Genomic DNA, 57671 nt, shown 5'->3' with positions numbered 1-57671 from the left:
GCCGGTAAATCGATTTTTGCGGATTGCCAATGGCCAGCGGCAAGAGCTCCTGCTCCAGCGATTCCAACGTGCCCTTGCCCAGGTTGATCTGCATGGACAGCCGCGCTGCCCGTGCGACCAGCTCCTCGTCCGGTGCACCGCGGAGCACGCGGCGGAAAAGGCGATCGGCCTCGTCGTTTTCGCCTTTGGACAAGAGCAAATCGGCCAATTCGAAATACACGATGTACAGGCGATCGTTCTTTGCGAGCGCCGCGCGGAATTCGACGATGGCGCGCGCGGTATCCTGCCGCGAGCGGTACATCTCGCCGAGGCGGCGGTGGCCTTCCGCGTCCTCGGGGCTCAACTCCACCGCGCGTGCGGCGTATTTGATGGCATCGTCATCGCGGTAAAGCTGCAGCGCATATTGGGCCATGCGCTGGTAAAGCTCGCGCGCCCGTTTGGGCTCCACCACGACGAGCTTTTCCAGCACGTTGATGGCATCGAGCAGTTTGCCCTCCTGCACGAGCACGCGCTCCAGGGCCAAATAGCTATCGGCGTCGCCCGGCGCCAATTGAATGACCCGGCGGAGCGTGGCCTCGGCCTCGGGCAACTTGCGCACGTGGATCTGCACCTCGGCCAGGGTGCGCCCCGCTTCGATGTCCGGCGGGTTGGCCTGGAACTGCGCTGTGAGCGGCGGCAGCTGCCGTTCGATGCTTCGCTCGAGCCCCCAGAGCGTGACCATGTGCGAGCGCACCTCGCGGGCCAGCACCTTGTCGCCGTTCTTTTTGGCCTTGTCGCCCAACTCCGCCCAGAGCGTGCGCGCCTCTTGGTAATTGCGTGACCGCTCCAGCGCCCCCGCGAGCTGCTTTTTGTACGTGAGGTTCTGCGGCTCGAGCTGCGCCGCCTCGCGCAAGGCGGTCAGCGCATCGGCGGTCATGTCGTGCTCGAGGTACACTTCCCCCAACGCGGCGAGGGCCCGCGCCCGCGGGCTCACCGTGGTGAGGATGCGCTTCCACGTTTGCACCGCCAATTGCGTATTACCATCTTGGAAATAGCGATCGCCCAAGTCGACCAAGTGCGATGGGTCGTTCTGCGCGACTTGCGTGAGCCGCGAGAGGACGTGAAGCGATTTCTCGTTTTCGCCGATGCGGCCATAAAAGTCGGCCAGGCGGCTGAGCACTTCTTCGTCGCCTTGCGCGCGCGCCTCCAATTGCGTGAGGAGCCGCAGCGCTCGGGCGCGATCGCCGCGTTGAATGAGGGCGTCGCATTGTTCGAAGACGAACTCGGGATTGTTCGGCGCCGCGCGAATCAAGGATTCGTATTCGGCAATCGCTTTGTCGAGTTCTCCTTGCGATTGCAAAAGGCGAACCATCTTGAGCCGCAAATCGATGTGGCGCGGGTTCGAGGCCAGTGCGCGCTGGTAGGTTTTCAGCGCATTCACGGCGTCGCCCGTCTCTTCGTACAGAGAGCCGAGCAGCGCCAGGCGCGCGAAGTCGCTCGGGTGCTCGTCCTCGATTTGCTTGATGAGCATCGGGAGCTGCTGGTCGGCGCGGTAAAGCTCCGTGATGACTTCGTAGATCTCGGCGCGGACGGCGGCCTCGGAGCCGGCCACGGAGAGCGCCTTTTTGAGGGTGGCGATGGCCTCTTGGTTCTTGTGGGCCTTCGCCTGCGCCTTGCCCAGCTCCTTGAGCGCGGGGGCGAGCGCGCGGTTGTCGCCCGCGGCGGCGGCGGCCAACTCTTTGAACTCCGCCTCGGCCTTTTCGAACTCGCCCCGCGTGAAGAGCTCGCGTCCGAGCTCGCCCTTCACGAAGAGGCTCGACGGCTGCATCTTTACCAGGTCTTTGTGGAACGCCTTCGCACCGGCGAAGTCCTTCGCATCGAGGGCGAGCGCCATCAACGTGCGCACCGTCTGCTCTTTGTCGGCGGGCACCGTTTGCAGGGCGAGGGCTTGCTCGTAGCGCTTGCGCGCCGCGGCCGTGTCTCCGCGATCTTGCAGAAGGCGCGCGAGGGCCAGCATCGCGGTCGCATCGTTGCCCTTGAGCGCGATGGCCTTTTCGTACGTCTTGATGGCGTCGTCGCCGCGCCCGTCCAGTTTGTAGATGCCCGCGAGCGTGACCGTGGCCGCGTACTGCTCGCCCCCCGCCGTCGCGGCGCGCTTTTCGAAGTCGGCCACGAGCGCGTTCAGGTTCCCATCCTTGTCGCGGTAAAGCTGCGCAAGGCGTTGCAGCGGAAAGGGCGATCCCGGCTGCGAGAGCACGATCTTCGCGTAGCGCTCGATGAGCACCGTCGGCGATGCACCCGTCTCGGACGACGCGGACGGTGCGCCGCCCGGCGGGCTGCCCGGTGGCTTCGGCGGGGTGGGCGGGGTACCTGAAGACGAAGGCGGCCGCGCGCCGCCGGGTTTGCCCCCCGGTTTGGCAGGCTGCGAAGGCTTGTGACGCCCGCGCGGGTCGAAATCCTGCCCATACGCGACGGACGCGGCGCTGGACCACGAGAGCGCAGCAGCGAGAACGGAAGCGAGCGCAGCAGAACGACGCGAAGGCAACATGACCAGTCTTATTCAGCTTAGACGCAAACCGCTGGCCGCGCACTGGATGGAAGCGAGAGGATTAATCCTCGGGATCGTCGCCGAAAAGAAGACCTAGCGGAAACTCGATCGCTTCGAAGGGCTCGGCCCGCACGCGTTCCCCGCGCTCGGCCGTCAAGACGAGGAGATACCCTTCCGCCGTCCACCGGTGAACGGTCAGCGTTTCCTCCATCGGATCCACCAGCCAATAGTGCGGCACTTGCCTGCGGAAGTAGGTGCGAGCCTTTCGGATCGTATCGTTGCGCTTGTTGCTCGCGGAGAGAACCTCGCAGACCCAATCCGGCCGGATTCGAACCGGAATGCCGCTCGGTCGTTCCGCGATCCGATCGCGCCGCCATCCGGAAATGTCCGGTCGATACACCTGATGCGTTTCGAACTCGATGTCCACCTCCGTCGCCAACCACCAGCCCCCGGGTAACCGCCCGCCTGGCCGCCGTTGGAAGCTTGGGTTCAAGGTGGAAATGAGCGCGCCCTGTGCGAATCCGTGGTCGAACGACGGATGCGCCTTCTCGACGATCTCCCCGTCGACGACCTCGTGGTAACGCTCGTCCTCCGGGATGGCCAACAGGTCCTCCCACGTCGCGTCGCCTCGCTTGAACGCTATGTTGGCCATGGCGAAAGCATAGCGCGACGCCCGCGCTTCGTCAGTTCGACGTCACGGGCGGCTTGGCCGCGCCGTGACCAGCACCTGGGGCGGCACCGGCGCCTGCGGCGGGATCTTTCTTGTCGTCGCGCGCTTCTTCCTTTTTGCCGTTCGCGCCGTCGCGATCGCGGGCGGGCGGGGGGCGCGTGGCCGATGGTGCACGGCGGGCGACGCCCAAGGGGTAGCTCGTGGGAAGGCCGTCGCGTGGGATGGCCTCGAGCATGTCGGCCAGCTCGTTGGCGCTGTGGGGTCGATCGGCGACCTTCTTCTTGAGGCACTTCATCACGGCATCGTCGAGCGCTTCCGGAATGGGAAGATCGGGACGGCGCGTGCGCATGGGCGTGGGCACCTGGCGCTGATGGAGATCGAGCAGCTCGCGCCGGCTCTGCGCGACGATGGGTAGCTCGCTGGTGAGGGCCTCGTACATGAGGCAGCCCAGCGCATAGATGTCCGTGCGCGCCTCCACGGCGGCGCCGATGCATTGCTCGGGCGCCATGTACTCGGGCGTGCCCAAGGTGTAGCCCGCCTGCGTGAGCGATTCGGCCGTGGTCAGCTTGCTCATGCCGAAGTCGAGCACCTTGGAGCTGCCGTCCTCTAGCAAGAAGATGTTGCCCGGCTTGAGATCGCGGTGCACCACGCCCTTCTGGTGCGCAGCGCCGAGCGCGCGGCACACGCCGATGAAGACGGGCAGCGCGAAGCCCGGCGCCAGCGCGCCCTCGCGCCCGAGCTTGTCGGCGAGCGAACGGCCCACCAGGCGCTCCATGACGACGTAGATCGACCCGTCGGGCATCTGGTCCAGATCGAGCACGCGCACGACGTTGGGGTGCTCCACGTGCACCTGGATGTACGCCTCGCGGCGAAGGCGTGCGATCTCGCCACCGTCGCGTGCCGCGGCCCCGCGCAGAACCTTGATGGCCACCTCGTGCCCGAGCGAGACGTGCTCCGCGGCGTAGACCACGCCGATGCCGCCCGAGCCGATCTTGCGCCCGATGCGGTACTTGCCGCCGAGCACCGTGCCGGTGAGCTCACCGGGCGTGGAACCGAGTTCGCCCCGCAGCTCGAGGCCGCGTTCGAGGGCGGCAATGCGGTTCTTCTCGAAGGAGCGCGCGCTGCGATCTTCGCGGTTGCGATCCCACAGGTAGCCTGCACCGCCGCCGAGCAGCGCGCCCAGGACGGCGGCGATGCTTCCCGCGACCCAGCCTCCCGTCGCGGCAATGGCGCCGCCGCAGCCGATGGCGGCCATGGTGCCGCCGAGCGGTGCGCCGGTTCGCGGCACGGTGCTGTGCCAGCGGACGGTGTACACGCAGGCGTCGGCGCCCTTCGCGATGCACGTGTTGTGCGTGATCTCGGCGTCCTGCAGGCCCCAGATGCGCGGGATGCCGCCCAGCTCTCCTTCGCGTGCGGCGCAGAGCAGCTCCTCTTCGCGCGCGTCGTGCCGGTCGGGATCCTCGACGGCGTCGTCGCGCAGGCGGTACGTCATGCGGACGGCATCGACGACGGCGCGGTCGCTCTTCCGGGTCTTGCCCGTCTTGGGGCCGAGCTCTTCGAGTTCCCAGGTACCAATTCGCGTCACCTCGCGGGCGTTGGCCGCGAGGTAGCGGTAGGCATCGATGGGCTGCTCGGCGATGCGGAGCATGCGCACCAGCGTGCCCAGCGCCTCGGGGTGCGTGACGTACTCCCCGCGATGCCGCAGCGCCGATGGACCCAGCTGCTGGGCCAACGCGCGGAGCGCACGACGGGCGGCCCCGACGCTGAGCCACCCGGTTTCGTTGTCGACGATGGCGGGATCGATGCCCGCACTGTTGAGGAGGGCACGTGCTGCTCGCTCCCCTTTCTCGGCACGGATACGAAGGAGGTAGGTCTTGAGGATCGAGGCCCGAAGTTCCTCTTTGCCCCCCCTACGAACGGATCCGCGCGGCAGTGAAGGCGCGCCGGTCATATGCCATAACGTTACCCCCGGCTCGAGCCGGAGACAACGCCCAGCCGAAAGAAGACGCTCGGCGGGTGGGCTTGGGCGGGCTTGGATTGGCGGCTTGGGCCCGTTCAGGGCGCGGCGGCGCTGTAAAGTGCGTAAATCGCACCCCAGCTCATCGTCAGCAGAACGAGAAAGAAGCCCAGGATGACCCACTCGAGCTTCTTGAGGGACCGGCGGCTCTCCACGATGCCCCAGCCCATGCAGAAGGTGTGCAGCCCGTTGGCCAGGTGGTAGGCCAGCCCGAGGGTGCCCAACACGTAGACGACCAAGGTCGGCATGTGAAAATGCATTTCATGGCTGATGTCGGCGAAGGCCTCGGCATGGCCCTCGACGAAGCGGGGATGAACCCACGCCAGCCAGAGGTGCGCGATGATGAACAGGAGCAGGCCGATCGCGGTGACCCGCTGAAGGGCATACTTCAGGTTGGTGTAGAAGCCGTACCGGACGTTGTTGGGCCGCGCACTGAGCAGGCGGCCAATGCCCCAGACCGAATGGATCAGCAGGGGGAGAAGCACCACGATGGCGGTGATGACCTGGGCGACCGGATGTGGATACGACGTGACGGATTTTTCCCAGGCGTCCGCCCCTTGAAAGGCCGATAGGTTGTTCCAGATGTGGACGACGGACCAGATGCCGAGCGGCAAAATCGCGAGGAGTGAGCCAATTCGGGCGCGCAAAAAGCTGGCGCCTCCCAGTTTGGTTCCCACTTTTTCGCTCTCCTCGGAAGCAGCCTGTGTCGTTGTAGCGCTAGCGTTCAGCATCGCGCACGATGCTGGTGCGAACGGCGAGCGTTGACAAGGGGGCTTGCGCTACCAAGGCACATCGATGAAAAGAGGAGGGATGCGTTGTGCCGTGCTCGCCACGGTGGGGGTTTTCGCGAGCTTTGGTCTTCCGACCAAGGTTTTCGCGGCGCCCGTGGACGCAGCCGCCGTCACCGTGGGGCCTGCGACCAGCGTGCGCCCTCCGCCGGCTCCGGCCGGGGGTGACGCGGGAAGTTCCTCCGCGGGAAACGCTGCTGGAGCAACCAGCGCGAACGCGCCTACGCTGACGGGTGCCATCCCGCTCCATGCCTCGGTGCAAGGGACCGAGCTTCACGCCGTGGAGCTCGGGGCCGCCCCCACGCCCGTCAGGAACGGCCCCGCAAGCGGGGCCTGGGGCACGCGTCGGACGTACAAAGCGCTCACCTGGGCGGATTTGGCGCGGAACAACCTGCCGACGGGCCTGTACGCGGTGCGCTTTCAAGTCGCCGGTGGGGAGCGCGTGGCGTTGGAGATCCCCGTTTGTGCGGGCCGCGGTCGCATCCTGGTGAACGGCACCGCGGTGCCCACGGGTGGAAATGGCCCGGTGGTGGTGCCGCTGCCGCCGCGCCCCGAGCGCGCCCACGACGTGGAGATCGAGATCCACGTGGGCGCGTACGAGCACCGCATCGTGTGCGGGCAGGCGCCGACATTCGGGGCGCAAATCGAATCGCGAGAGGGCTTGGGGCTCCTGTCCTTTTCGTCGCCGCACGCCGCGGCGGGCGGAGGGAAGGCGGTGGTGTTCATTCCACCGGGGCACGACATCAAAAAGCCGTCCGCGCTTCTCGTGGGCACGCACCCATGGAACGGGACGATGTGGACCTACGGCGCGTACGCCGACCTTCTTCGCGAGGCGGCGGCGCGTGACGTGGTGCTGCTCATGCCGAGCGGCCTGGGCAACTCGCTCTACACGGCGGCGGCCGAGGACGAGGTGATGCGGGCCATCGACACTGTCTCGCAGGCGGTGGCCATCGATCCACGCCGCATCTCGATCTGGGGTGCATCGATGGGCGGGGCGGGGGCGACGACCATCGGGTTTCACCACCCGGACAAGTTTGCCAGCGTCACCAGCTTTTTCGGCGACTCGAAATACGACACGAGCACCTACGTGAAGAGCATCCTCCCGAACGAGGCGGCCGCACACCTGGTGAACGCGCTCGACGTGGCGGAGAACGGGCGGCACTTGGCCGTATGGCTCGTGCATGGCGACGACGACCGCGTCTCGCCGCCGGCGCAGAGTGCGATGCTCGCCCGCGTGCTGCGCGATCGAGGTTTCTCGGTGCGCCACGATCGGGTTCCGCACATGGGGCATGACGGTGCGCTGGTGGCGCGCTTCATCGCGGAAGTCGTGGGCCAAGCCGCCGAGGCGCGCGTGCCTGTCACGGTGTCCCGCGTGAGCTACCGCAGCGCGCGGCCCACGGATACGGGGGCGTATGGCGTGAAGATCGCGCGGGTGGGCGTCGGAGATGCGTTCGTCGACATCGAGCGTCGTGGTGAGTCGGTGCACGTGCTCACGGCGAGTGGCGTGCGATCCATCGAGCTCGCGCGTGGGGCGCTGGGGACATCGCCGGCGATGCCGCCGCCCATCACCGTGGATCCGAATGTGAAAGCCGATGTGCGTTGGGAGGGCATCTCGGTTCCGGCTTCCGTGATGGCCCCGGTAGTATCACCGTCCCCACGATGAAAATGAACCCGCGCTGGGAGCGCGCCCTGCTCGTCTGCCCACCGGCGATCTCCGTGGTGGTGATCGCGCTGGGCCTTCGTATCGGTGCCTCGCACGATGCGCGCGCGGCCCGCGTGTACGGTGCACCGCCGGCATCGGGGCAGCACGGCCTCGCGTGGACCGTGGCGCTGATGCGCGAAGATCGCGGCGTCAAGGAGCCGGTGCCGAACGAGCCGCTGCGGGTGTCGGTGACGCAGCAGGGCGGGCACGGGGCGACGTGGGAAGGCATGACCAACGCCGACGGTGTGGCGGAGGCCTGGCTCGCGCTGGAGGGGGTCGCCCCGGGCGAACGGCTCGCGGCGCAAGTGGTCGCGGCGCGCACCGGCGAGGACTTCGCACACGGCATGGTGACCGTGCCGCCGCAGCGGACCGATTCCATCGACGAGCGCACGCCGACGTTTCTCGCGGCGAACCGTCGCGCAGGGACCATTGCGCTGGACGCGCTGGTGATCGGCCGCGCGCTCGCCGCCGAGTTTCCCTCGCGCGTGCTGGTGCGCGCGACCGATGCGGCGACGGGTGCGGCGCTGGGCAACGTGCGCATCACGGTGGAGCCCGAGCCAGGGCTCGAGGTGGCCACGCCGACGGCCCGCACCTGCGACAACGGTTGGGCGGAGGTGGCGATGACCGCCCGCGCGCACGTCGTGGGCGCATCGTTTCGTGCCGAGGAAGGCAAGGGGAAGAACGCGCGCGCGGGCGAGTGGTTCGGCGCGATCCCCGTCGCCGGCGGCGCCTTCTCGGTATCGTTGCCCGAGGCGGGCGGCAGCCTGACCGTGCGCAGTCCCTCCCCACGTCCCGTGGCCTACGTCGAAATCGACGACGAGAAGGGGCGCGCGCGCGGCTACGCCCTGGATCTCAAGGTCGACGGCAGCGGCATGCGCAGCGCGAGCATCCCTTTTCCCACCGACGCACCGGAGAAGGGCTTCGTGATCGCCTCCGGCGAAGCCCACGGCGCCGAAAACCTGTCCGGCGCCACCTTGGCCTTCCCGTATGCCCCGCCCGCCGCCGCCTGCGAGCTGCGCCCGACCCTCGCGCGCATGACCGCCCGCGTCTTCCCGCGCCCCGTCGTCCTCGATGGCCTCGGCCCCGTGCACATGGTGGCCGCCCGTGCGCGCGCCCGCGGCCTGCGCCTCGCCGTGTGGACCGTGCTCCTCTCCGCCTTGGTCGAAGGCCTCCTCCTCCTGCGGCACGCCAAGCGCGGTCGCATCGGCTTCGCCCGCCTCCCGCCCGAATTGATCGAAGGCCGCGTCGGCAGCGTCGCCGTCGGCCTGGGCATCGGCCTATTGGGCTTCGCACTTTTGGCCGCACTGCTTCTGCGCTCGGCGTCCTAGCGGTCAAGTCCGAATTCACGGTTTGAGAATAACCTTCACGCAGTGATCTTCCTTGCGGCAGAAGATGTCGTAGGCGCGGGGGGCCTCCGACAGCGCCACGCGGTGCGTGATGATGTCGTCGGTGCGCACGTGTCCGCTTTCGATGATCTTGATCAACTCGTCGATGTAGCGATGAACGAGCGCTTGGCCGAAGCCGACGCGGATGCCCTTGTCGAACATTTGGCCGAGCGGAAAATTGTCGTAGTTCATGCCGTACACGCCGACGATCGATACTCTGCCGCCGCGGCGGACCGCGCTGATGCATTGGCGCAGGACTTCGATGCTGCCGACTTCGGCGTGCACCACGTTGGAAATCTTCTTCACCATGCCGCGGTGCGCTTCCATGCCCACGGCGTCCACGCAAACATCGGCGCCGCGGCCGTGCGTGAGATCGCGAATGCCCTGCACAGGGTCGGTTCGCGATGCATCGATGACCTCCGCGTTGGCGGTCTCGCGCGCGCACTCCAGACGGTACGGCACGCGGTCGATGCCGATGACCTGGCGAGCGCCGCGCAGCCATGCGCATTTTTGCGCCATGAGTCCGACGGGGCCGCAGCCGAATACGGCGACCGTTTCGCCGCCGCGCACCTCGGCCCAATCGATGGCCGACCAGCCCGTGGGCAAGATGTCCGACAGAAAGAGCACTTGATCGTCGGTGAGCGAATCCGAAACACGGCGCGGGCCATAATCGGCATAGGGAACGCGGACGTACTCGGCTTGCCCACCGGCATAACCTCCGTACAAATCCGTGTAACCGAACAGGCCACCGCCCTTTTGCGAAAGCAGACCGCCTTCGGGCCCGTAATTCTTCTTATTCGAATTTTCGCAGTGAATGGGGAGGCTGCGTTCGCAAAAGAAGCACTGGCCGCACGCCACGGGGAACGGCACCACGACGCGGTCGCCCTTTTTGAGACGCTGCACCGACGTGCCGATCTCCTCGACGATGCCCATGAACTCGTGGCCGAGAACCAGATTTCGAATCTGTGGGAAGAATCCGTTGTAAATATGGAGGTCGGACCCGCAAATGGCGGTCGACGTCACGCGCAGGATGGCGTCCGTGGGGGCCTCGATCCGCGGGTCGTCGACGCGGTCGACCGTTACCTTCTTTGGACGATGAAATACGACGGCTTGCATGGGCGTCTCCTCGTTCGAGTGTCTTCTTCACAGCTCATTGGCAGAGTATCTGCGCCGTGCACGGAGCCAGGTCGTCGAACGATTCGGCGGGCATGTCGCATTTCGCAGCAGCGATGGCGGCGACGCACGCGTTCACCCGATCCGCCGGAATGCCGCGCGAGCACTTCTCCGCGGGAAGCAGGTAATTCGCCTGCGTGCGCCGCTCCCTCTCGCAGGTGGGGCGGTCCGTGTACTGTTTGCCGCCACCGGTCTTTTGGCAGCGCTCCTCGCGCTCGCATCGCGCCGCGGTGATGCGTGCATGCGCATCGGAATTCACCTTCCCATAGTCGTCGGGTGAAATACCCGGATCGCGGTTCGACGTGGCGGCCGTGCCCGCGGTCGTGCGCGCCGTACCAATTTTGCCATCGTCCCGTCGATTGTAGACGGCAAAGATGCCCGCCGCGGCGACGATGGTGAGGACCACGATCACGCCGATGACTGTGCGCAAAGGAGGATTCTTTCTGTCTTGTTGCGGTTCCACGTCATTCAAGAGAGCACCTCGCGTGCCATGAACGCGGCTGCGACCGCTTTTTTCATAGAAGAGCGTCCAGCATGATGGGCAGGTCGCGGATGCGTCGGCCGGTGGCGTGGAATACCGCATTGGCGATGGCGGCGCCGGTTCCGGTGATTCCTATTTCGCCGATGCCTTTGGCGCCGATTTCGTTCACGTGGGGATCGATTTCGTCCACCGTGATGACGTCGATGTGCGGTACGTCGGCGTTCACCGGTACATGGTAATCGGCCAGGTCGCGTGTCATGACCCTGCCGCTGCGATCGTCGCGCCATGTGCGCTCGTGCAGGGCGAGGCCAATACCCCATACGATGCCGCCCTGAAGTTGGCTTTCCGCCGTTTTGGCATTGAGGATCTTGCCTGCGGCGAAGGCGCCCACGAAGCGTGATAGGCGCACGAGGCCGAGATCTTCGTCCACCTTCACTTCGGCGAATTGTGCACCGAAGGAATGCGTTGCATACCGTTTGCGATCCTCCTTTTCCGGACTATCCACGCGCGCCTCGATTTCGGCTTTTCCACTGCGTTTCACGATGTCGCCGAATCCATCGTTGCGTGCACGATTCCCTTTGACGAAAAGCGTACCCTCCTCGGCATCGATGGCGGCGACCGGGCGACCGTAAAGTGGGGACTTGGGATCCGTGACGGCCAATTCGATGAGCTTCTTCCGCACCTCGAGGCCGGCCATCTTCACCGCCGAGCCCACGCTGGCGGCCGTTTGCGATCCGCCCGATACGGGGGTTTCCGGAAAAAGGGTGTCGCCCAGCTCGAAGCGCACACGCGCGAGCGGCAATGCCAGCGTATCGGCAGCAATCTGCGTCATGATGGTGTACGTCCCGGTGCCGATGTCCTGCGAGCCGGCCTGCACCAGGGCGCTGCCATCGGCGCGGATACGCGCGACCGCGGAGGCCGGGCGCTGCGTGGCGGGGTAGGTGGCGCTGGCCATGCCCCAGCCGACGAGCCATCGGCCATCGCGCATCGAGCGCGGATCGGGCGTGCGCCGCGACCAGCCGAACTTCTCGGCCCCGCGCCGGTAGCACTCGCGCAACGATTTGCTCGACCAGGGTTTGCCCGTATCGGGGTCGCGCTCCGCGTAGTTCTTCAGCCGCAGCGCGATGGGGTCCATCTTCAACGCGTACGCGAGTTCATCCATCGCGGACTCCAGCGCGAACGTGCCCGTGGCGATGCCGGGCGCACGGGTGAAGGTCGGCGTCGGAATGTCGAGCCGCACCAGTCGGTGCGATGTGCTCACGTTGGCGCACGCGTAGAGCATGCGCGTCTGCAGGGCCGACGGCTCGACGAACTCGTCGAAGCGCGACGTCGGAGAGCGCACGTCGTGCGAGATGGCCGTGAGCTTCCCATCGCCATCGGCTCCGAGCGCCACGGCCTGCACGGTGTGCGGCCGGTGCCCGACCAACGAGAACATCTGCGGCCGTGTAACCACGAGCTTCACCGGGCGCCCGGTAACCTTGGCCCCCATGGCGGCGAGCGCGACATAGGACCACGGCGAGCCCTTGCAGCCGAACCCGCCGCCCACGTAATGCGAAACGATGCGCACGTTTTCCTTGGGGATCCCGAAGAGCGTGGCCACCTTGTTCCGCACGCTGAAAATGCCCTGCGTCGTATCGTAAATCGTCACGCGATCCTCGCCCTGCCACACGGCGACGGCCGCGTGTGGTTCCATCGGGTTGTGGTGCTCGACGGGCGTCGAATACGTCTGCCGCACGCTCACCTTCGCCGCGCCGAGGGCCGCGTTCACATCCCCGCGGCGCGAGTCGGTCGTGCCATGCGGTCCAGCGTTCTCCGGCGCGTACGCGTGCGGTGCCTCCGCGTTCATGTCGATGGAAAATGGCTCCGTCTCGTAGCCCGCCACCACCCGCGATGCGCCATATTGCGCATGCTCCAACGTGTCGGCCACCACCAGCGCAATGGGCTGGTCGTTGTAGACGATGCGGTCGTCCTGAAAGAGCTGCAGGTAGCGATCCTGCGGTGTCGTCTTCGCGCGAATGCCGGGCAGCTTCGGCGCACGCAGGTGCGAAAGCACCGCAAGAACGCCGGGCGCGCGTTCCGCGTTCTTCGTGTCCAGCGACGCGATCCGCCCGCGGGCCACGGTGCTTGTAACGATCACCGCGTGAACCAATCCGGGCACCTGCGCCTCCGCGGCGTAATCGGCCTTGCCGGTCACCTTGAGGCGGGCATCGATTCGGTCGATGCCTTGGCCGACGGTCCATCGATTCATGCGATGCCCCCCGCGCGCGAAAGCGCCCGCACGAGCACCCGTTGTGCGAGCGCCACCTTGAACTCGTTGCCCGAGCGCGGGCGTGCCTCTCGCAGTGCCACCTCCGCCGCCCGCTCGAACAGCGCGCGCGTGGCCGGCTCGCCCCGCATCACGTATTCGGCCTCCTTGCTGCGCCACGGCTTGGTGGCAATGCCCCCGAAGGCCACGCGCGCCTCGCGGATCACCGCGCCCTCGAGGTGCATCGCGGCCGCGGCCGAGGCCAGCGCAAAGGCGTACGACGCCCGATCCCGCGCCTTCACGTAGGCCGAGCGCCGCGCGAACGGTGTCGGCGGCAGGGTGATCCCCACGACGATGTCCCCGCGTGCGAGCACGGTCTCCACCTCGGGGTGCGCCCCCGGCGCCACGTGAAACTCGGCCACCGGTACGATCCGCGCCCCCGTGGGCCCGCGCACGTGCACCACCGCATCGAGCGCGACCAGCGCCACGCACATGTCCGAGGGATGCACGGCGATGCAGTGTTCGCTGCCGCCGAGCACCGCATGCATGCGCACGTACCCGCCCAGGGCCGCGCACCCCGAGCCGGGTGTGCGCTTGTTGCACTCGGTCACGCCGACGTCGCGAAAGTACCCGCAGCGGGTGCGCTGCAGAAGGTTCCCGCCGACCGAGGCCATGTTGCGCAGCTGCGGCGATGCGCCGGCGAGCAGGGCTTCCGAGAGAACGGGGTAACGCCGCTGCACCTCGGGGTGCCACGCGAGATCGCTGTTCTTCACCAGCGCGCCCACGTAGAGACCGCCCTCTTGTGTCGGCTCGATCTTGTCCCACCCGAGCGCGTTCAGGTCGACCAGCCGCGCTGGCTTCTCGACGCCGAGTCGCAACAGATCCACCAACCCCGTGCCGCCCGCGATGAACTGCGAGTCGGGCTCCGACCCCGCATCGAGGGCCGCCGCTTCATGGGCCGGTCGCACATAGCCGAACGGATTCATGACGCGATCCCTTTGCGGCGCGCCAACTGAACGGCGGCCACGATGTTCGAATACGCCCCGCAGCGGCAGACGTTGCCGCTCATCTCCTCGCGCACCTCGTCGTCCGTTTTCGCGTGCCCCTCGTGGACGAGGCCGACCGCGCTCAGGATCTGCCCCGGTGTGCAGTAGCCGCATTGGAGTCCGTCGCAGGTCACGAAGGCCGCCTGCATCGGATGAAGTTCTTCCCCCTTCGCCAGGCCCTCGATGGTGGTGATCGGCGCGCCCTGCACCATCACCGCCAGGGTGAGGCACGCATGCACGCGGCGCTTGTCGACGAGCACGGTGCACGCGCCGCACTGGCCATGGTCACACCCCTTCTTCGTTCCGGTGAGCCCGAGCCGCTCGCGCAGGGCATCCAGCAGCGATACGCGAGGCTCGAGCCGCAGGCTGTGCGCCTCGCCGTTCACGCGGAGCACGATGTCGAGCTCGCGCGCGGCCTCGGCGGCCGACGTCGACGTTTGCCCGACGGAGACGGCGCCCGCGTCACCCGCCGTGTTGCGGCCGCAGGCTTGTGTCAGCGCGAGCGCACAGCCGGAGGTGAACCCCGAAACGACGAGCTCGCGCCGTGACAGCCCGCCCGCGGGGTGGGATCTATCGCCACGCCGTAGCCAAACGGGATGCGAAGCCTCCAACGCTTCGCAAAAGCTCGGAGCTTCCGGACTCACTCCTTCGACGTCTCGTTTTTTCACACCGCGCATGGCCGGCATCCTTTCGGACGCCGACACATTGCGAGCGCGATGCCGTCCAACGCAACAATCGATGGATGGTGGCGGGCTCGCGGGTGGTTTGCAGGCGAGCAGCGGCAGCGGGAAAAAGTCCGGCGAGGCCGGCGCCTTAGCCCGTTCCCCGAAGCAGGATCGCCAGAGCTCGGGCGATCCTGCCTTTCTGGACCCCACATCGCTCCGGTCCCGCCGGTTTGATCCCGCTGCCGCGGTTCCAGCATCAGGTCATTCGAACCTGACACCCCCCATCGATCGACGCTTCTTAGCTTCCGGCGGTCTCTTGCATGAGTTCCCACAGCTTCTTCACGTGGGAAAGCTCCGTGGCCTCCGCGCCCACGGACACACGCACGATGCGCCGGCCCGCGACGACGGTCGACGTGAGGTACGCCTTGCCGCCGTCGTTGATGCGATCGGCCCAGGCGAGGTTGTGCGCGTTGAGGGCGTCTTCGTCGCGCATCCCGCCCAAGTGCCGCGGCACGTGGCGCACGCACACGGTCTGAAACGGAACGGGGGCCACCACTTCCCAGCCTTCCGTCTTCCTCACCTCGGCCTCGAGCCATTTCGCATTGGCGAGATCGCGCCGGATGCGTGCCACGAGCCCGCTCGTCCCCTGTTCGCGCAGAAGGCACCAGAGCTTCAAGGCTCGGAAGCGCCGCCCGAGCGAGATGCCCCAATCGCGGAAGTTGGTCACCTTGTCGTCCGCCGCCGTGCGCAGGTAGTGCGGCTGCGTGGACATGACCCGCGTGAGGTACGACGCATCGCGCACGTAATACGCACTCAAGTGCATCCCGGTGCCGAGCCACTTGTGCGGATCGACCGCGATGGAGTCCACCTCGTCGATGCCCGCCCAGTGTTCGCGGCACTCGGGGGCAATCATCGCGATGCCCGCCATGGCCGCATCGACGTGGAGCCATGCCCCGTACTCGCGCGCCAGCTCCGCGATGGGCCGCAGAGGATCCGACGCGGTCGTCGCCGTCGTGCCCACCGTGGCCACGATGGCGCACGGCTTCTTGCCGGCGCGCACGTCCTCCTCGAGCCGCGCCCGCAGCGCATCGACCCGCATCGCGTACCGCCCGTCGGTCTCGATGGAGCGAAATTGCTCCTGCCCGATGCCCGCGAGCAGCACGGCTTTCTCCACCGAACTGTGCGCCTGGTCCGACGTGTACACCGTCAGCGGCGCCTCGATGCTCTGCAGCCCGCCGCCCAACCGCGCATCCCCCGAGGCGCGCTCGCGGGCGCAGAGCATGGCCACGAACGTGGCGTTGGACGACGTGTCCTGGATGGCGCCGCGAAATGCATCGGGCAAGCCGAGCATCTGCCGGAGCCAATCCATCATGGCCTCTTCCAGCTCGGTGCCGGCGGGGCTGGTCTGCCAGCTCATACATTGGACGCCGAGACCCGATGCGAGCAGGTCGCCCAGCACGGCGGACAGGCTCGTGTTGCTGGGGAAGTACGCGAAGAAGCTCGGGTGGCTCCAGTGCGTGATGCCCGGAAGCACGATGCTCTCCAAGTCCGCGAGAATGCGCTCGAACGGCTCGGGATCTACCGGCGGGGAGGCGGGCAGCTTGGCCCGCACCGCGCCCGGCGTTTCGTGCGACATGACCCGCCGCGGTTCGACGGTCTCGCGATACTCCGCGATCCAGTCGATGATCTTGTACCCTAGAGCACGAAATTCGTCGGGCGTCATGGCGGCTACTTTAGCGTGCCCGCCCAGGTCGCTCCAAATGATTTGGTACCGAACTACATGCCGCTGTTCTCGCCCGTGCGCAGGAGCCAGACCAGGCCCACGAGGCTCGCCACGATGACCGCGAACGCCGTGATGACCACGAGCGCATACCCCGGTGTAAGGTGCGACGTTTTTTTCTTGGGGAGCGGCGTCGGCTCGCTCATTTTCTCGACGCTCGCGATGGGAGCCGAGCTGCGCTCATCCTCGGGGCGCAGGCTGGACGATGTGGGGATCTCCGACATCGGCGCATCGCTCTTGTTGCTCTCACGGAGGGGCGGCGGGGGCACGTCCGCGGGGACGAGCTTTTCGTCCGGCGCCGCCTCCAGATCCGCCAAGGCGTCCGCGACCGGCTCTTGAAGCGCCAGCACCGTGGTGCCGACCCGCATCATCGAGTGCGCCTTCCACACCACGTCGCGATCGCGGTCGAGGGGCACCTCGCCCAGGACGACGCCATTCTTCGAGCCGAGATCGCGGATCAGCACGACGGAGCCCCGCCGCACGATCTGCACGTGCTGCCGCGACGAATCGTGCTCGTCGAGGGGCAGGTCGCACGACTCGCCGCGGCCGACGACGTAGATGCGCCCTTCCTCCTCCAGGTGCAGAAAGGCACCGGACGAGCGCCCCTCGACCACCGAGACCTTGGACACGGTGTCGTCGCCCAGGTTGCGCATGGCCTGCGACACGAGGCGCAGCGCCAGATCGCGTGTGGCCAGGGACAAATCGCGGGTGGCGGGGCGCTGGTCGATCCTCAGCTCGAGCCATACGCGCCCCACGCGCACCAAGTCCCCCGATTGGATGACGCGCGGCACCTGCGGCAAAAGCCGCACGCCCCCGACGAACGTTCCATTGAGGCTTCCCTCGTCGATGAGCGAGTGCACCCCCGCGTCGATGCGCAGGCTCGCATGGCGATGGCTCACACTCACGTCGGGCAGGCGCACATCGCACCCCGTGCCGCGACCGATGACGACGCGTGGGCCGTCGAAGGTCAGCGAGGCATCGGGGGTGTCGCTAGAGGCGCCGGGTTCCGAGGAGCGAACGACGATGGTCAGTGGCATGAATGCCTCGGCTTCAAAGACCTGTCAGGATCTCGGAGGCTCCTTCGACCTCGCCGCACCCGAAGTTACGTTCTTTTCGACCCAGGCAATCACGTCCTCGGAAACATCGCGTCCTTGGTGCGCGCTGAGCTCCTGAATGCCGGTGGGCGATGTGACGTTCACCTCGGTGAGTTTGCCGCCGATGAAGTCGAGGCCCACGAAATAGAGGCCGTCGGCGCGCAGGCGTGGTGCGATATCGTCGACCACGGCCCGTTCCTGTGCGGTCACCTCGCACGGTTCCACGCGCCCGCCCACGTGGATGTTCGAGCGCAGGTCGTCGGAGCGGGGCACGCGGTTGATGCCGCCCAGCACCTGCCCATCGAGCAGGAGCACGCGTTTGTCGCCTTGGCGCACGGCGGGCAGGTACTCCTGCACCATGGCCGCGACCGTTTCCTCGCGGGTGAGCGTCTCGATGATCGAACGGGCGTTCTGGTCCTTGCGCGAGAGAAGGAGCACACCGGCGCCGCCGGCGCCGTGAAGGGGCTTGATCACCGCGGTGCCGCCCACTTCGTCGGCGAAATCCAGGATGCGCTCACGGTGGGAGGCCACCAGCGTTTTTGGCATGTGACGCGAAAAGTGCAGTGCGTACAGCTTTTCGTTCGCATCGCGCAGACCGCGTGGATCGTTCACGATGAGCGTCTGCCCGCGTGCCCGCTCGAGCAGCAATGTGGCATACAGGTACTCGGAATCGAACGGCGGATCCTTGCGGATGAAGACGGCGTCGGTGTCGGCAAAGCGCACGTCGCCCACCGCGCCGTACTCGAAAAAGGGCGCGCCATCTTGCACACGCAGCTCGCGCGCGCGGGTCCACACGTCGCCGTCTTTCGCAAAGAGATCCCGCAGCTCCGTATGGAGTAACTCGTGGCCGCGTTTCAATGCCGCGCGCTGGAGGGCAAAGCTAGTATCCTTGTCCGGCAGCACCTTCTGCATCGGATCCATCACGAACACGAATCGCATGAACGCCTCTTTTCGTACCTTGCTCGGACGCAGCCTACCACGCCGAATTCCGCGGCTCCCCACCGTCTTCGTGGCGGTCGCCTCGGTGTTGGTCCTGGCGTTTCCGGTCTCCCAAAGCCGCGCCGCGTTCCCGCAAGCCGCCGAAGGCGCCTCGGTGGCCGTCGCCACCGAGAATGCCGACGCCACGCACGCCGCGTTGGAAACACTGCGCAATGGGGGAAATGCCATCGATGGCGCCATCACCGCGGCGCTCACGCTCGGGGTCGTCAATCCGGTGTCCAGCGGCATCGGCGGCGGAGGCTTCGCGCTGGTCTATCTGAAGAAGGATCGCAAGGTCGTGGCCCTCGACTTCCGCGAGACCGCCGCGCAGAAGATCGACGTCGAGAAGCTGCTCGCCCAAAATGGCGCCAATGCCCAGGCCGCTCAGCGCGGGCACACCGTAGGGGTTCCCGGCGAGCCTGCCGGGCTCGAGCTGCTCAACCTGCGCTACGGCAAGCGTTCCCTCGCCGCCGATGCCCAGCCCGCTGCCGATCTGGCGACCCGTGGCTTCTCGCTGGGCCGGCACATGGCCGATTCGCTGGCGCGCATGCACGAGTACGTCGTCCAATCGCCGGATCTGGCCCGCGCGTTCTTCCCGGGCGATCACCCCCTCGGCTACCGCGCGGCGGTGCGCCGGCCCGAGCTCGGGCGCACCCTGACCCGGTTCGGCAGCGAAGGTTCGCGCCCCTTCTACAGCGGCGACATCGCGAAGAAGATCGTGCAGGCCGCGCGCTCCGCCGGCGGCACCCTCGACGAGGGCGACCTCACCGCGTACCGCGTCCGCGAGCGCGCGCCGCTCACCCGCACCTTTGGCGCGCGCACCATCTACACCATGCCGGCGCCGTCGGCGGGTGGGCTCATGTTGCTCGAGGCGGCGAGCATCCTCGGCGCGGACTCGACGAGCATGCTGGGCAAGCTGGGCTTCGGCTCGAGCGAGTACCTGCACTTCATGGCCGAGGTGATGCGCGGCGCCGTGGCCGATCGCGCGCGCATCGCGGGCGATCCGGATCTGGAAGCATCGGTGAACGAGTCGTATGAGCGCGCCTTGGCGACGGATCGCATGGCGGCGCGCCAAAAGAAGCTCGATCCGTACAAGACGCACGTGGCGCCCGAGTTCAAGTCGACGGAGCAGGGGACCACGCACATCGTCGTGGCCGATGCGGACGGCAACGTGGTCTCGCTCACCACGACGGTGAACGGCCCCTTCGGCGCGCGCCTGGTGGCGGGCGACACGGGCATCCTGCTCAACGACGAGCTGACCGACTTTTCCTCGCCGAGCGATGTCGCCGGCTTCGGGGTCATCGGCCTCGGGCCGAACCGGCCGCGCCCCGGCGCACGCCCGGTCTCGAGCATGACGCCGACCATCGTTCTGGAGAACGGCGCGCCCCTTCTGGCCGTCGGTGGCTCGGGCGGGCTTCGCATCGCGGGCAACGTGATGCAGGCGACGCTCGCGCGCCTCGTCTACCAGATGGACCCGGGCGCCTGCGTCAGCGCGCCGCGCATCTTCGTGCACGGGGCCACGCCCGAGGTGCTCGTCGAGCCGGACATCCCGGAGGACGTGCGCGCGGGCATGCGCGCCCGCGGCGAAACGGTGCGCGAGTCGTCGTCCTCGGCGAACGCGGTGCAGATGGTGGCCTGGGACCGACGCGGCCCGCAACCGCGCCTCTTGGCCACGGCCGATCCGCGCAAACACGGGTTTGCCCTCGCCCAATGAAGGCCGCTCGCAAGCAGGTGAACAAGCGCCAGGCGGATCTCCTCCCGGCCGAGGCCAAAGTGATGGAGAAGCTCGGCGATCTGCCGCTGGACTTCCGCGCCATGGCGGCCATCTCCAATTTGTTCCGCGCCTCCATGGCGGTGCGCCGCCGGCTCGAGGGCAATGTGCTCGCCGCCGACCGGCTCTCGTGGACGTCGTTTTCGTCTTTGTGGGTGCTCTGGGTGTGGGGCGAAATGGAGGTGCGCGAGCTCGCCACGCACGTGTGCATCAGCCGGCCCACCGCCACGGGCGTCGTGGGCACGCTCAAGCGCCGCAGCTTCGTGAAGAGCCGTCCCGGCCCGCACGACGGCCGCACCGTGTTCGTCGACCTGACGCCCAAGGGTCGCAAGGTCATCGAGCGCGTCTTCCCGAAGTTCAACGCCGAGGAGGCCGCCGTCGCGAGCAGCCTCGGCCCGGCCGATCAAGATCGCCTCGCCGGGTTGCTTCGCAGCTTGCTGCGCGGTGTCGATCAGAAGAACGGCAAGTAGAACGCCAGGTCCGTCGGCTCGCTTCGTTCGCATTCGGCGCGCTTCAATGCGGTGAAGGCGCGCACGAAGTCGGGCCCGAGCGCATGGCACAGCCACGTGTCCGCCGCGAACGCCTCGAGCGCGTCCGCGAGCGACTCCGGCACCGTGCGATCGCTCGACGACGAAGGCACGAGCTCCCGTTCCACCCCGAAGCGCGCGGCATGGAGCAGCGCCGCGCCGATGAGGTACGGATTGGCCGCGCCGTCGGGCGTGCGATGCTCGATGCGGGTGCCCGCCCCGCGCTCGGGCGGAATGCGCACCGCCGCGGTGCGATCGTCGTAGCCCCAATTGGCCCAATAGCCATTCATCTGGTGCGGACGAAGCCGCCCGTACGCGTTCACGTTGGGCGCAAACACGGCAGCGAGCGCCTCGTGGTGGGCGAGCAGCCCGCCGGTGGCGTGGTGCACCTTCGGCGAGAGGCCATCCTTGGCGTGGGGATCGTCGAGCGCGTTCTCCCCGCTGGCCGTGCGAAAGCTCAAATTGACGTGCATGCCCGTGCCTGCCCGCTCGGCGAACGGCTTCCCGAGAAACGTCGCGCGGTGACCGCGCCGAAGGGCCACCTCGCGCACCAACAGGCGCAGCAAGAACGCATCGTCCGCGGCGGCGAGGGCATCGCGGTGGCCGAGGTTCAACTCGAACTGCGCATCGTCGAATTCGCTGGCAAACCCTTCCAGCGGAAACCCCGAGGCGGCCGCCGCCGCGGCCATGTCATCGATCACCCCGTCGGGATCCACCGCCGGCCCGGTGCCATACACGTGCGGCGCCGGCGCCGTCAGCGGCCCGTAGCCTCCGCGTCCATCGGGGGCCATCAGGTAGAACTCGAGCTCGAAGGCGAGCTGCGGGTACAGCCCCGCATCGATCCACGGCGCGCAGGCTTGCCGCAGCATCTGCCGCGGGCACACCGCGAGCGGCGCCCCATCGCGCGAAAGATCCGACACGCCCACGACCGTGTCCTTCTCCCAACCCGGCCGCACCGACGATGGGTCGATGCGGGCCTGCAGATCGGGCAGCCCCACGTCGTGTGCGAAGCCGGCGACGGGGAGGATCGTCTTGTCGAGGGTCGTCACGAAGGTGGTGACGGCGAAGTTCGTGTGCCCCGCCTCGGCGCGCCGCCCATAGAGGTACTTCCCGCGCTCGACCCCGAGCAGATCGGACCAGAGCAGACGCAACCGGGGACGCGGATCAATCGCGGCGCGGTGCACGGATCCCCCGAAATTCCCAGTCGCCGCCCAATGCCGTGGAGCGAACCTCCTCCGACTCCGAGGGCTGCGCGCCCACGTCGTGGCGCACCGCGACCTCGCCCGAGGTGATGCGGTTGCTCAGCACGCCGAGGCCCTCCACCTCGATCGAGACCACGTCCCCCGGCTCCACGGGCCGGGAGTTCGCGGGCGTGCCCGAGAGAATGACGTCGCCTTCCACCAAGGTGATCGTACGCGCGATGTCGGCCACCAGGTAGTGCATGTCCCAAATCATTTCGTCGGTGGTGGCCTCCTGGCGCACTTGACCGTTGACCAAGGTGCGGATTCGCTTCCCGCGAAAATCCCAGCCCGTGACCAGTCCTGGGCCCAAGGGGCAAAGGGTATCGGCGCCCTTCACGCGCAGCATCGAGCCCGCGTCGGTGTCGCGAAAATCGTGAAGGCCGTAATCGCACGCGATGGTGTAGCCCGCGATGCACGCCGCCGCCTCCGAGGGCGCGACGTTCTTCGTGGGGCGCCCGATGACGATGGCAATCTCGCCTTCGTAATTCAGGTAGCGGCACGGCGGCGGCCTCACCACGTCGCCACCATGGGCATTCAATGCGCTCACGGGCTTGTGGAAATACGTGGGCGTGGACCCGAGCTTGGCGCCGAACTCGACCCGCCGGCTCTCGTAGTTGAGGTGCACGCACACGATCTTGGTCGGTGTGCACGGGGGAAGATGCTGCACCGCATCGGCACGAAAACGGCGCCCATCCGTCGCCACGAGCGCCCCAGGTTCGTCGGCGGCCTTCACCGTGAGCACGTCGTCATGAACGAGTATCCGCCGTGTTTCCATGATTCTTCTCCCTCCCCATCGGGGTGCCGGTCGGACGAATTGATTCGGTACCGAATCAGTTTATACTGCCGGCGATGGCCACGCTTCAAGGATTCTTGCCGCCGCGCTCCCCGGAAGGGCGCGCCGCGCTGGTTCGGCCGCCGCCATGGCACTATTCGGGCGATTTGCTCACCATCGAGTATCGAACGGATCCGGCGCGGGTGGCGGCGTTGCTGCCCGACGGTATCGAGCTGGCGCCGGACGATCCCGGGGCCGTCGCCCTCATCTGGGCCGATTGGCAGTCGTGCTCCGATTCGTTCGACGAGCTGCTCGATCCGGTGCGTGCGCAATACAAGGAGTGCTTCGCCGTGGTGCGGTGCGCCTTTCGTGGGCAGGTGTACTCACGCTGCGTGTACATCTGGGTCGATTCCGACTTCGCGCTCGCCCGCGGCTGGCACCAGGGATACCCGAAGAAGCTCGGTGCCATCCACATGAGCCGCCCGGTCACGGTCGGACGCGCCGGGCCCCGTTTGCAGGCGGGCGGTCGCTTCGGCGCCACGCTTTCCGCGGGTGGTCGCCGTCTGGCCGACGCCCGCTTCACCATCACCGGGCCCTCGACGAGCGGCGGCTTCGTCAATGCGCTGCCCATGCTGCACACGCGCGCATGGCCCTCGATTGAAAACGGGGCACCCGCATCGATGCACGAACTCGTGACGATGAAGGGGCGCGACGTCGAGCTGAGCCCCGCATGGACCGGCACCGCGGAGATGGCTCTGTTCCCATCGCCGACCGAGGAACTCGCCGCCCTCGCGCCCCGCGAGATGATCGGCGGCTACTACCGCAGCGTCGGCGTGACGTTCGACGGCGGAACCTGCATCACGCGAGTGGAGGCACCATGAAGGTCGAAGACGTCGAGGTATCCACCGAGCACTGGATCGGCGGTGAACGGGTCGCCTCCGCTCAGGTCTTCGACGACGTATCGCCCATCGACGGCGCGACCATCGCCGAAGTCGCGCGGGGCAGTCGTCGCGAAATCGATCTCGCCGTGGCCGCCGCCAAGTCGGGCTTCCAGGCCTGGGGCCGAACGCCGCCCCAGGAACGGGCGCGCGTGCTGCACGCCATCGCCGCGGGCATCGAACGCCGGCTCCCGGAGCTGGCCGCCGTGGAGACGCGCGACGCCGGCCCGCTCTTGCGCGCGATGCAGCGCAGCGTCGTGCCCCGTGCGGCGCACAACTTCCACCACTTCGCCGACCACCTCAGCGCCCTCGAGGTGCCCGACTTCGAGACGCGCGGCCATCGCAACCACGTGCGCTGGGAGCCCTCCGGGGTGGTGGCGCTCATCACCCCGTGGAACGCGCCGCTCATGTTGGCCACGTGGAAGATCGCCCCGGCGCTCGCATCCGGAGCCGCCGTCGTGCTCAAGCCCGCCGAGTGGTCGCCGCTCACCGCCTCGCTCCTCGCCGACATCACGCACGAGGCGGGCCTTCCCCCGGGCGTCTTCAACGTGGTGCAAGGCCTGGGTGAAGAGGCCGGTGCCGCGCTGGTGCGCCACCCCGACGTCGACCGCATCTCGTTCACCGGCTCCACCCAGACCGCGCGAAGCATCGCCGCCGCCGCCGCGCGCAACCTCACGCCCCTCTCGTTCGAGCTCGGTGGAAAGTCGCCCTTCCTCGTCTTCGACGACGCCGATCTCGAGCTCGCCGTCACCCACGCCGTCGGCCAATACGATCACGCGGGCCAGGTCTGCCTCGCCGCCACCCGCCTGCTCGTGCACCGCCGCCTCTACGACGCGTTCCTCGCCCGCTTCCTCGAGCGCGCCCGCGCCCTTCGCCAAGGCGATCCGCGCGATCCGGCCACGGACATCGGCCCGCAGATCGCGCGGGAACACGTCGCGCGCATCGACCGCTTCGTGCAGACCGCCATCGGGCGAGGCGCCCGCGTGGCACTCGGCGGCGGTCCCAACGAAGAACTCGGCGGCCTCCATTACCGCCCGACGCTGTTCGTCGACGTCCCCGACGGCGCGGAGATCCTCCAGGAAGAGGTTTTCGGGCCCGTCCTCACCCTGCAGCCCTTCGACGACGACGAGGAAGCCATCGCCCTCGCCAACGGCACGCGTTACGGCCTGGCCGCCGCCATCTTCACCCAGGACCGCGCGCGCGCCGAACGCGTTTCGCAGCGCATCGTCGCCGGCACCATCTGGGTCAACTGCTTCTTCGTGCGCGATCTGCGCGCGCCATTCGGTGGCGCCCGCCAATCGGGGGTCGGCCGCGAGGGCGGCAATTGGAGCTTCGACTTTTACGCCGACGTGAAGAACGTCTGCACCGCGCCATGGAACGACGGCGCGGGAGGATCGTGACGTGGGCGAAATCGTAGGCGCAGCGATCGTCTCGCACGCACCGGGCATCATGCTGCCCGAGGCCACGCGCCGCGAGCTCAACGGCGGTGAGGACACCTCGCTCGTCCCGGGTTTGCGCCGTCTTCGCACCGAGGTGCTCGACCGCCTCGCGGCCGACACCATCGTGGTCTTCGACACGCATTGGATCGTCACCTTCGAGCACATCCTCACGGCGCACGCCCGTCGCCAGGGCCTCTTCACGTCGCACGAACTTCCGCGCGGCATGAAGGCCATTCCTTACGACATGCCCGGCGATCCCGAGCTGGCCTTCGCCGTCGAGCGCCTCGCCAAAGGCCGCGACGATACGTGGGCCCTGGCCTGCGACGATCCGCTCCTGCCCATCTTCTACGGCACCGTCAACCTCTGGACCTTCCTCGCCGGCCGCGAGCGGTGGATCTCCGTGGGCCTCAACCAAACCGCGACGCCGGACGACTTCCTCTTGCTCGGCAAGCTCATTGGCGAAGCCATCGCCGGCCTCGATCGCCGCGTCGTTCTTCTCGCGTCGGGGGGCTTCAGCCATCGCATGGTGCCCTTCAAAGAGCTTCGGCGGTGCGAGTCCTCGGATCCCGCGAACATCTCCAGCCCCGCGGCCCGCGCCGCCGATGAGCGCGTTCTGGCGTGGCTCGCGGCCGGGGACCATCGCCAGGTCATCGACTTCATGCCGGAGTACCTGCGCCACGCCCCCGAGGGCCACTTCGGCCATTACCTCATGATGGCCGGCGCCCTCGGCGGTGCCGCCTGCCGTGCGCCGGGCGTCCCGTATTCGCTCTACGAGAACTCCGTCGGAACGGGCCAGGCGCATGTCTGGTTCGAGCGCCCCGCCGGCGGATGGATCAGCGGGTCCGCGGGATGAGCGACATGTAAATTTCGAACCAGCGCATGTAATTCCGAAACTCGGGCGAGCCTTGTTTGGCCATTTCGGTCATGGCCCGATCGAGACGTTTGGGCACGTCGGACTTCGCGGGGACGCCGGTAAACGCGTACATCTCGGCAGCAAGCCACAGCGCGTGGAGTTGATCGGCGTCGACGGCACCCTTCGCGAGATCGTGAAGGTGGTCCGCGTGCTTCAGGGCTTTGTCCATCGCCGCAGCGGCCTGCGCGCGATCGCCGCGATGGATCGCGTTGTCGGCGATTTGGGATTCCACGAGCATGAGCGCGCGGACTTCGTTCCCGCTATCGTCCGTCTTCGTTTCCTTCTCGAGAAGCTTGCGGCGCGTCTCCAGTGCCCGCTCCGATTCGGCGAGCTGCCCCAGTCCATGCGACGCGCGTCCGCGCAGGCCGGCCGCGATCAACCGATACGAGCGAATCACCTGGTCGTTGTCCGCGTGCGGCCACTCCAGCGTCTCGGCGAACTTCTTGTCGTCGAGCGCGCGATCGACGAGCGTCAGATCCGCGAGCGCACGTTGCGGCTGCTTGGCACCGAGTGCCGCCGCCGCCCGTGCGAGGCGCACCACGAAGCGATTGTGCTGGGCGGAAGGGCCAGTGTCCTTGTCGACGATCGGGATCTCCGCATCGTAGAGCGCGAGGGCCCGCTCGAATTGATCGGCCGCCAAGTTGTAGAGCGCCGCGCGATCGAGGGCCAGCACGCGGTAGCGTTCGAGCTTCGGCTGGCGGTCGAGCATCGCCAGCGCCTCCTCGGCCGCGGTCGCCGCGTCCTTTTCGCGCCCGATGTGCAGCAGGGCTTGCGCCTTGGCGCTGCGCACCGCGAATCCCTCCGAATTATCCGCGTAAGGAAGCTTGTCGCGATCTTTGAGGTAGCCGAGCGCGATCCGGTAATTGCCGACCTGCGTATGCAAAAGTCCCAACTGGCCGAGGACCATCGCGCGGTAGCGGAGGTTGTTGCCGACCAACTCCAGGGCGACCAAATAGTGCGTGCCCGCCCGTTCGGCAGCGCCCGGCTCCCCGGTGCGGAGGTAGCGCTCGTGAAGGACCGACCCGTACAACGATTGGGCGATGCATTGATTCTTCAGGTCGGTCCACGATCGCATCAGCGCGGCAATCGCCTGCTCCTCGGCGCGGGCATGCTCCTCCCCTTCGAGCTTCGGAAGCTGGCGTGAGAGCAAATACGCGGCCACGAAGTTCGCGACCATCTCCGAATCGTCGTCGTCCGGGCGCGCCGTGTACGCGGCTCGAATCGCCTCTGGCTTCTCCCCTGCACGAAGACGCAAATCGATCGTGCCCACCACCGCCTCGAGGGCGCCCGTGCGCGTGGCGACCGCCTCGAAGTCGGCCCGGGCTTCGTCCAGGCGTCCCGCAGCACGACGGCGGAAGGCGCGACCGATCATCACCTGCATGTACAAGCGTTCGGCGCGCCGCCGCTCGATGGTGCCCGGCTTGATGTCGTCGATGTACTCTTGCGCGAGCGCTTCGACGATGGGATCCGCCCCGAGTGCGATCGCGCGCTGCACGGCATCGAGCACGATGGCGCGGTGCCGTTCGACCTTGTTCTGCTTCTCGTAAAAATCGAGCAGCTCTTTCCGCACGGCGGCGTTGTGCTCGGGGCGGATCTTGAGGACGATGCGCGCGAGATCGATGGCGAACCCCAGCTCGGAATCCTCCGGCGTCGCCGCACGCTCGCGGGCGAGCCGCGCATCGGCTTCGGCAAAGGGGAGCCCGCGGATCATGGCCCGCACCGCGGCACGCGCGTAGCGGAGCTGGTCGTCGAGCGCGAGCTTCTCCCGCGAGGCGAGCTTGCGGCACGCCGCCAAGAGCGCCTCCCGGTCGTCGAGCTCGCGATAAAGCTCGTCGGCCCGCTCGTAATAAGCCTCGAGCACCGCGCGCGGTGTTTTCGCGGCAATCGTGGTCGCCTCGAGCTCCGTTCGTGCCAGCGTCTTGTCCCCGATGGTGTCGGCAATCTCGCTTCTCACGATCCGCGCCATGGCCGCCGCGGCGCGGCTGTCGTGCGCCACGGTGGGCAGCTTGTTCATGCGCGCCCGCGACTGCTCGTCGAAGTCGCGGAACATCCTCCCGCGCTCGCGGTCGCGAAGCGCCTTGCGGTGCTCGATGAGGACGAGCAGCGACTGCGAGAGGGCGTCGCTCTCGGTATCGTCGAGCGAATCGATGCGCTTTGCATAGAACGTCGCGGCGTCGAACTCCTCGAGCGTGAGGTGGAGGCGCACGAGGCGCAGCATCACGAACCGCCGCGCATCGAGCGTCTTCGCCCGCGCGAGCCGGTGGTGGTACAGGATCTGAAGCTTCGCGTGCGAACTCGAGAGGTCGATTTCGAGCGCCAATCGCTCCGAGGGCCAATTCTCCGGCACCTCGCCATCGAGCGGCAGCGAATACAGGTCCAGATTCCGGCCGCGCGAGCACGTCGTGATCAGCTTGTCCTTTGCCGGCGCCGGGTACTGGCAATTCCACGCTTCATCGGTGATCTGCACGGCAGGACCGGCCGCCAAGGCGCCCCGGCCGTCGGGGCCGAACGAAAGTGGAACGCGAAAAAGAACGCCGTGATCGTCGGCGTCGACCACGCCATCGTGGTTCGAATCGGCGAAGAATTGGACGAAATAGAGCCATTTGCCATCTTTGGAAAAGACGGGCTGGCCGGTGAGCCCCGGCACGTCGATCGAGATGGGCACGGGGGTGCCCGGCGCCTCGATGCGAACGGCTTCGATCCGCTGGCCCGCGTGCGCCCGAAACGCCGGGCCGACGCGCGCGCTCGTTCGCTCGAGCGGAACGTAGACGAGCCATCGCCCATCGGGCGACACCGCGGGGTTCGCCAAGTTGCTCCCCAGGATCCGTTTCGGTGTGAGGTGCGGCTCGGCGGCGACCTCGATGGCCCGCAGGTTTCCCTCGATGGTGGCGCGCGCCACGGCGACGATGCGCTTCGAATCGATCCACTCCGCCAAGAGCACGGCTTGTGGTCCACCGAGGCAGCGCCGCCTCTGCCCGGAGGGCAAATCCCGCACGCACAACTGCCCGGTCGCGCGCTGGCTGTACGAAATGTAGAGGATCGATTTCCCGTCCGGGCTTACCCGGGGCCAGGTGACCTCCGCCCCTTCGTCGAACAGAACGTGCGCGCGCCCGTCGTCGATGTTCTCGACGTAGATCTCGTTCACGGTGTGGCGGTTCGAGATGAAGTAGAGATCTTTCCCGTTCGGTGCGAGCTGCCCCAAGAATTGGTCGTCGGTGCCCACGGTGAGCCGCTCTGGGCGGCGCATCGCGTCCTTCTCTTCGTCCTGTGCGCGGGCCCCGCCGGTCACCACCAACGCGAGCAACGCGAAGGCGGCCATCAGGACATGGCGGAGGTTCAACAAGGCTTGGCCTCCCATTGATCCGCAGCCTTCTCGATCCATCCACCGCAGACGACACCGCGCAGGTGCACCTCGCGCCAGGTGCGCCGCAGGTCGTCCTTCGACGCGGCGGGCTTCTGTTCGTGCATCCAACGCCAAAGCTGGACCCGCGCACCATTTACGCGTTGCACGAGCTCGAGGGCGTCTTCGTGGTCGGCCGCACCCACGCAGGCGCCATGCGTGTCGACGAGAAGACCGTCGCGCCCCTCCCCGATGCAATGTTGGACCAGGAGGCCATCGACGAGATCGGCGTCGGTCATTTCCGTGGTGTCGGAAAACCGAACCGGTTTGATGCCGAGCGACTCGAATTGCTTTGGCGTGAGCGGTACCGGTCGCGGTGCAATGCTCGCGCGATTGAGCTTGCGCTCCAAGTCGGCAAAGGAGCCCGACGCCTGCTGCTCGAGCGCGGTCGCGCGGTCGACCGTGACGAATTCCGGTGCACCGATGCAACCCAGGGAGGCAAAAGCAAAGCACGCGAAGAATGCCGAAAATGCAAAGGAAGGCAGGCGAATCATGGCTCTTTCTTCATGGGAAAGACGACGGGGGCGAGGTACCGATCGATGAGCGGTCCCATGGGGATTCCACGAATGTCACCGACACTCACGAGTCGGGCAAGGCCGCCGAAGGTCACGTGGACGCTCGCGAACCCGTGGTTGAACGTGACGCGCAGCCGATCGGGGTACCCGAGGCTCAGCGCACTGCGAATCCGATTGATCGACGGATCGGCATGAAACGGGTCCTGGAGTTCCAGAAGATCGAGAAAATGCCGGTTGCCGATTTGAAGGATGTCCGCGCGCCCCGCGATGCTGTGCTCTCCGGCGGAGATCTCCAGCGCCGCGTTTCCGGAAAATGGCTCGCCGCGCGAAGACTTCACCCCGTCGGCGCGGACATGCATGTTCAATGTCGAATTTTCGCCGTTCCAATCGAGCGCGCAGAGACCGGTGACGTGGCCGCCGCGGATCCCCATTTCGAATTGGCGGAGCGAAATGATGTTTTGCTCGATTTGAAGATTGCCGACCAGCGGCGCAATCGTCACTTGCGGAAGGGTCAGCCGGCGAATGGAAATAAAGCTGCCGCGGCTGAGGAGCGGATGCTGATCGGAGAAGCGGAGCGACGAATAGCGATTGTCCTGATCTTCGCGCAGCATGCGCACCCCCTTCTCGTTCACGCGCAGCGCGAGGGTGATGGGGACCTCTCCATCGGCGCCTTCGACGACGACACCGGAGCGCGGCATGCGAAGGCTCGCCCCTTCGACCTTGGTGTCGGCGATCACGCGAAACGTGGACAGGTTCGGGGACTGAACGCGAAACTCCGCGCTCGCCGTGCCGCTTGCCGAGAGCATCGCCGGCATGGTGGACATCCGCGCGAGATCTTGGCGCAGGGTGCCGCGCAGCGACAAGCGGCGTTGGCTTTCGCTGGGATCGAACGCGCCGCGGAGGGAGAGCGTGGTCCCTCCGGTACCGTTGGTGATGTCGAGCTTGGGGACCCGGATGACGCCGTCCCGGTTGCGCCGTGCCGTGAGGGACAAGGTCGCATCGCCCACGGGGTACATCGGGGCGATGTCCTGCTTGAGGGCGCGCAGCGACATCTGCTGGATGATCTCGAGATTGGGTTCGGCGAGATCGCCTTCGACGGAGGCGGTGAGCTCGTCCCGCAGGCCTGCCACGACGTAGTCGTGCCGGCCACTCGCCACGTGAAGCTCGTCGGCCTCGATCCGGCCTTCGACGGTGCGCCGCGCGCCCTGCGAGCGCACCTTGGCCGCCAGCGCGATCTCCGCCGTGGAGAACTCCGCGTCGCCGCCGCTCCACGCGATGTGCTTGCCGCGCACATCGATGGTTCCATCGAGGGTAGCCGTTTGCATAGGCGTCCGCTCGAGGCGAAGCGTGCCGTTGCGGTCGACATCGGAGACGACGCCGCCCAGCGTGCCCCGCGCGGCGAGTGCGAGCTCGAGCTTCGAGAGGTCGACGCCCTTCCATCCCGCGGCGACGGATGCCAGCGCGGCGAGGGACGACAAGCGCCCGACATTCGCCGTGACGTCGTAGGTCACCGCCCGCCGTGCGCGATCGAACGCGAGCGCGGCCCCAAGCTTTGCCTGCGCGCGCCCTTCGGTGGCCACCTTGAGATTCAGGGAGGGGGCTTCGCGATCGAGGGTGGCGGCGACGGAGAGGTGATCGTCGCTGGCGTTCGCGCCATCGAGGGTCAGTCGCTCGAAGCGCATGTCCGCGTCCAACGTCGGATGCAGGAGCGTGCCCTTCGAATCGAGGACCAACTTCGCCGACCGGGCGGCGATGCGCTCGAACGCCGGACGCGCGAGGTCGATCTCGGTGTGTTGCTCGATCGCCGGGGCCGTCGAGGCGATGTGCTGCACCCGTCCACGCGATCGAAGCGCGAGGGCCATGTGCTCCCACGGTGTCTTCTTCGCCACCTCCGCCGGCACGAAGGGACGCACCATCTCCAGGCTCGGCGCGTTCGACTCCAGCGAGAATTCCAGCGCATCCTGCGACTTCGTGGCGTCGAGCTGGGTGTGAACCTCGCCCAAGTCCGCGGTGACGTGTGCGATCCCGCGGCTTGCCGCCGGACGCTCGAGATCGGGGGCGGCACCCTCGAGGCGCGCGGCGATGTGCACCGGCGCCCGGGCCAAGGTCTGGCCTTCCTTCTCGACCCGCAGCGATGCGGCGCGCGCATCCGCCTGGAGCGTGTAGGGCGCATGCCCCGCGAGGGAGCTCTCCGCGCGAAAGGCGACCCGCTCGAGCGTCGTTCGCATGCCCGCCGAGCGCAAACCGAGTGAGGCCATCTCGCTCGTGGCGGTGACCTCGCCGCGGCTCGCCAGCGGGGCCGCGGGGTTTACTTCGAGGTTCTCGACGCGCAGGCCGAGGTTTCCTCCGGCCGCGGCCAAAAGCGGCGCACCCAGGCTCTCGACGCTGCCGTCGGCGAAGGTGAACCCGGCGCGGCCGGTCAAGGCGCCGTCTTTGGCCTGCGTGGCCTCGACGTCGAGGGCGACGTCCTTCGCGCGGACGCCACTCGATCCGGCCATGACCTTCGCGCGGTCGATCGCGAGTGAGGCTTTCACGTGGATGCTCGCATCGGCGGCGGGCACCACGTGCGCGGAGAGCTTGGCCGCGCCCACGTCGACGTCGGTGCCGGTCTGCGCGAGCTTGGCGTCCGCGAGCTCGGCCTCGAGGGCGATTTCCGCCCCGTCGTTCAACCGCGGCAACGCATGCGTCGCGAGCCGGTCGACCCGGTAATGAAGCTGCCCGCGGCCGAGTTGCGGACGCACGCCAAGGAGATCGCTCGGAACGATCGCCAAGAGCTTCGCGACGTCGACGTCACCCTGCGCATGGCGAACGAACGGCGCCCCCTCGTCGGGGAGCTCGAGCGCGGCCTCGGCGGTGGTGGAGCCTCCCGCGGCGGATGCATGCGCGAGCGCGATGTCCGTCTTTCCCGCGGCAGGATCGAAGCGCGCGGTGGCTTCGGCGTGAAGCGCGTGTCCGGCGCGGAGTCCTGGGACGAACGTTTGCGACGGCACCTCGACATCGACCACGGCGGCGAGCTCGGAGGGCGTCAGGTCCGCCGTGAGCCACAGGCGCCCGTGCGCGTCGCCCGCGGCCGTGCCCTCCTGCTCGCGGGCGACATCCAGCTCGAGGGGCGCCGTCGCGCCACCCATGTTGGCGCGCAGACGCCATCCGCCCTCGGACTCCGGTCGCGCATGGAGCCCCACGCCGCGCAGCGTGGTGCGATCCACCGCCTTCCCCTGCACCGTGCGCACCAGGACGAACGAAAAGCCGCTCACGTCGGCATCCGGCAAGGCGGGCAGCAGGGCTTCGACGTCGCGCCCTCGGTGCGAGAGCGGCGTCGCCTTCTTCGGCGGCGCCGCGGGATCCGATGGAAAGAGCGCGTCGAACGACGTGCTGCCGTGTTCGTCGAGCGCCACGGTGAGCACCGCGTCGGACAGGGCAACCCGATCGACACGGCGCCCCTGCCCCGTGAACAACGACGTGGACCACCCCGCTTCGATCCGTCCGACCCGCGCAAGCTCGGGGGCGACGTCGCGGAGGGCGGGCGGGGATCGCAGCACGAAGCCGTCGATCGCGATCCCCTTCAGCACCTGGAGGCGCACGGCGGCGTAGTCGATGTCGAGCCCCGCCTTCGCCAGCACGAGCGTCCGCACGCGCGCCTTGACCCACGGATGATCCAGGCTGTGGGCGAGGCCCATGGTGGCGGCGAGCATGAGCCCGACGAGCGCCCCGAGAGCGACGAGCACGCGCCGGATCAAGCGCCATCGTCGCGTGCGATCGGGAGACTCGTGGGCGACGGGGACACTTCTGCGCATGCGGTTACCGCCGGGCCATCCCGGCCCTTCCGTGCACTCTACTCGGTTCCTCGGGGCAGGGAATCCGCAGCGCGACCGAAGTTGGATGCTCCTGCGCGCGTTCAAGCGAACAGGAGCATCGTTGTCCTGCGTTTGGCGCGATCAGTCGATGTTCGAGGCGTCCTTCTTGAGCCCCGTTTCGATGGCCTTGCGCAGTTCGAGGGCCTGCGGCCGGCTCGCCCCGAGGCTGGCGGCGAGACCACCGCCCGCGAGTCGGTCCGACAGCATCAACGTGAGCAGCCCTTCGAGCAGGTTCGGACTGCCGCCGTTGCCGCCGGCGCCGTTCGAACCGCCGTGCCCGCCGACCACCACGCGGGGCACGACGTCGACCTTCGCGTCGGCGATGGCCTTGGCGAAGTCCTTCATCACTTGCTGCGTGAGCTGGAACTTCGGTCCGCCGTAGGCGCGGACCTGCTCCTCGGTGGCGATGGCCTGCGCCACACCGATGCGCGCCTCCTTCTCGGCCTGCGCCTCGGCGTACACGCGGATTTTGTCCGCCTCGGCCTGCGCCAGGGCCCGAATCTGGTCGGCTTGCTGCAGCGAGCGCTGGTACGCCGCACGGCCTTCGTTGGTCTCCACGGTGATTCCGAGCTCGCTTTCGGTGATGCGCGTCTGCTGCTTGGCCCGCGCCTCGGCCTCGCGGAGTTCGCGCTCCTTGACGGCGGCCTTCTCCTGCCGCGCGTACGTTTCCACCTGCTCCTCGGCAATCTGCCGCGAGCGGAGTTGCGCGAGGATCTGCTCGATCGAGTGGCCGTCCTGGCCCGAGGCGGGCGTTCCGATGAGCACTTCCTCGAGCTCGAGGTTGTAGCGCTCGAACTTCTCCTTCATCTCGAGCGCGGCCGAATTCTGAATCTCGGCGCGCTCCTGCAGCAGCTCGATGATGGTGCGCCGCTGCGCGATGTTCTTGAAGTAGGCGGCCACCATGGGGTCGAGCGTCTGTTCGACGAGCCGCTTGATGTCACCGAAGCGCTGGATGACCAGCGGTGCTTTGCGGTAGTCGATGTGCACGACCACGCTGAGCGGCAGCGAAGGCTCGAAGGCGTCGCGCGTGATGAGCGACACCTCGGACAGGTTCTCGTCGAACTTGTGCGAGCCCGACTGCGCGCGGTTCCACTTCAGGATGAAGTTCGTCGTCGGCACGAGAATGACCTTGCCGGCGTACAGGTTGAACGCGTACTTGCCCGGCAAGAGTGGCTCGTTCCACACACCGCGCTCGCCCTTGCGCACGAGCTCTCCGTGCTTGTACGCGGAGCCTGAGATGTCGCTGCCCGACTCGCCGGTGTACGAGACGACCACGCCCACGGTGCCCACTTCGACCACCGTTTTCGGAATCATCTCCACCGTGGCGAAGAGCCGGTTGATGTAATACGTGCCCTCGACGAGCACCTGGAGCTGCCGCCCGCGAAGCCCGCCGCCGGCGAGGAACCGCTCCGGATCTTGGAACTTGTTGTGGTACGTCGAAGGCTGGTTCGGATCGTCGCCCATGACCGGCGCGATGATCTGGCCCTGCGCGAGCGAGGGGCCGTCGTGCACGGTGACGACGCCGAGCAAGTCGTCGGCACCCTTGATGACCACGGGGGCAAAGCCTTGGCGCGCAGCGATGGTTTGCGCCATCTGCTGAAACGACGCGAGCTCGTCGCCCGACAGCGGCAGGTAGTGAAGCTGCGTCTCGGTGATGATGACGAACTGCGCCAGGTTGATGGCGTACGTGCCTTCACGCAGGATTTTGCGCTGCGGACCGCGCTGTCCGCCGTTCTTGAGGAACGCCGCCGCATCCTGGTAGTCGTCGGCCAGCGCGTTGTTGGCCAAGGTTTGCGTCGGGCCGAGCGGCTCGCCGTCGCGGGCGAAGAGGTATCCGATTTTGCCCTGGGGGATGGTCACCAGCGGCACGCGATGAACGCGGTATTGGAACGGGTTCAAGTAGTGCACACCGCCGCGCAGCACCGCCGGCTGAAAGCCCGCCTCTCCCGCGAGCGCGATGAGGCCTTGCTTGACCGAGCCTCGCTCGCTCCAGCGCTTCTCCACGATTCCGACTCGGTTGTTCGGAATGACCCGTATGCCCAATGCGACCACGAGAAAGACGAAGAGGACGAAACCTACGCCCAAGATGAAATACAACTGTCCAAGCGCCAGCATGGCTGGTGCTCCTTTCCGCAGAACGAAAGGTCTCCCAGGGGCGCCGACTTGCGCGCCTTACGCGAGCTATCTCGCGGTGACTGGGTACTCTCTCGTTCGGCACGGGAAAGCTGGATACGAACCTACGCACCTGCAAGGGACAAACGGCAAAAGCGCCGCGGCCGAGGGCCCGACGCTTTGCGTATTAATTCTTTCTTAATGCGCCGGCGGAGAACGCCGAATCACTCGTCGGCGAAAGCCGCCAACTGCGCGCTGCGCTCTGCATCCAGGTTCGAAGCGATGGCATAGCCGACGCCCGCACGCTGTGTGACCGCCAGCGAGAACCCGTTGAAGTTCCCCACGCGCACCTGCGCCGTGCCCACGGCCCGCGGCGCCAACTCGTCCGCGTCCATCTGAATATGCTTCGGATCGTAGACGAAGACGCTGACCCGGCGCAGATCTGCTCCGGTGCCAATCTCGTACGTCAGCATGGCCGCGCGCTCGTGGTGCATCATCGGCAGCACGCGCCCGCCGACCAAACGTGCGCCGGTGCGCTTCTCGAAGCTCGTCGGGCGAACGGGAACGCCGACGTAGCGTTCGAGGTCGTTCACCGCCTTGGGATCCGTGCTCTCGGGCGGCAACGGATGCGAATGCTCCGCCACCAAATCTTGAATCAACGTATCGCTGGCCAGCCCCGCCGCCAGCTTGTCGCTCGTCGTGCTCTTGCTCATCGGACCGCGCGTGGCAACACCCCACACCACGGCCAACGCGGCAGCACTCGCGAGCGGCACCATCGCCCGCCACATCATTCCTGTATCGCGCGCCGCCGCGACGTGGCCCACCGCACCCGCGGGGACGCTCGCTCGGCGGCCGCTGAAGAAGCCCGCCTGCGCATCTGCACGACGCTCACCGCGCTCTCGCTCCGCCGCCATGGCCAGGGCCACGCGGGAACGAAGGCCCTCTGGCGCCGATGCCTTCACGATTCGCTTGAGCGAACCACGAACGGCATGATCGAGCTGCACACGCTCTCGGCACGTCTCGCAGCTGGCGACGTGCTCGTCCACTTCGAGAACCCGGGATGGCTCCAATTCGCCATCGACGTAGGCGCCCAACAGGTGACTGAAATGCGTGCAATGCGTGGTGCTCATGGCGGTCATCATCCGGCTTTGCGCCTCTTCGCTCGGTAGGTCGCAAGATCGGTCGGCGCCGACTCTTCGGACGCAGTTCCGACACTGTCCTCACCCTTGACGATACCCAAAGCCAGCGCGTGTCCATAGAGGGCACGTTGAAGAAGCTTACGTCCGCGATGCAGGCGGCTCATGACCGTGCCAATCGGGCACCCCATGATGTCGGCGATCTCTTCGTAGGAAAATTCCTCGACGTCGCACAAAACCACGGCCAGTCGAAATTCGGCGGGCAGCTTGTCCAGGGCGGTACGAACCTCGCCCTCGACGATGGGCATCAACGCGATCTGCTCCGGATCGCGAAGTTGGCGCATGGTCGATGCGCTCACCCAGCCGTCCGCCAGCGGGTCGGCATCCGGCCCGTCGAACAGCGCACGCTCCAACCCACCTCGGCGGTACTTGTTGATGAACGTGTTGGTCAGGATACGGAAGAGCCATGCTTTCAGGTTGGTGCCCGCGCGAAACTGATCGCGGGCTCGCATGGCTTTGACCATCGTGTCCTGCACGAGGTCTTCCGCTTCGGTTGGATTCCGTGTCAGGCGGCACGCCACGGCGTACATCGCGTCCAGATGAGACAGCGTCTCTTCCGTGAAAACATCGGAATCTTTGAACTTTTCGTCTTCCGTCGCGAAAGCCGACATGGTGGAGCGTCCCTTCACTCGAGGCCAACAGGGGGTATCCGGGAGGTATTCCCTACGATTCGGGCAAAACCCTCAGACACCCCAAACACGTGCAAACCTGCGCAAACTTGCAAGCTCCTGCGCTTGCCTGCACTTGGACGCAAGATAAGCACGGCAACCCGAGGAGGCTCCCTGTACGCCCCACCCTAAACGTTATTTTACATCCTTGTTTTCGCTGTTGCCGTTCTCGCTCTTGGATGGCGCGCTCTTCAATTTCTTCTCGAGCTCTTCGATGCGCTGACCCAGGCGGCGGACCTCGTTGGTGAGCTGCTCCCACGGGGTGATGCTGGGCAGGATGGCGCGAATGCGTTCGTCGATCTTGTGCTGCCAGTCTTCCAGCGTCTCTTTGGCCTGGTTGACGAGACTCGGCTTCGAGCCGTGGGCTTCCTCGATCTTCTCGGGGACCTCCGCCGCCGCCTCGACTTCGCCTTCCGCCTTGCCCTTCGGCACCGGAATGAGCCGGCCAATCGGACCTTCGCGCAAATCCGAGAGCACCTTCTCCGTGCGCGAGTGAATGAGCTCCTTGAGGGTCTGGAGCGGCACGTTGCGCGCGTGAGCTTTCTGCTCCTCGTAGATGATCTGCGCGAGGGTGACCTCGGTCAGATCTTCCTTCGACGTGTTGTCGATGATTTGTACGTCCTCACTGGTGCGCACCATTTCGGCGATTTGCAGCAGCGTGACGTAGCGACTGTCCTTGGTGTCATACAGTTTGCGGTTCGAATACCGCTTGATCACGCGCCGCTGCCTGTCCGGGGACGGTTGCGCGTTCTCGGCGGTTTGCGAGCTTGTCTCGGGCTTGGGGTCCACGATTGACGCTGCCTCCGTCTACAGTTTGGAAAAAAAGGGAGAAAACCTTCGCACCCTCGGTCGGCCCACCCCCCATGCAGATAGGGGATGAGTTCGGGCACCAGTATTAAGATAAGTCCAACTATGAAGAGCGTACCTTGATGTCGACCAATCGGGGCGAGGAATTGACGTCGCCGGCGCTCGAGGCCGTTGCCGTTTGCGCAAGCTACGCACAGAAGGCGCCGAAAGGCTCGTTTTCACCCTTCGTTCTCGATGGCGTGGATCTTACCGTGGCCGAGGGAGAGCTCGTCGCGCTGCTGGGTGCGAACGGAGCAGGCAAGAGTACGCTGCTTCGTGTGCTTTCGGGCACGCTCGAGCCGACATCCGGGCAGGTTCGCCTTTTTGGAACACCGCTGGGTGCGTGCGATCGGCGCGCTCTGGCCCGCTCCATGGCGGTGGTCGGCCAGACCGAGGAAATGTCCTTCGGTTTCCGGGTGCGCGATGTGGTGATGATGGGCCGCGCCCCCCACCAGGGCGGCTGGATGCGTGCCACCGACGAGGACGTCAGCATCGTCGAGGAGGCCATCCAACACTGCGAATTGGCTGCCTTTGCGGACCGGCCGGTGCTCGCCCTGAGCGGCGGCGAGCAAAAGCGGGTAGCGATCGCGCGGGCATTGGCCCAGCGCCCGCGCGCGCTGCTGCTCGACGAGCCGGCTGCATTTTTCGATGTACGACATAAAATTGCGCTTTACGACCTTCTCGCCGAGCAGGTCGCGCGCCAGAAGCTCGCGTGCGTGGTGGTGATGCACGACATCAACATCGCCTCGCAGTACGCGTCGCGGGTGGCGTTGATGAAGGGCGGGCGCTTCCTCGCGGTGGGGACGGTGGAGGAGGTGATGACCTACGCGCGGCTGCGCGAGACCTTCGACACGGATCTCTACGTCGGGGTGAACGAGCTCACCGGGATGCGCTTTTTTCTGCCGATGCGCGGTCGCTGAAGCAACGTTACAGGACGCGCTTGAGGAGTGACTCGAGCTCGGAGGCGTCGGTGAAGCCTTCGCGGACGGCGACGACTTTGCCTTCGCGCGAGAGGATGACGAGCGTGGGCAGGTTGCTCACGCCGTACGCGTGCGAGATCTCGCCCTCGTCGTCGTAGACGATGGGGTACGTGATCTGATGCGCACGCGCCCACTTCGCCGCGGCGCCGGGGGCGTCGCTGGTGTTGATGCCGACCACGGCCACGCCTTGGTCTTGGTAGCGGTGCGCCAGCTTGTCGAGCACGGGCGATTGCGCCTGGCAGGGCCCGCACCACGTGGCCCAAAAGTCGAGCACGACGGCTTTCCCTTTGTACTCGTTCAACGCGAGCGTGCGCTGTCCGTCCTGCGGGGCATTGGCAACGACCTCGAGTTGAAACTCCGGTCCTGGCTTGCCCGAAAGCGCCCCGCCCTCCGATGCGTGAAACCAGCGCGGGAGCACGGCGAACCCCAAAATGACGCCCACCACCATGACCGCGATGGCCACCGAATGGTAAATGCTGTTTCCGCCTCCACCGGGCGCGGTTCGGGTCTTCTCGGCCGACATCGTCATGGCTTTCGTCGTTCTACGGTTAGCATGCACCCAAGGTTTCGGCGACTACGCGCGAAGGTCCGCAAATTCGAGATGCCGCGGCAGCGATTCCGTCGCATCGGCAACCCACGGGGGTAGGGGAGCGTAGACCTTGCGTAAGAGACCATCCTGCGTGCGCGCACACAGCTCCGCATCGCGGTCATCGACGGAGTTGTCGTAGATGTAGACGCGGTTCGCGAGTCGGATGGCATCGCCCAGATTGATCATCGACCGCGTATAGCGGTTGACGATCTTCTCGATTGGCACCGAGTGGCCTCCCGACATGAACCGCCCTGCGACGCGGCCTGCGTTTATCCGCAACATGCGCACGAAGTAACCGGCAGCGCGTGCACGCGCCAGAAAGTCGATCTTGTCGGGCGCTGAAAACACCGTCTCGAATCCGAGTCCTTGCCGATGCGCAAGAAGCTCTTCGCGTCGAGCTGTCGTCCATGTTGCGGCGCTACGAACGGCCTCCTCCGAGTTCCAGTCACCAAAGCGCTCCTGGGCGACATCGTCGGGATTGAGGTACTCCACGTCCTCGCTCCATTTCTCTTTTTTCAACCGGACCGTGACCGTGGTTTTTCCGGCGCCGTTGGGACCGGCGATGATGAGAAGCACGGGGTTCTTCACGGTTTGCGATTCTTTGTGTCGCCCCAGTGCTGGCGTCGATCCTGGCGCCCTTTGGCGATCTCTTGATGAATTCGTTTCAAAGCCGCCTGATGCTGCTCGCGGACACCAGCGAATGCCCGCCGCGACAGCTCCCGCAATTGTTCGTCTGTGGGCTCGAAGTCGGGATCGGCGAGGTTGATGCGCTCGTCGGCCATGGGGGCTAATCCCGGGAGACGCCGCCGGTGCTGGACAAGGGGCGGGAGAGGGCGCCTTCGCGGGCCTTGCGGGCGCGGGTTTCGGCTTGGGTGATGGTGCGCGGGAGGTGCACGATGAAACGGGCGCCCCCCAGGTGGCTTTCGCCGACGTCGATGGCACCACCGTGCTCGACGACGACCTTCTTCACGATGGCGAGGCCCAGGCCCGTGCCGTCGTGTTTCGTCGTGAAGTACGGATCGAAGATGCGGCTGCGCGCTTCCTCGGGGACGCCCGGGCCGTCGTCGTCGATGGTGATGACGGCGCCGTCGTCCTCGGCCAAGGCTTTCACCTGCACGTGACCGATGACGCTCGCCTCCGACGTGCGCGCGGCCTCCGGGGCGGCGTCGCGGATGGCTTGCACCGCGTTGCGCACCAGGTTGACGAGCACACGCCGCAGCATTTGGCGGTCGATGGCGGCGGTGAGCGGCTCGTCGGGCACGTCCCAGGTTATGTCCACGTTGGCCGTCAGGTCCATGAAGGCGCCCTCGCCGGGGATGCTCGTTTCCTCGAGGTGCGAGAGTTGCTCGGAGCATTCGCGCAAGAACTCGCGCAGGCTCGACTCTTTGAGCTCCACGTTGGGCAAGCGCGCGAAATTGGAGAAGTCGCCCACCAGGCGGCGCAACGTGCCCACCTCCTCCTCGACGATTTCCAACGTCGTGTCGAGCAGTGCCCGGAAGCGCGGATCCTCGCCGGCGTACTTGCGGTGGCACTCTTGAACGGCGAGCTGGATGGGTGTCAGCGGGTTCTTGATCTCGTGCGCGAGGCGCTGGGCCATCTCCTGCCAGGCGCCGATGCGCTGGAGGAACTCGATGCGCGCGCGCGATTGGCCCATCTCGGTGAGCATGCGGTTGAACGTGCGCGCGAGATCGGTCAGCTCGTCGGAGCCGGTCACCGGCACGCGCACACTGAGATCGCCCTGGCCGACCAAGCTGATGGCCGCGGCCAGCCGGTTGATGCGCAAGGTGACTCCACGCGCGAGCAAGGTGCCGAGGACGATGGTCACCAGGAAGGTGATCCCGAGCAGCGCCGCGAAGGCGAGGAGGTAGCCCTGATACAGCTCGCCGCGGGAGGCCTCCAGTTGGTGGTAGTTCGTCACCACGGCGCCGTTGCGCTCCAATTCGTCGAGGCGCTGCCGGTCGATGGCGAAGGTGGCCACCAGCATGGGCGGCGTGGCATCCGTCGACAGCTGACGGCGCTGCTCGAGGCTTCGCTCGGTGGCGTCGTCCACCGGGCGACCGCGATCGCGCGAGGCGAGGGGGCGGTTCTCCGGATCGAAGATGTGGAGCTCGACCAGCGACGGGTAGCGCGGAAACAGCGCATCGAGCTGCGCTTCGACGAGCTCCGTGTTGCGGTGCTCCGCGGCCTCGCGCAGCACCTCGTCGGCCGCGATGGCGTCGGCCTGGTGCTTCATGTCGTCGCGGATCGCCTTGACGTAGTCCTTGTAGACCGCCACGCCCCGATCGAGCTGCTGGCCCACCTCCGGGTTGAACCAGATGGAGGACGCTTGCCGGAAGAGCGAATTGGCGAAGAGGACCGCCACGAGGAGCGGCAGCATCGCCGACATCAGAATGGCCAGCGCAAGTCGCCGCTCGGTCTTACCCGGAATACGCACGGGCTTCAGTCTACTACGGTCCCCACCAGAGCATCCGGTGTACGACGGGCTTCTTGTCCCACGACACGAAGATCACGAGCTGATCGCCTTCGGTCTTCACCACCGGATCGGGGAACGATTCCGCGGGGATGAACGACGATTTGTGAAAGCCGCCCCGATCGAGCCAGATCAGATGAAGGCCGCCCTCGCCCGGTCCGTACATGAGGAGCATACGCCCCTCGTCGCCCTCGCCCAGCAGGAGAAAATCCAGCCAGCGAAGCCCGAGCTCGGCGAAGCGTTCGGCGCTGGGAAAATCTTTTCCAAGATCGCGCAGCTCGGGAAGGTGCGCCTTGAGATGCTTGTACAGGACGTCGTAGCGAACTCCCTTGGCGATGCGCGGCAGGCGCCGGTCCTTTGGCGCGAGGCTCGGGAGTGACGTGGCCGGCCACGTGGGGACCTCCACGTGGGTGCGGTAGCGATCGGCCAAGGTGCCCGCATCGTCGTCGGCCAGCGATTTGAGCCACCACTGGAAGATGGCCAGCTGCGCCTCGCCCGCCGGGGACGCGAGCTCGATGACGCTTTCCCAGAGCGGCCTTCGCACGGCCCAGCGCGCTTGGCGCCGCGGATCGTGCAGAATGCACGCACCCACGTAAGCCGCGCCGTGCACGACCACGTTGAACAGCTCATTCTCGGCCGTGCCCGCCTCACCCGCGCCGAGCCACCCATCGCGTCGCTCGGGGGTGAGCGCCGCGCTCAGGCGGTGGACGCTCGCGTCGGTGAAATCGAGGTGGACCTCGCGTCCCAGCAAGGTGTCGGCGCGGGCCACGAAGATGCGCGCGGCATCCTCCAGATGCGCCAAAATGGCTGGGTTTTTCCCTGGATTGGCATCCACCGTTCGAGCGCGCGCGAGGTCGCCCTGCGCATCGGGCGGGTAGAGCGGCAAGAAGTGGGTCCGAAAGAGGCCTTCCGCGGTGACCGGCATGGCCGGGAACATAGTGGAAAGCCAGAAAATTCACAGGAAGACGGGAAGACGGGAAGGTTGAGAGGTGAACCATTCCTCACGGTTTCCGCAATCTCGAATCCTTCCCGTCTTCCCCCGTCTTCCCGTCTTCCTGTTCCTCTCTCTCTTCGTTCGAATGCGCTGCAAGATGCGGCTAGACTCGGAGCCGTGCTCACCGCCGATGTGCGTTTCGAAGGGTGGAAGACGGAAGACTGGTCGCGGTTTCTCGATCTGTGGAAGCCGCGTGCGGTCAAGGTCGAGGCCGAGCCGACGCGGCCGCGCGGTGGGGTGATCGCCATCGTCGAAAAGGACACGGTGGTGAAGCTGATTCACACGGCCAAGGGGCGGATTGCGCCGCCACCGCCGCCCGCGCCCGATGGGCCGCCCTTTTCGCTGGCCGAGCTGGCCGGTTCGCAGCATGCCAGCTGGGGAATCGCCGCCGAGCGTGGGGCGCTCGACGAGGTGATGGAGCGCTTCGGCGCGCGCGCCCGGCGCGGGGACGACATCACGCAGCAAGCGCTGCTCCTGGTGACCATCGTGCGCGAGATGATCCGCGAGGGCGGCATCGAGAGCTGGCCGCGCCGGCTCCACGGCGTGCCGGTGCCCACGGCGCCGATGATCGATCGCACCATCGGATCGATCTGTGCCGATGGGCACACCATCGCGCTGGGCATGTTCAAGGACGAGGAACTCTGGACCGCATTCGTGGCGCGACGGCGCGGGCGCGGGTTCGACGTCCTCGCCGGTCCCGACGAACTGCGCCCCGCGATGGGCGTGCTCTCGGGCGAGTGGCGGCGCGATTACCGGCACCTCGTGCGCGCGGTCGAGGATCATTACGGGCCGCTTTCGCTGGGCTTTTTCGCGGAGGTGGAGCGCTTTCGCGAGCTGCAGATCGATCCGCGTCCGGGCGCCTGGGGCCGTGCCGTCGCCCTGCGCGACGTGGTGGTGACGCCCATTCCGAGCGCGGTGGGGCTCGCGCTCGGCGTCGATGTTTCGCGCTACGCGCTGGAGGGGCTGCGCAATTTCACCCAGCGCATCGGGTGGTTCGATCCCGTGGTGCAGAGCCTGCGCAAGCGCCTCGGATCGGCGGCCACAGGCGCCGACGTGACGGTGTCGGGCACCTTGGGCTTCGATCCGATGGCCGCGTTGCGGGCCCTGCTCCGGCGCTAATTCACCTTGATGACTTCGTCGCCGGTCTTGCAGCCCAAGACGATGCGGATCTTGCCTCCGGGATCGCTCTTCAGGGTTTTGCACGCATTGCCGTTCAACGTGATCTTCGAGGGCAGCTCGCCCGCGTCGGCGTTGTAGTTGTTGTACACCCAGCCGTCGGTCGACGATTGGTCGAGCTGCTTGGGCGGGCCGCCGCCGCCCGGCTCGTAGACGACATTGACCCGCGTGGGATCGATCTGGCCGGCGTCGGCCGAGGACTTCTCCAAGGGGAAATCGCAGGGAACGACGATGTCGCGGATGGAGTTCATCGCTTTGATGAAGTCGGCCGCGATCTGCTGCGCGCTGCGATCGCCGGGGGTGATCTGGAAATGGCAAGGGACGGAGTTCACATCGCCGTTGGCCCAATTGGGGTTGCACCCGGCGGTGGGGGCGCCGCCGGCGACGGCCATCTTCCCGAGGAGTCCCTCGTCGTAGTCGCCCTCGGGCCCCGTCGGATCGCCCACGCCGATGACGAAGGTGGTGATGGACGGATTGCCCGCTTTGAGTGCGGCCACGGCCGCGCGGACGGCCTCGTTCTCTTGGGCCTGCGTGTTGGCATCGCGCGGGGAGGGCACGCCGTCGGTGATGACCACGAGGATACGCTTGCCGCCCGCAGCGAGCGACGTGGGTGGCTTGGCCGGATCGAACTTGGCCAACACGGCCCCTTGGCCGGTAATGGATGCGTAGAGTGGGGTACCACCCTGCGGATAGACCGCGTCTGCGCCGCTGCCCTTCGGGGCCATGCGCGCCTTGATGCGCGATGCTTGGTTCGCATCGACCCTGTTGATGGGGATGTCGACCCTCGAGTAGTCGCCGAAGTTGCCCGGGTCGGTGCTGGAGAACAGAAGGAAGCCGACTCCGAACGTCGTGTTTTGTTCGTTGGAAAGGGAGTCGACGAAGGCCGTCAGTGAGCCACGCGCGGCGAGCCACTTCTTGCCCGTCAGGCCCGCCCATTGGGCCTCGCAGCCGAGCAAGCCGCACGAGGGTTTGCCGTCGTCTCTCTTCGCGGGGCGCGTGGGGTTGAGCGGATCCTTCTCGCGGCCGCCCGGAATGTACGTGTCGGGCGGACTGCCGTTGTAGGCATCCATGCTTCCCGAGCCGTCTTGGACGATCTGCATGTAGATGGGCACGCGGAACGCTTCGGCGCGCGCACCTGCGCACGCGGTGCCGTCCCAGCTCGCGTCCTTGCCGCTCCCCAAAGCCCCGTCCCCGATGTTGATGCCGCCGCCGTCGTCGTTGCCGTTCGAACCGTCGCCGTTGCCGGACTGCGAGTAGTTCGAAAACTCCGACATGTCTTCGGTGCCGGTGCTGCAGCCTTGCGCGACCACGGCGACGATCGACGCGATCGCCGGTAAGGCCACCAGCAAAGTCCTTCGAGGCATAGCGAACCCTCCTTGGGTGTTCAAAAGGCTAAGGGGGATGGAATCGATCGTGTTGCTACGACCTCCAAACCGTAGCAGGCTCTCTCGCTACACACCGCAATTTGCGCGTGGAAGAAGGCTTAAGGTGCGACGCCACGGTACACCTTCATACGCTCCAACCCTCGTTCGGAGGGGACACTGATCACGCTCTCACGTGATCGCCGTGTCATGCATCGTCATGCATCTGTGACGTTGCCATCGCTCGCATCACTCCCATCGGGCGCATCGCTGGCCGCGTCGGAGGCGTCGCTGGCTGCATCGATCGTCGCGTCTTGCGCGGTTCCGCCATCGTTGTTCGTCCCGCCAGCGTCCGGCCCGGGATGCGTCGATCCGCCATCGGTGAGGCAAAAGTCACCGCGCTCGAAGGCGGCAATCGCTTGGTCGCAGCCGGACTGCAGACCGCTGGTGTCGAACTGAGGAGGGTACGGCGGGCATTGCTGGCTCACGTACACGACGGCCTCTCCCGCCCGCGGGACGAGGCACTTGAGCGCACAGTTCGAGCTGGGATCGTCCCCCGACACGACGTCGAGGGTCTGCGTCGGCCCCAAGCATCCCCGCGCGCGATCGTAGGCGCGTGCGCCGTACACGTGCGACCCCTCACCGCACGATGCGAGTGCGGTGAGACCCAGACCGACGGCGAGCGCCGAGACGGTGGCGGCTCGCACGATCGAGGGAGCGCGTTTCTTGAGGGGATGCGGGGGCCGTTGCAGCATGGTGTCAGCTCTGGGGGTCGATGACCCGGATGCGAAGCTCCGTGAGTTGATCCGGACTGGGGCGCGTCGGGGCGTCGGTCATCAAATCCGTCCCCTTTTGCGTCTTGGGGAAGGGGATGACGTCGCGCAGGCTCTCCGCGCCGGAGACGAGCATGGCCAAGCGGTCCATGCCCACGGCAATGCCCCCGTGCGGCGGTGCGCCGAACTTGAGCGCGTCGAGCAAGAACCCGAACTTCTGACGCGCTTCCTCCTCACCGATGCCCATGGCCGCGAACACCTTGGCCTGCACCGCCGGATCGTGGAGGCGGATCGAACCGCCGCCGATCTCGAAGCCGTTGAGCACGAGGTCGTAGCGGTGACAGAGCACCTTGCCCGGATCCTGGTCGATCAACGCGACGTCGGTGTCATGAGGGCGCGTGAAGGCGTGGTGGGCGGCGACCCACTTTTTCGCCTCGTCGTCGTACTCGAACAGCGGCGGGTTCACGACCCAGAGGAACTTGAACTTCCCGCCGTGGCCGACCTCGGGGATCAACTTGAGCTTCTTGGCGAGGTGCACGCGCAGGTTGGCCATGACCGTCTGCACGACGCTCTCCTTGCCGAACTGGAAGAGGATCAAGTCGCCGTCTTTGGCGCCGACGGCCTCGTTGATGGCCTTGCGCATCTCCGGCGTGACCGTCTTGGCCAGTGGCGACTGCGTCCAGTTCCCCTCGGCGTCGACCTTGGCGCGCGCCAGGCCTTTGGCGCCCATGCCCTTCACGAACTCCTCGAGCTTGTCCACCTCGGTGCGCGAGAGCGAGTTGCCGCCGATTTGTGCGGGCACGCGCAGCGCCTTGATGATTTCCGCCGGAAGGTCGCGGCGGTAGGTGCCCTTGATGAACTTGTCGGCGATGTCCTTGAAGAAGGGGATGCCGCCGCCGGCGTGGTCGATCACCACGCCCGTGAGATCCGTGTGGGGCAGGTCGAAGCGCAGGTCCGGCTTGTCGTTGCCGTAGTGCTTCATCGACTCCTCGAAGGGCATCTCGGGGAAGCGGCCCTCCGGGTAGAGATCGTGCAGGTCGATGCCCAGCGCTTCCTTCCACAGCGCGAAGATGAGGCCTTCCATGGTGCGGAAGACGTCGTCCTGGCTGACGAAGGACATCTCGACGTCGATCTGCGTGAACTCGGGCTGGCGATCGAGGCGCGGGTCCTCGTCACGGAAGCATTTGACGATCTGGAAGTAGCGGTCGAAGCCCGCCACCATGTAGAGCTGCTTGAAGAGCTGGGGGCTCTCCGCCAGCGCGTAGAATTTCCCTTGGTGCGTGCGGCTGGGAACGAGGAAGTTGCGCGCGCCGCCGGGCGTGTACTTCACCATGAAGGGCGTCTCGAGCTCGAGGAAGCCCTTGTCGTCGAAGTAGCGGCGCGTGGCCTGGTGCAGGCGGTGGCGGATGCGCAACGTGCGCTGGAGCGGCGCGCGGCGCAGGTCGAGGTAGCGGTACTGGAGGCGCTTTTCCTCGGAGGTATCCAGCTCGTCGATGATCTCGAAGGGCGGCGTTTCCGCCTTGTTGAAGACCCCGAGCTCGATGACATGAACCTCGATCTCGCCGGTGGCGAGGCGCGGGTTCTTGTTCGAGCCGCGGCCCACGACGAGGCCGCGCACGCCGATGACCCACTCCGAGCGGAGCGACTGGGCCAGCTCGTAGGCAGCCTTTGGCAGGTCGCCGTGGCCCTTGCGATCGGGGTCGAACACGAGCTGCGTGATGCCCTCGCGGTCGCGCAAATCGACAAAGACGCACCCGCCATGATCGCGGTAGCTGGCCACCCAGCCAAAGAGAACGACTTCTTTGCCCTCGTCTTGTGCGCGGAGTTGTCCGCAGTGCGCGTTGCGTTTCAGCTCGTCGATGAACCTGGCCAAGGCCGACCTCGCTTCGAAAATATGAAAAGGTAAACGGGTCGGGCATTCTATGCCTCGCCGTGTCATCGCGAAAGTTGGAACGGTTTCTCGATCTGGGGTTACCTCGGGCCCGGATGGGGACCCGTTTCGAGCAGGCAATGCTGGCCGCGGCCGCGGTTTTTCCGGCGCTTACAGCGGTGCTGCACGCGGAAAACGTGGCCGATGCCGCACACGATGGCGGGGTGATCCGCACCGTGGTGCTGGGTTGGGCCGGGCCCTGGCAGGCGCTCGATGCCTGGATCGCGGCGCCATTTCTCGTGCTTCCCATCGGGACGCAGGTCTTTCGGGCGGCCTTGGCCTCCGCCGTGGTGTGCGGGGTGGCCGGGGCGGTGATGTACGGGATTGCCCGCGCGCTGCTGTCGGCGTGCGCGCCCACGCGGTGGCTCGGCCCTGCCGTCGCGGCGATCGCGGCGGCGACGGCGGCGCTGTCGATGGCCTGGCAAACCGAGGGCATGGCCCCGGGTGGTGCGACCTTGGGGGCCCTCTTGGTGCTGCTCGCGGTGGCGGCGGCGGGGACCAAGCGCACGGCGCCGGCGGGATTTTTCGCGCTGGCGGCGCTGGTGTACGAGCCGTGGGCGGGGGCGGCGGCCGTCGCCGGGGCGCTGCTCGCGGGGGGAACGGCGTTTCTTCAGGGGCACCGGCCGGCGCGACCGGACCGGCGTGAGCTGGCCGTGCTCGCCGCGGCGCTGGCGCCCCTCGTTCTCTTGGTGCTGCGCCGCCCGCGGACGGCGTTTTTCGCGACCGTGCCTTGGTTCCCGATGGACGCGTCGCCGGCGCACCCCGTGTTCGTGGCGCACGAGCAGCTCGGGTGGTTGGCCCTGGTGCTGGCGGGGGCGGGGCTCGCGGCGTCGCTCCTCGCGTCGGGTGCGCGTCCGCTCGCCACGGGGCTCGTGGGGGTGGTGGCGGTGAGCGCCGGGGCGATCGCGTGCGGTGGGACCGCCGTCGGGCCGACGCACTTCGGGGCCGTGACGTTGGCCGGCGTGGCCGGGCTGGCGCTCCTCTCCGCTGCAGCGATGCACGAGCTCGTGCGCGTGGTGCATCGCGCGCAGGTTCCCCTGGCATCGGCGAGCGCCGCGATGATCGTGCTGCTCGAGCTGGCGTTCCCCGTGGTCCTGTTCGACGACACCTCGATGCGCGCCGAGGAGCGCACGCGCGCGGCCCGGGTCGCCTGGCACGAGGCGCTGTTCGGCGGGCTGCCGGCGCGCACCGTGCTGCTGGCGAACGATGGGCGCTTTTTGGAGCATCTGTCCGCGTTGCGGGCGGCGCATTTGCTGCGCGGCGATCTGGCGGTGGTCTCCACGGCGCATCTGAACGCGCGCCCGGCGGTGCGCGAGCTTGCGCGCGAGCCGAAGCTGGCCGCGTTTTTCCGCGACATGGCCTTGAACGGCCTTCCCAGCGAGTGGGGCTTCACGACCTTGGCCAGCGAGCGCCCGCTGGCCGTGCTCTTCGAGCCGACCTGGGATAGGAGCATCGCGCGGCACTTGATCGCGATCGGCGCGATCGATCTGTTTCACCCCGAGCCGCGCAGCACCCTGGAGCGCAAACGCGCGCTCGAGGCGTTTTCACCGGTGCGCGCGCGCTGGGAGCAGCTGCTCGGCGCGCCGGAAAATCCCGATGTGCGCGCGCTCGTGGCCATTCCGCTCCAAGCGCGGGCCGAGGCGCTCGCGGCCACCCGCGAGCGCGAACTCGCCTCCCGCACCGAGGAGGATCTGCGTGGCGTCACACCGACTCGAAATAGCGGCGGAGTTCCCATTCGGTGACGATGCGCTCGTACTGGCGCACCTCCCAATCGCGGGTGCGCACGTAATGATCGACGAAGGGCTCGCCGAGGATGGCCCGCGCCTCGTTGCAGCGTGACAGTAGCTGCGTGGCGTCTTTGAGGGTGCGCGGCAAGCTCTGGAAGCCCGAGCTTTCGCCCGACGTGTCGCCTTTGCCCTCGGCGGGCGGCTCCACTTCGTGCTCGATGCCCCAGAGGCCGGCGCCGAGGCATGCGGCCATGGCAATGTACGGATTCATGTCGGCCGCCGTTTGCCGGTATTCGAGCCGAGTGGACTTCTCGTCGCCCGGGATGGCCCGAATGGCGCACGTCCGGTTCTCCACGCCCCACGATGCGGTGAGGGGTGCCCATACGCCGGGGACGTAGCGCTTGTAGCTGTTGATGGTCGGCGAATAGAGGGCGGTGAGCGCCGCCATGTTGGCGATTTGGCCGCCCACGTACTGGCGCGCCACTTTGCTCAGCTTTTGCGGATCGGTCGGATCGTAAAAGGCATTCGATTTGTCGCTGCGCCGCCAAAGCGATTGATGCAAATGGCCACTCGAGCCGGGCAAGTCGGCATTCCACTTGGCCATGAACGTCACGGAGAGTCCGCGGTTCGCGCAAAGCTGCTTCATGGCCGTTTTGAAGAGCGCCGCTTTGTCGGCCATGCGCAATGCGCTGTCGTAGCGAAGCGCGACTTCGTAGACGCCGGGGCCCGTTTCCGTGTGCAGGGCCTCGATGGAAATGTCGAAGGCCTCCATGCGGTCCATGATGTCGTGGAGCAGTTCCGCGTGCTGCCCTTCGCGCAACCAGGAATAGCCGAACATGCCCGGCGAAAGCGGCGTGAGGTTGCGAAAGCCCTTTTCGTGCAGCGAGTCGGCGCTTTCGCGAAAGATGAAAAACTCGTACTCGGCGGAGAACACCGGATCGAAGCCGCGCGATTGGGCGCGTGCGAGGACGCTCTTGAAGAGCGAGCGCGGACACGCGGCGTGGGCCGAGCCGTCCTTCTGGACGAAATCGACGAGGAAGGCCGCGGTGTCCGGTTCCCAGGGGATGACGCGGAAGGTGTCGGGGTCGATGCGTGCGTGCGCATCGGGGTAGCCGGTCGACCAGCCGGTGACCTTCGCGTTGTCGTAGAGCACGTCCGCGATGTCCCAGCCGAAAATGACGTCGCAGAAGCCGAATCCGTGCTCGAGCGCGCTCCAGAATTTGTCGAGTGCGACGTACTTGCCGCGCAAGACACCATCGACGTCGAAGCCGCCGACTTTCACCTTGCGAATACCCCGTGCCTCGAACTCCGCCCTCAGGTTCGTCCCGTCTCGCATGGTGCCGAGGCTACCGTATGCTAAACGAGCGCGCATGCCGTCTGATCGCCCCTTCGATCCGAATGCCGCCGCACCCGCGGATTCGGGAGTTTTCGGCCTTTCCGACACGCCCGAGGAAGCCGGTGTGGTCCTGATCCCCGTCCCGTGGGACGTCACGACATCGTACCGCGCGGGTACCCACAAGGGACCGCAGGCCATTCTGGAGGCCTCGCGCCAGGTCGATCTCTTCGACATCGAGACCGGTCGCCCGTACGAGGCGAAGATTGCGATGCTCGACGAACGCGAAGAAATCCGCGCCTGGAACGGCGACGCACGCGTGGACGCGGAGGCGATCATCGCCGAGGGCGGGCGGGTCGATCCGGGATCGCCCTTGGCCGAGCGCCTGGCCAAGGTGAACGCGGTCAGCCGCCGCGTGAACGACGCCGTGTACGAAACCGCGCGCCACTGGATTGCGCGGAAGAAGATCGTGGGCCTGGTCGGCGGCGATCACTCGACACCGTACGGAACCATCCGCGCGCACGCGGAGGCGTACCCCGGCCTCGGGATCCTGCACGTGGATGCGCACGCGGATCTGCGCCACGCGTACGAGGGATTCGAGTACTCGCACGCCTCCATCATGGAGAGCGTCACCCGCGAGATCCCCGGCGTTGCGCGCCTCGTGCAAGTGGGCATCCGCGATCTCTGCGAGGAAGAGCACGACCGCATCACCGCCAGCAACGGGAAGATCCGCACCTTCTACGACGTGGACCTCGCCGCCTCCCGCCGCCGCGGCCAAATCGACGACCATTTCGCCCGCATCGCCCGCGAACTCCCCGACGACGTCTACGTCTCCTTCGACATCGACGGCCTCGACCCCGTGCTCTGCCCCAACACCGGCACCCCCGTCCCCGGCGGCCTAGCCTTCCACGAAGCCTCTGCCCTCCTGCGCGCCGTCGTCGAAGCCAAAAAGCGCATCGTCGGCTTCGACCTCAACGAAGTCGCCCCCTCCCCGGACAGCGACGACGAATGGGACGGCAACGTCGGCGCGCGCATCCTCTACAAAATGATCGGCTGGACCCTGAAGTCGCGCACGTAGGGGAAAAGCTAGGAGAAATTCACAGGAAGACGGGAAGACGGGAAGTTTTTGAGGTTTCCAATCAGCCCCGTGGGCCAACTGAAAACCCAAAAAAAGCGTTCCGCGCCGCCCTCGCCGAAACCCCTTCCTGTCTTCCCGTCTTCCTGTGAATCCTCTCCTCGGCGTTGCGCGAGTTACATCGAGGCTTCGTAGAGTTTGACGAGGTCTTCGCGGGTGGTGGGGCGGGGGTTGCAGCGGTGGCAGGCGTCGATGATGGCTTTGTCGGCGAGCTTCGGGATGTCGGCGGTGGTGACGCCGCGCATGGCGAGGCCGCCGGGGAGGCCCAGTGCGGAGCGGAGGGTGCGCACGGCGTCGGCGGCGGTTTCGGCGCGGGGATCGAGGATGACGCGGACCCGCTCGAGGCGCTCGGGGATGGTCGACTGGTTGAACTCGACCACCGCCGGAAGGCAGAGGGCGTTGGCCAAGCCGTGGTGCAGCCCCTTTTCGCTGGAGAGCGGGTGCGCCAGCGAATGGCAGGCGCCGAGGCCCTTCTGGAACGCGACCGCGCCCATCATGGCGGCCTTCATCATGGCCCCGCGCGCCTCGAGATCGTCGCCCTTGCGCACGGCGCGGGCCAGGAACTTCGCCACCAGCTCGAGCCCGCCCAGCGCGATGCCGTCGGCCATCGGATGGTCGCCCAAGGAACAGTAGGCCTCGAGGCAATGCGTGAGCGCATCGAAGCCCGTCGCCGCCGTGACCGGACCGGGCATGCTCACCGTGAGCGCGGGATCCAGAATCGCTGCCTTGGCAAGCAAGTAGGGGCTGAAGATCACCGTCTTGCGGCCCGTTGCGGCCAAGGTGACCACGCCCGAGCGACCCACTTCGCTGCCCGTGCCGGCCGTCGTCGGGATGTTGATGATCGGCGGCACGTTCGTCGTGATGAATTGATCGCCGCCCGTGGCGTCGTCGTAGTCGACCAGCGGGCGTTCGTGCGTCGTTTTGAGGGCAATCAGCTTGCCCGCATCGAGCGGCGAGCCGCCGCCCACGGAAATGATGATATCGGCCTTGTGGGCCTTATAGGCCTCCACGCCGTCGAAAATGTTCTTCTCCACCGGGTTGGGATCGACTCCGTCGAAGACGGCCGCCGCGATCCCCGCTTTCTTCAACGTCTCCGTGACGTTGGCGACGATGCCGGCTTTCACCACCCCGGAATCGGCTACGACGAGTGCCCGCTTCGCGCCGAGGCGCTTGACGTGGTCTCCGAGCGTGGAAAGCGCGCCATTACCGTAAACAATCGTCGTCGGAAAGCTCCAGGTCACCAGATCGCTCATGTCTTCGGGCTATCATGCTTGCCGCTTTCCTCGGAAGGGCGATTCGCCTCATCCACTCGTGCCGACGGTGCTGTCTCTTTCCGCCGCCAACAAATCGTCGACCTCCCGCCAGAGTTCGTCCAGGTCGAGCAAAAGCACGCCGCACCCCGGTATGTTCGACACGCACCCTTCGCTGGCGCCCACGGCACGCACATAGCGGCCGTCCGCGCCCAATTCGAAGACCTCGAGCGAGCGCAGGGCCGGGTCGATGAGACCGTACAGCTTGATGCCGAAGGCGGCGTATTCCTGCAGCTTATGGATGCGATCCCGCCGCGCGTCGCGCGGGTTGTGCGATACCACCTCGAATACCAAGTCCGGTGGGTCGTGAATCAGCCCTTCGGCGGTCGGCCTGCGCCCGTCCAGGTACACGGCGGCGTCGGGTTTTCGGCCTCGGGTCGCCGAAACGGCGTATTTCGCGTCGGAACTGGCCACGAATCCGCCCCGGCGGCGTGCCCACCGACGCAAGTTTTCGACCAGCCAACCATTGACCAATCCATGAAGGAAGCTCGGCATCTCCTCGTCCTCGAGGTACCCGTCGACGAATTCGCCCCCGACGTCCTCATCGAGGGTTGCCCATTCTTCGATGGTCATCGGGCGCCCGGGGTTTGCGCCGCTTCCCATGCGAGGATTTTACCATGGTAAGCTCTACTTCCCATGCTCCCCGAACGAAAGCAGGTGCTCATCGTCGACGATGAGCCGAATCTGCGCAAAATCCTGTCGGCCCAACTCTCGCGCGACGGGTACGACGTCCTCACAGCCGAGGACGGGGAGGAGGGACTCCAGCTCTTGCGCGAGCACCATATCGATCTGGTCGTCACCGATCTGAAGATGCCCAAGGTCGATGGAATGACGCTGCTGCGCGAAGCCATTCGCGAAGATCCCGACCTGCCCATCGTCATGATCACCGCCCACGGTACGGTCGACACGGCGGTGGAGGCGCTCAAGTTGGGTGCGTTCGACTACCTGACCAAGCCCTTCGACAAAGACGAAGTGCGTCAAATCGTGGCCAAGGCCCTGAAGACGCGCCAGCTCGCCGGGGAAGAAGCCTCCCCCACGCAGTCGGGGGAGGGCGCGCGCTTTGGCATCATCGGCAGCTCGCCCGGGCTCACCGAGCTTTACCAGGTGCTCGAGCGCGTCGCCGACACGCCCACCACGGTGCTCATCACCGGCGAGAGCGGTACGGGCAAAGAGCTGGTCGCCCGCGCCCTGCACGACCATTCGTCGCGCAAGGACAAGCCGTTCATCAAGGTGAATTGCGCGGCCATTCCCAAGGAGCTCATCGAAAGTGAGCTCTTTGGCTACGAGCGCGGTGCGTTCACCGGGGCGGTGACCTCCAAGCCCGGCCGCTTCGAGCTGGCCGGCGGCGGGACCCTCTTCCTGGACGAAATCGGGGAGATCCCGGTGGAGATGCAGGTCAAGCTGCTGCGCGCCCTGCAGGAGAGCGAGTTCGAGCGGGTCGGCGGCATCAAGACGATTCGGGTCGATGTGCGCCTGGTCGCGGCCACGAACCGCGATCTCGAGAAGCTCATCGCGCATGGCTCGTTCCGCAAGGACTTGTTCTACCGCCTGAACGTGGTGGGCATCCGCCTGCCGGCGCTTCGCGAGCGGGCGACGGACATCCCGCTGCTCATCGAGCACTTCCTGGCGAAGTTCAACGAGCGGCTCAAGAAGGCCGTCGTCGGGGTCGAGCCGGAGGCGATGGACCTGCTCACCGCGTACTCGTGGCCGGGCAACATCCGCGAGCTCGAGAACGTGGTCGAGCGCGCGGTGCTCTTCTCGGATGTGCCGCGCCTGCGCGTGCAGGATCTCCCGCCCGAGCTTCGTTCGGGATCGCCCTCGGTGTCGACCGTGCCCATGGCCGAGGCCGACCTGCAGGCCGCGCTCTCGAGCGAGGGCGGCATGAAGGAGCACGTCAAGGTGGCGATGAGCCGGCTCGAGCGCGAGCTGGTGAGCCGCGCCTTGCTGCAAACGGGCGGCAACGTCACGCATGCCGCGCGCCTGCTCAAGATCTCGCGCAAGGGGCTCCAGCTCAAGATGAAGGAGCTCGGGCTGCGCGAGGGGGCGGGCGGGGCCGGCGAGAAAGGCGAGTGACTCCCCCCGCGTGGGTCACAGCCACCGCCACTCTCGTTCTGGCCGTGGCGACGGGGGTCGCCTGCCGCAAACGTGATCCGCAACTGACCGCGGACACCGGGCCACCGACGTCCACGGGTTCGGCGACCCTCGCGCCGTCGTCCGCTCCCTCGGCGCCGGTGGGCGCGCCGCGTCCGGGCATGACCTGGATCCCGCCCGGCGTGCTGCGCGCCGGCACACCGCCCGATCGCGTGCCCCGGGTGCCGGACGAAGAGTTGCCCGGCGCCGAGATGGTGCTGGGTGGCTACTACATCGACGCGCTCCCGTACCCGAACGAAGCGGGCGCCATCCCCACATCCAACGTGACCCGCGACGACGCCGCTCACCTGTGCGAGGCCAAGGGCAAGCGCCTCTGCACCGAGTTCGAATGGGAACGCGCGTGCAAGGGGGCGGACAATTCCACCTACGAGTACGGCGACGCCTACCGCGCCTCGGCCTGTGGCATGGGCGTGGCGGTCGAACACGCCGCCAAGCGCCCCACCGGCGAGCGCGTGCAATGCAAGAGCGACTTCGGTGTGATGGACATGCACGGCGGCGTCTGGGAGTGGACCGAAAGCCCATGGGCCCGAGGCTCGTCGCAGTCGAACTTGGGCGTGCTGCGCGGAGGCAACGCGCTCGCCGGCGAGCTCGCCGGGCGTTGTGCCAACGCCATCGGGCGTCCGTCGTCGTCGAAGGGACCCACCATGGGCTTTCGCTGCTGCGCCGGCCCGCGCAATGCGCAGACGAACGATCTGGTGGTGAAGCCCGGCGTGCCGCTCGAGCGAAGCATGAAGCCGGCCGATCTCGGGGCGCCGTTCGCCGGGGCGGGGAGCAAGAAGTGGGGCGGGGGGGCCCCGGCCGAGTCCTCGCCGTTCGTCGCTCGCCAAGCATGGGCGTGGCATCCGACGGCCAACGAGGAATTGTTCATCGTGACCGGCTGCGCGCGCAGCAAGGAAGCCGATGAGAAGCGGCCCCCCTCGGGGTGCGGCGTCATGATTGGTCGCGTGCCGCCAAGCCCCGGCGCCGAACCGGTCGTGCTCACGAGCATCGACTCCGGTC

45 protein-coding genes (2 of these 45 only partly in view) are annotated in these 57671 nt (G+C 67.0%); 13 read left to right on the top strand and 32 right to left on the bottom strand.

Translation table 11 applies throughout. The features are described 5' to 3' along the window. The 4 genes from LVJ94_46910 to LVJ94_46895 all read right to left on the bottom strand — a co-directional run. Positions 1–2527, bottom strand: partial view of a tetratricopeptide repeat protein gene (locus LVJ94_46910; GenBank protein ID WXB04423.1) — the 5' portion only. 1706 nt of this gene lie to the left of the window's left edge; 2527 of the gene's 4233 nt are visible here — the first part of the coding sequence; the start codon lies at positions 2525–2527; its stop codon lies beyond the left edge, outside the window. A gap of 61 nt (positions 2528–2588) precedes the next feature. Next, complete coding sequence (locus tag LVJ94_46905) at positions 2589–3179, bottom strand: Uma2 family endonuclease (GenBank protein WXB04422.1); 591 nt, start codon at positions 3177–3179, stop codon at positions 2589–2591. Positions 3180–3210: 31 nt separating this feature from the next. Next, positions 3211–5148: a serine/threonine protein kinase gene (locus tag LVJ94_46900; GenBank protein WXB04421.1), complete on the bottom strand. Its 1938-nt coding sequence runs from the start codon at positions 5146–5148 to the stop codon at positions 3211–3213. Positions 5149–5252: 104 nt separating this feature from the next. Next, on the bottom strand, positions 5253–5891 hold the full coding sequence (locus tag LVJ94_46895) for a succinate dehydrogenase (protein ID WXB04420.1): 639 nt from the start codon (positions 5889–5891) through the stop codon (positions 5253–5255). Positions 5892–6009: 118 nt separating this feature from the next. On the opposite strand from LVJ94_46895, the gene LVJ94_46890 reads away from it, so the two are divergent. After that, the gene (locus LVJ94_46890; GenBank protein WXB04419.1) at positions 6010–7665 is read left to right on the top strand and encodes a prolyl oligopeptidase family serine peptidase; all 1656 of its coding nucleotides are present in this window, start codon (positions 6010–6012) and stop codon (positions 7663–7665) included. Then, positions 7662–9032, top strand: coding sequence for a hypothetical protein (locus LVJ94_46885; GenBank protein WXB04418.1), 1371 nt, complete (start codon positions 7662–7664; stop codon positions 9030–9032). The genes LVJ94_46890 and LVJ94_46885 overlap by 4 nt, the downstream gene beginning before the upstream one ends. Before the next feature lie 15 nt (positions 9033–9047). Here LVJ94_46885 and LVJ94_46880 read toward each other — a convergent pair whose 3' ends face one another. The 8 genes from LVJ94_46880 to gshB form a co-directional block, all read right to left on the bottom strand. Beyond that, complete coding sequence (locus LVJ94_46880) at positions 9048–10205, bottom strand: glutathione-dependent formaldehyde dehydrogenase (GenBank protein ID WXB04417.1); 1158 nt, start codon at positions 10203–10205, stop codon at positions 9048–9050. A 34-nt stretch (positions 10206–10239) separates the two neighbouring features. Continuing rightward, entirely contained in the window at positions 10240–10692 is a 453-nt protein-coding gene (locus LVJ94_46875) for a DUF6184 family natural product biosynthesis lipoprotein (protein ID WXB04416.1), read from the bottom strand. 85 nt (positions 10693–10777) lie between these two features. Continuing rightward, the gene (locus tag LVJ94_46870; protein WXB04415.1) at positions 10778–12991 is read right to left on the bottom strand and encodes a xanthine dehydrogenase family protein molybdopterin-binding subunit; all 2214 of its coding nucleotides are present in this window, start codon (positions 12989–12991) and stop codon (positions 10778–10780) included. Continuing rightward, positions 12988–13974 carry a xanthine dehydrogenase family protein subunit M gene (locus LVJ94_46865; protein WXB04414.1) on the bottom strand — a complete coding sequence of 329 codons (987 nt, stop codon included), beginning with the start codon at positions 13972–13974 and terminating at the stop codon, positions 12988–12990. The genes LVJ94_46870 and LVJ94_46865 overlap by 4 nt, the downstream gene beginning before the upstream one ends. Beyond that, positions 13971–14711: a 2Fe-2S iron-sulfur cluster-binding protein gene (locus LVJ94_46860; GenBank protein WXB04413.1), complete on the bottom strand. Its 741-nt coding sequence runs from the start codon at positions 14709–14711 to the stop codon at positions 13971–13973. Before LVJ94_46860 ends, LVJ94_46865 begins: the two co-directional genes overlap by 4 nt. Before the next feature lie 286 nt (positions 14712–14997). Beyond that, the gene (locus LVJ94_46855; GenBank protein ID WXB04412.1) at positions 14998–16422 is read right to left on the bottom strand and encodes a pyridoxal-dependent decarboxylase; all 1425 of its coding nucleotides are present in this window, start codon (positions 16420–16422) and stop codon (positions 14998–15000) included. 53 nt (positions 16423–16475) lie between these two features. Next, entirely contained in the window at positions 16476–17516 is a 1041-nt protein-coding gene (locus LVJ94_46850; protein ID WXB04411.1) for an FHA domain-containing protein, read from the bottom strand. A 24-nt stretch (positions 17517–17540) separates the two neighbouring features. Next, positions 17541–18512 carry a glutathione synthase gene (gene gshB, locus LVJ94_46845; GenBank protein WXB04410.1) on the bottom strand — a complete coding sequence of 324 codons (972 nt, stop codon included), beginning with the start codon at positions 18510–18512 and terminating at the stop codon, positions 17541–17543. Here gshB and ggt point away from each other — a divergent pair. Both ggt and LVJ94_46835 read left to right on the top strand, forming a co-directional pair. Beyond that, positions 18511–20265 carry a gamma-glutamyltransferase gene (ggt, locus tag LVJ94_46840; GenBank protein WXB04409.1) on the top strand — a complete coding sequence of 585 codons (1755 nt, stop codon included), beginning with the start codon at positions 18511–18513 and terminating at the stop codon, positions 20263–20265. The genes gshB and ggt overlap by 2 nt on opposite strands. Further along, on the top strand, positions 20262–20792 hold the full coding sequence (locus LVJ94_46835; GenBank protein ID WXB04408.1) for a MarR family transcriptional regulator: 531 nt from the start codon (positions 20262–20264) through the stop codon (positions 20790–20792). Before ggt ends, LVJ94_46835 begins: the two co-directional genes overlap by 4 nt. Here LVJ94_46835 and LVJ94_46830 read toward each other — a convergent pair. Both LVJ94_46830 and LVJ94_46825 read right to left on the bottom strand, forming a co-directional pair. Then, complete coding sequence (locus LVJ94_46830) at positions 20774–22033, bottom strand: glutamine synthetase family protein (GenBank protein ID WXB04407.1); 1260 nt, start codon at positions 22031–22033, stop codon at positions 20774–20776. The genes LVJ94_46835 and LVJ94_46830 overlap by 19 nt on opposite strands. Next, on the bottom strand, positions 22014–22865 hold the full coding sequence (locus LVJ94_46825) for a fumarylacetoacetate hydrolase family protein (GenBank protein ID WXB04406.1): 852 nt from the start codon (positions 22863–22865) through the stop codon (positions 22014–22016). The genes LVJ94_46830 and LVJ94_46825 overlap by 20 nt, the downstream gene beginning before the upstream one ends. A 74-nt stretch (positions 22866–22939) precedes the next feature. Between LVJ94_46825 and LVJ94_46820 the strand changes: the two genes are divergently transcribed. The 3 genes from LVJ94_46820 to LVJ94_46810 are packed head-to-tail and all read left to right on the top strand — an operon-like array spanning position 22940 to position 26092. Continuing rightward, on the top strand, positions 22940–23743 hold the full coding sequence (locus tag LVJ94_46820) for an acetoacetate decarboxylase family protein (protein ID WXB04405.1): 804 nt from the start codon (positions 22940–22942) through the stop codon (positions 23741–23743). Next, positions 23740–25200: an aldehyde dehydrogenase gene (locus LVJ94_46815; GenBank protein WXB04404.1), complete on the top strand. Its 1461-nt coding sequence runs from the start codon at positions 23740–23742 to the stop codon at positions 25198–25200. The genes LVJ94_46820 and LVJ94_46815 overlap by 4 nt, the downstream gene beginning before the upstream one ends. A 1-nt stretch (position 25201) precedes the next feature. Beyond that, on the top strand, positions 25202–26092 hold the full coding sequence (locus tag LVJ94_46810) for a hypothetical protein (GenBank protein ID WXB04403.1): 891 nt from the start codon (positions 25202–25204) through the stop codon (positions 26090–26092). Here LVJ94_46810 and LVJ94_46805 read toward each other — a convergent pair. From LVJ94_46805 to LVJ94_46775, 7 genes are all read right to left on the bottom strand, one after another. Continuing rightward, the gene (locus LVJ94_46805) at positions 26073–29495 is read right to left on the bottom strand and encodes a hypothetical protein (protein ID WXB04402.1); all 3423 of its coding nucleotides are present in this window, start codon (positions 29493–29495) and stop codon (positions 26073–26075) included. The genes LVJ94_46810 and LVJ94_46805 overlap by 20 nt on opposite strands. Continuing rightward, positions 29489–30046 (bottom strand): DUF1318 domain-containing protein, encoded by a 558-nt coding sequence (locus LVJ94_46800; GenBank protein ID WXB04401.1) that lies wholly within the window; start codon positions 30044–30046, stop codon positions 29489–29491. The genes LVJ94_46805 and LVJ94_46800 overlap by 7 nt, the downstream gene beginning before the upstream one ends. Then, the gene (locus LVJ94_46795) at positions 30043–33861 is read right to left on the bottom strand and encodes a hypothetical protein (GenBank protein WXB04400.1); all 3819 of its coding nucleotides are present in this window, start codon (positions 33859–33861) and stop codon (positions 30043–30045) included. Before LVJ94_46795 ends, LVJ94_46800 begins: the two co-directional genes overlap by 4 nt. A gap of 141 nt (positions 33862–34002) precedes the next feature. Then, positions 34003–36036: a hypothetical protein gene (locus LVJ94_46790; GenBank protein ID WXB04399.1), complete on the bottom strand. Its 2034-nt coding sequence runs from the start codon at positions 36034–36036 to the stop codon at positions 34003–34005. Between the two features lie 221 nt (positions 36037–36257). Continuing rightward, positions 36258–37163 carry a zf-HC2 domain-containing protein gene (locus LVJ94_46785; GenBank protein ID WXB04398.1) on the bottom strand — a complete coding sequence of 302 codons (906 nt, stop codon included), beginning with the start codon at positions 37161–37163 and terminating at the stop codon, positions 36258–36260. Between the two features lie 8 nt (positions 37164–37171). Beyond that, on the bottom strand, positions 37172–37840 hold the full coding sequence (locus LVJ94_46780; GenBank protein WXB04397.1) for a sigma-70 family RNA polymerase sigma factor: 669 nt from the start codon (positions 37838–37840) through the stop codon (positions 37172–37174). Positions 37841–38032: 192 nt separating this feature from the next. Then, a complete protein-coding gene (locus tag LVJ94_46775; GenBank protein ID WXB04396.1) occupies positions 38033–38686 on the bottom strand; it encodes a polyhydroxyalkanoate synthesis regulator DNA-binding domain-containing protein in 654 nt (217 codons plus the stop codon). A gap of 140 nt (positions 38687–38826) precedes the next feature. On the opposite strand from LVJ94_46775, the gene LVJ94_46770 reads away from it, so the two are divergent. Further along, entirely contained in the window at positions 38827–39663 is an 837-nt protein-coding gene (locus tag LVJ94_46770) for an ABC transporter ATP-binding protein (protein ID WXB04395.1), read from the top strand. 7 nt (positions 39664–39670) lie between these two features. Here LVJ94_46770 and LVJ94_46765 read toward each other — a convergent pair whose 3' ends face one another. Genes LVJ94_46765 through LVJ94_46745 form a run of 5 tightly spaced genes read right to left on the bottom strand, consistent with a single transcriptional unit; the run spans position 39671 to position 43707 of the window. After that, positions 39671–40252, bottom strand: a complete 582-nt coding sequence (locus LVJ94_46765) for a redoxin domain-containing protein (protein ID WXB04394.1) — start codon at positions 40250–40252, stop codon at positions 39671–39673. A 45-nt stretch (positions 40253–40297) separates the two neighbouring features. After that, a complete protein-coding gene (locus tag LVJ94_46760; protein ID WXB04393.1) occupies positions 40298–40900 on the bottom strand; it encodes a zeta toxin family protein in 603 nt (200 codons plus the stop codon). Next, positions 40897–41094, bottom strand: a complete 198-nt coding sequence (locus LVJ94_46755; GenBank protein WXB04392.1) for a hypothetical protein — start codon at positions 41092–41094, stop codon at positions 40897–40899. Before LVJ94_46755 ends, LVJ94_46760 begins: the two co-directional genes overlap by 4 nt. Positions 41095–41099: 5 nt before the next feature. Beyond that, positions 41100–42746 carry an ATP-binding protein gene (locus LVJ94_46750; GenBank protein ID WXB04391.1) on the bottom strand — a complete coding sequence of 549 codons (1647 nt, stop codon included), beginning with the start codon at positions 42744–42746 and terminating at the stop codon, positions 41100–41102. A gap of 13 nt (positions 42747–42759) precedes the next feature. Continuing rightward, the gene (locus LVJ94_46745; protein WXB04390.1) at positions 42760–43707 is read right to left on the bottom strand and encodes a hypothetical protein; all 948 of its coding nucleotides are present in this window, start codon (positions 43705–43707) and stop codon (positions 42760–42762) included. A 186-nt stretch (positions 43708–43893) separates the two neighbouring features. Between LVJ94_46745 and LVJ94_46740 the strand changes: the two genes are divergently transcribed. After that, a complete protein-coding gene (locus LVJ94_46740; protein WXB04389.1) occupies positions 43894–44895 on the top strand; it encodes a hypothetical protein in 1002 nt (333 codons plus the stop codon). Here LVJ94_46740 and LVJ94_46735 read toward each other — a convergent pair. From LVJ94_46735 to aspS, 3 genes are all read right to left on the bottom strand, one after another. Further along, a complete protein-coding gene (locus LVJ94_46735) occupies positions 44892–46316 on the bottom strand; it encodes a hypothetical protein (protein ID WXB04388.1) in 1425 nt (474 codons plus the stop codon). The genes LVJ94_46740 and LVJ94_46735 overlap by 4 nt on opposite strands. A 215-nt stretch (positions 46317–46531) precedes the next feature. Continuing rightward, positions 46532–47068, bottom strand: coding sequence for a hypothetical protein (locus LVJ94_46730; GenBank protein WXB04387.1), 537 nt, complete (start codon positions 47066–47068; stop codon positions 46532–46534). A gap of 4 nt (positions 47069–47072) precedes the next feature. Next, entirely contained in the window at positions 47073–48959 is a 1887-nt protein-coding gene (gene aspS / locus LVJ94_46725) for an aspartate--tRNA ligase (GenBank protein ID WXB04386.1), read from the bottom strand. A gap of 113 nt (positions 48960–49072) precedes the next feature. On the opposite strand from aspS, the gene LVJ94_46720 reads away from it, so the two are divergent. Beyond that, positions 49073–50758, top strand: a complete 1686-nt coding sequence (locus tag LVJ94_46720) for a hypothetical protein (GenBank protein WXB04385.1) — start codon at positions 49073–49075, stop codon at positions 50756–50758. On the opposite strand, the gene LVJ94_46715 is transcribed toward LVJ94_46720, so the two are convergent. Continuing rightward, positions 50718–52079 (bottom strand): glutamine synthetase family protein, encoded by a 1362-nt coding sequence (locus tag LVJ94_46715; protein WXB04384.1) that lies wholly within the window; start codon positions 52077–52079, stop codon positions 50718–50720. The two genes, LVJ94_46720 and LVJ94_46715, sit on opposite strands and share 41 nt — an antisense overlap. A 34-nt stretch (positions 52080–52113) precedes the next feature. On the opposite strand from LVJ94_46715, the gene LVJ94_46710 reads away from it, so the two are divergent. After that, positions 52114–53154 carry an agmatinase family protein gene (locus LVJ94_46710; protein WXB04383.1) on the top strand — a complete coding sequence of 347 codons (1041 nt, stop codon included), beginning with the start codon at positions 52114–52116 and terminating at the stop codon, positions 53152–53154. 173 nt (positions 53155–53327) lie between these two features. Here LVJ94_46710 and LVJ94_46705 read toward each other — a convergent pair whose 3' ends face one another. Continuing rightward, on the bottom strand, positions 53328–54464 hold the full coding sequence (locus LVJ94_46705; protein ID WXB04382.1) for an iron-containing alcohol dehydrogenase: 1137 nt from the start codon (positions 54462–54464) through the stop codon (positions 53328–53330). 48 nt (positions 54465–54512) lie between these two features. Beyond that, complete coding sequence (locus tag LVJ94_46700; GenBank protein WXB04381.1) at positions 54513–55124, bottom strand: Uma2 family endonuclease; 612 nt, start codon at positions 55122–55124, stop codon at positions 54513–54515. Between the two features lie 33 nt (positions 55125–55157). Here LVJ94_46700 and LVJ94_46695 point away from each other — a divergent pair, with 33 nt between their 5' ends. Then, a complete protein-coding gene (locus tag LVJ94_46695) occupies positions 55158–56594 on the top strand; it encodes a sigma-54 dependent transcriptional regulator (protein WXB04380.1) in 1437 nt (478 codons plus the stop codon). After that, positions 56591–57671: the 5' portion of an SUMF1/EgtB/PvdO family nonheme iron enzyme gene (locus LVJ94_46690; GenBank protein WXB04379.1), read on the top strand. 134 nt of this gene lie beyond the right edge of the window; only the first 1081 of its 1215 coding nucleotides appear in the window; the start codon lies at positions 56591–56593; its stop codon lies beyond the right edge, outside the window. Before LVJ94_46695 ends, LVJ94_46690 begins: the two co-directional genes overlap by 4 nt.

It is taken from the genome of Sorangiineae bacterium MSr11367 (assembly GCA_037157805.1).
Classification (GTDB): Bacteria; Myxococcota_A; Polyangia; order Polyangiales; family Polyangiaceae; genus Pendulispora; species Pendulispora rubella.
Note: the sequence above shows the minus strand (reverse complement) of the source record. Positions and strands in the feature narration are given on the sequence as shown.

Bases quoted from the DNA above. Each gene is read 5' to 3' on its own strand.
- LVJ94_46905 (WXB04422.1), bottom strand. From the start codon at position 3,179: ATGGCCAACATAGCGTTCAAGCGAGGCGACGCGACGTGGGAGGACCTG.
- LVJ94_46900 (WXB04421.1), bottom strand. From the start codon at position 5,148: ATGACCGGCGCGCCTTCACTGCCGCGCGGATCCGTTCGTAGGGGGGGC.
- LVJ94_46890 (WXB04419.1), top strand. From the start codon at position 6,010: ATGAAAAGAGGAGGGATGCGTTGTGCCGTGCTCGCCACGGTGGGGGTT.
- LVJ94_46885 (WXB04418.1), top strand. From the start codon at position 7,662: ATGAAAATGAACCCGCGCTGGGAGCGCGCCCTGCTCGTCTGCCCACCG.
- LVJ94_46880 (WXB04417.1), bottom strand. From the start codon at position 10,205: ATGCAAGCCGTCGTATTTCATCGTCCAAAGAAGGTAACGGTCGACCGC.
- LVJ94_46870 (WXB04415.1), bottom strand. From the start codon at position 12,991: ATGAATCGATGGACCGTCGGCCAAGGCATCGACCGAATCGATGCCCGC.
- LVJ94_46865 (WXB04414.1), bottom strand. From the start codon at position 13,974: ATGAATCCGTTCGGCTATGTGCGACCGGCCCATGAAGCGGCGGCCCTC.
- LVJ94_46860 (WXB04413.1), bottom strand. From the start codon at position 14,711: ATGCGCGGTGTGAAAAAACGAGACGTCGAAGGAGTGAGTCCGGAAGCT.
- LVJ94_46855 (WXB04412.1), bottom strand. From the start codon at position 16,422: ATGACGCCCGACGAATTTCGTGCTCTAGGGTACAAGATCATCGACTGG.
- LVJ94_46850 (WXB04411.1), bottom strand. From the start codon at position 17,516: ATGCCACTGACCATCGTCGTTCGCTCCTCGGAACCCGGCGCCTCTAGC.
- ggt (WXB04409.1), top strand. From the start codon at position 18,511: ATGAACGCCTCTTTTCGTACCTTGCTCGGACGCAGCCTACCACGCCGA.
- gshB (WXB04410.1), bottom strand. From the start codon at position 18,512: ATGCGATTCGTGTTCGTGATGGATCCGATGCAGAAGGTGCTGCCGGAC.
- LVJ94_46835 (WXB04408.1), top strand. From the start codon at position 20,262: ATGAAGGCCGCTCGCAAGCAGGTGAACAAGCGCCAGGCGGATCTCCTC.
- LVJ94_46825 (WXB04406.1), bottom strand. From the start codon at position 22,865: ATGGAAACACGGCGGATACTCGTTCATGACGACGTGCTCACGGTGAAG.
- LVJ94_46820 (WXB04405.1), top strand. From the start codon at position 22,940: ATGGCCACGCTTCAAGGATTCTTGCCGCCGCGCTCCCCGGAAGGGCGC.
- LVJ94_46815 (WXB04404.1), top strand. From the start codon at position 23,740: ATGAAGGTCGAAGACGTCGAGGTATCCACCGAGCACTGGATCGGCGGT.
- LVJ94_46800 (WXB04401.1), bottom strand. From the start codon at position 30,046: ATGATTCGCCTGCCTTCCTTTGCATTTTCGGCATTCTTCGCGTGCTTT.
- LVJ94_46795 (WXB04400.1), bottom strand. From the start codon at position 33,861: ATGCGCAGAAGTGTCCCCGTCGCCCACGAGTCTCCCGATCGCACGCGA.
- LVJ94_46790 (WXB04399.1), bottom strand. From the start codon at position 36,036: ATGCTGGCGCTTGGACAGTTGTATTTCATCTTGGGCGTAGGTTTCGTC.
- LVJ94_46785 (WXB04398.1), bottom strand. From the start codon at position 37,163: ATGAGCACCACGCATTGCACGCATTTCAGTCACCTGTTGGGCGCCTAC.
- LVJ94_46780 (WXB04397.1), bottom strand. From the start codon at position 37,840: ATGTCGGCTTTCGCGACGGAAGACGAAAAGTTCAAAGATTCCGATGTT.
- LVJ94_46770 (WXB04395.1), top strand. From the start codon at position 38,827: ATGTCGACCAATCGGGGCGAGGAATTGACGTCGCCGGCGCTCGAGGCC.
- LVJ94_46765 (WXB04394.1), bottom strand. From the start codon at position 40,252: ATGACGATGTCGGCCGAGAAGACCCGAACCGCGCCCGGTGGAGGCGGA.
- LVJ94_46755 (WXB04392.1), bottom strand. From the start codon at position 41,094: ATGGCCGACGAGCGCATCAACCTCGCCGATCCCGACTTCGAGCCCACA.
- LVJ94_46745 (WXB04390.1), bottom strand. From the start codon at position 43,707: ATGCCGGTCACCGCGGAAGGCCTCTTTCGGACCCACTTCTTGCCGCTC.
- LVJ94_46735 (WXB04388.1), bottom strand. From the start codon at position 46,316: ATGCCTCGAAGGACTTTGCTGGTGGCCTTACCGGCGATCGCGTCGATC.
- LVJ94_46730 (WXB04387.1), bottom strand. From the start codon at position 47,068: ATGCTGCAACGGCCCCCGCATCCCCTCAAGAAACGCGCTCCCTCGATC.
- LVJ94_46720 (WXB04385.1), top strand. From the start codon at position 49,073: ATGGGGACCCGTTTCGAGCAGGCAATGCTGGCCGCGGCCGCGGTTTTT.
- LVJ94_46715 (WXB04384.1), bottom strand. From the start codon at position 52,079: ATGCGAGACGGGACGAACCTGAGGGCGGAGTTCGAGGCACGGGGTATT.
- LVJ94_46710 (WXB04383.1), top strand. From the start codon at position 52,114: ATGCCGTCTGATCGCCCCTTCGATCCGAATGCCGCCGCACCCGCGGAT.
- LVJ94_46705 (WXB04382.1), bottom strand. From the start codon at position 54,464: ATGAGCGATCTGGTGACCTGGAGCTTTCCGACGACGATTGTTTACGGT.
- LVJ94_46700 (WXB04381.1), bottom strand. From the start codon at position 55,124: ATGGGAAGCGGCGCAAACCCCGGGCGCCCGATGACCATCGAAGAATGG.
- LVJ94_46695 (WXB04380.1), top strand. From the start codon at position 55,158: ATGCTCCCCGAACGAAAGCAGGTGCTCATCGTCGACGATGAGCCGAAT.